The sequence below is a fragment of the Longitalea arenae genome (genome assembly GCF_016924755.1).
In the GTDB taxonomy this organism is placed as follows: Bacteria; Bacteroidota; Bacteroidia; order Chitinophagales; family Chitinophagaceae; genus Niastella; species Niastella arenae.
The window spans coordinates 1-57,671 of the sequence record NZ_JAFFJX010000022.1 but is presented as its reverse complement, the minus strand read 5'-3'; the positions used below and the strand labels follow the sequence as shown (position 1 = coordinate 57,671).

Sequence of the window (57,671 nt, the reverse complement as noted above, 5' to 3'; positions counted from 1 at the left end):
TACAGCCACTTTCTTTACTACCTCCTGTTTGATCTCGGGGCAGCCATTGTTCTCGGGTTTACCAGGGGTGTTGGGGCATTTGTCGTTTTCGTCGTTAACGCCATCATTGTCGGTATCCGGAACAGGACAGCCATTGTATTTGGCAGTACCTGCAACTGTAACACATTTATCCTCTTCATCGTTCAGGCCATCTCCATCCGTATCGGGAACCGGGCAGCCATTGTATTTGGCGGTACCGGGCACATCGGCACATTTGTCGTTTTTGTCGGCAATACCGTCTTTATCCTTATCAGGGCAGCCTGCCAGGGTAACTTCACCCGCTATTTCGGGGCACTCGTCTTTCCCGTCAACGATACCATCGTTGTCTTTGTCATGCGTAATCTGTACTTCTTTGATCACTTCCACTTTCTTTTCAACGGTATCTACTTTTGTTTCCACTTTTGTTTCCACCTTGGTCTCTACAACGGTCACCTCTTTGATAACTTCCTTAGGCTCCTCTTTTACCGTCCTGCTTTTATACCGCTTTGCTCTGTCGCGCTGGTAGATCGACATGGTAACCCCCAGGTGCACGTCGGCGGCAGTAACATTTTTGCTCGAGAACATGTTCGAGAGGATCGTGCCGGAGCCCACGAAGAACATGCCTGCCCTGAAACCGGCGCCTACGGCCATTTTCTTGTTCAGTGTATTATAATAGAAAGGTGCATACAGGCTGAACCATTTCTTTTCCAGGCGCGGAGTGATCGTATATGAGGTAGCGTATTGGGCTGTGGTCTGGTTTTCGTCGCGGTTAATGAGATTAACAATGGCGCCGGCATTGATGAACAACCTTTTCCAGATATGGTAGTCTGCATCGATCCGCAGGGTGGTGGGCAGCTTAACCTTCATGGTTTCCTGGTGGGCATTGGAAGTAATGATGCCCATCGTTTCCAACCGGCTGAGATATTCTTCAATGGTTTCACCGTCCTGTTTTTCGAGGTCATTGGTAGTACGCCCGCTGGCATCAAGGATATAGCTATCACCATGTTCTGAGTTTTTATACTTTACAGAACCGATATCGTTTACCGAAGCGTTTACCCGTAATTTATAGGGCGTGGGGTCGTTCAGTAACCAATTGTTTTTTTCCGGCCGCCATTCGTAGGAGAAGCCCAGGTCGAGGCCCCAGCCCCGGTTATTGTCGAGGTTATCCAACACATCACTGAAGTCATCGTCCACCACATCGAGGTTCGAAGAGTAGCGGGCATTAACATCACCCTTCAGCTCGTTAATGAAATCGTTCTTGTCGATATTCACATTTAATTTACTTGAGTATACCGAAGCGGCGGCTATGCCAACCACATATTTACCGGTGATACCCATTTTCAGCAAATGCTCGGGTGTATTGTAAATAACACGGCCATAGGTTACACCAGCCTCAGCAAAAGCATGGGCTTTTAACTGCAGCTTTTCTTCCTGGATGGGTGTATTATACAAAGCCGAGTCGCTTCCAAAAAAGCGGAAGGTCTTATCGCTGAGGTTAAACGTATTTACCACTGTACGCATGCGGGTATACAAACCAACACCGCTTTTTTTGCCCGAGGTGAACATGAACGAGGGGCCCATGATATCGGTATTCAGCCAGAGGTTCTTTTTATCGGTATTAGACGATTTGAAGTAATCCCTGTCCTCTTTCAACGAGGAAAAATCGAATTTTTTGAATTTGTCGTTCTTGAGCTCATAAGCATTATTGCCGCCGAGGGCGCTCAGGCTGAAGAAATTGATGTTCACCTTGTACTTACTGCCGGCCACAGACGCCGGGTTTTGTAACATGCCGTGAACACCGGAGTAATTATCGTACGTGAAACCGGTAAATTGTTGAGATAAGCCAAACAAGGGTACGCAACTTATAAGGCCTAGCGCAAGGCTTTTTTTCATGACTTAGGGTTTGGAGTTAGGCGTTAAAATATACTGTTATTGCAATACTTCAAAGCGCCGCAAGGTAAATTAATTTATATGTATTATGAAATTTAACGACTTATATATGGTGCATATCCTGTTTTGACTGCCTGATATGCATTTGGTGTATCAATTACCTGTTGAGCAATCGTATGGCCGTGGCCCTTAATGCGTAATAACGCTGAAAATGCCTGCCAATTGTGTGGCATTATTCCTGCCAATGCCAGTCAGGCAATGGCAGGTTACAATAATAGCAGATAATGCATAACCGAAGCGCCGGAGATGCAGGTTAGACCGTACACTATATGTGTGGTCTATGTAATGAAAGGTAAGCTAGTTCACTTTCTGCATATACTCGGTTAGAAATTTCTTGGGTGGTTGTCCGGTTATTTTTTTGAATACCCGGTTGAAGGTAACGGCATTGTTAAACCCGCTCTGGTAAGCAACCGCAGCCAGGCTGTCGAAGTTCTCTGATACAATTTTCTTGCAGGCTTCATTGATGCGTACTTCATTCAGGAAAGCCACATAGGTCTTCAGCGTGTGTTTTTTAAAGTAGCGGCAGAAAGCCTGGGGGGTAAGATGGGCCACATCGGCAATTTGCTTCAGCGTGATGTTCTCGGTGTAATGCGCTATGGTGTATTGATAAATATCATTCATGCGCAAGCCCTCCGATTCCGTAATAGAATTTTCAGTATGGGTATCGGAAAGCGAGCGGTATTGTTTGATGCGGCAGAGGGTTTGCAGGAGTTGAATGAAGAAGGCCAGCCGGATGCCGTTCCGTGCTTCTTTTACCAGCAGCATTTTCTTTGCAATGTTTTGCTGCTGCGATGCAGGTACCTGTAATCCCTTGCGGGTGGCTTCCATGAATTTTTTCACGTTGTTCATTTCAGGCAGATCGAGGATCCTGCCAAAAGGCCCCCGCAGGTCAACAAAGAGGGTAAGGGCATGGATATCTTTCTGGCTGTTCTTTTCAAAATAATCAGGATCGCTTTTGAAGAGGTGGGGCTGATTGGCGCCGAGAATATAAATATCGCCCGACTGAAAGCGCTGCATACCGGTGCCGGCAATGAGCGTGCCTTCTCCTTTAATGATCCAGGTAAGCTGGGTTTCATTATGGCGGTGCAGGTGATTATAAAAATGAGGTAACTTATCTTCCTGTACCATAATAGAATGTTCCTGGGAAACCGGAATGGTGAACTGAACGACTTTCATGAGCAGGGTTTTGATCTGTTTAACCAATATTACCAATTTTTTCTCAAAGAATGATGCAGGAGGTTAATATCGGTAAAGAAGTGATTAAGAACAGCTTGTTAATATCGGTAAGAAACTGATCAAAACAGGCTATCCTATACCAACTGCTTCATAATACCTTTATTAAAAATTAATACGAATGAGTATATCATGGAAAGGAGTATTTCCTGCCTTCACAACCAAGTTTACAGCCAGTGATACCCTCGACCTGGCGTTGTTTGAAAAAGGATTACAGTCGCAACTCGATGCCGGTGTAGATGGCATTGTACTGGGAGGCAGCCTGGGGGAAGCCAGTACCCTCACCACTGAGGAAAAAGAAACGCTGGTGAAACTGGCTATCGATATTGCCGGACGGGTTCCCGTGGTATTGAATATTGCGGAAGGTGCAACCCGCGAAGCGATCAAACAGGCGGCATTGGCTAAAAGCTGGGGGGTAAAAGGCCTGATGTTATTGCCGCCCATGCGATACAAGACCGATGTGCGCGAAACATATACCTTCTTCAAAACGGTGGCAGGATCAACCGATCTGCCGATCATGATCTATAACAATCCCGTTGACTATAAAACCGAAGTGACCCTCGATATCTTTGAACAGCTGCTGGAATGCGACAATATTCAGGCGGTGAAAGAATCAACCCGCGATGTATCGAACGTAACGCGGATGATCAACCGGTTCGGCGACCGGTATAAGATCTTATGCGGTGTTGATACGTTAGCGATGGAGGAATTGCTCATGGGCGCCGATGGATGGGTTGGCGGCCTGGTAACGGCCTTTCCCCGTGAAACTGTAGCCGTATACCGGCTGGTGAAAGCCGGTTTGCTGGAAGAAGCCCGGGTTATTTACCGCTGGTTCTTACCGCTGCTGGAACTGGATATACATCCCAAGCTGGTACAGTATATCAAGCTGGCCGAAGCGCAGGTAGGATTGGGCTCAGAATATGTACGCGCTCCGCGCTTAACGCTGGTGGGCGAAGAACGGGAACGTATTCTAAGCATCATCCAGGAAGGTATTGCCAACAGGCCGGAGTTGCCGGAGTTCAAGTTGACCCGGTTGATCAGTTGACAGAGTTGATATAGTGATAGGGTTGAAAATTTGATAAGTTCATAAAGGTATCGGGATCGGAAAAAAGGAGGGTTTTCTATTAGCAAATCAGCACATTGACCAACCACGCTTATGAGAAAAAAACACATCTTAAACCTTAGCGGCAGCATGCTCATCACGGTGTCATGCATGTGCCAACCTGCGCTCTACGAGCAAAACAGTGAAGTGAATAACCTAATGGTTCAATATGAAGCTGACCGAGGCAGCCTGAACCGTTTTTATTTTGTGGAGAATTCCCCCGAACGGCGCGATAGAATGAACGCCCTGGTTGCTGATTACCTGAAACAGGTAGCGCAATTGAACTTCGACAAGCTGCCCACGGGCAGCCGGGTGGATTATATTCTCTTCAAAAGAGATCTCGACGAACAACAAAGGCTGCTCGAACTGGAAAAAAAGGAGATCGCACAGTTGGCGAACTGGTTCCCATTCACCTCCGGCATTTATGAGATGGAAAAGTTCCGCCGGCGCGGCTCCCAGCCGGATGCGCAGCAATGGGGCGGCAGCATGAGATCGATCACAACCAGCATCAATAATTTATGTACGGCCCTCACTAAAGATTCTTCCATAACCATTAACCTCATTCGCCGGGCGCAGGGTACTGTGCGCGGATTGCGCGCTGCACTAAAAAGCGTGAACGAGTTTTATACAGGTTATGATCCTGCATATACCTGGTGGCTGCCCGATGCCGTTAAACAACTTGACACGGCGCTTGCAGCCTACGGCCAGGGCTGGCTGCAAAGAGCGAAAGCAGCGCCCGGAGGCAAGGATGATGGCAGCGGCATCATCGGTTATCCGATTGGGAAAGAGGAGATCATCCGGCAATTGCAGTTGGAATTCATTCCTTACACACCTGAGGAATTGATCGGGATCGCCAATAAGGAATTCGCCTGGTGCGATGCGGAGATGTTGAAGGCTTCGCAGGAAATGGGCTTTGGGAAAGACTGGAAGAAAGCCCTCGAAAAAGTGAAGAACACTTATGTGCCGCCAGGCAAACAACCGGAGGCGATCATGAAATTGTATAACGAGTCGGTTGCCTTTCTGAAGAAAAACGATTTGATCACTATTCCGCCGCTGGCTGAAGAAACCTGGCGCATGATCATGATGACGCCGGAGCGGCAACTGGTAAATCCTTTTTTTACCGGTGGGGAAGTGTTGAGCATTTCCTATCCCACCAACACGATGAAAGAAGACGATAAGATGATGAGCATGCGGGGTAATAATCCACATTTCTCGCGGGCCACTGTTCACCATGAGCTTATTGCCGGCCACCACCTGCAGGGCTTTATGAACAACCGGTATAAAGCATACCGCAATTTTTATACACCCTTCTGGATCGAAGGCTGGGCCCTTTACTGTGAAATGATCTTATGGGACCAGCAATTTCCGCAATCGCCCGAAGACCGGGTGGGCATGTTGTTCTGGCGGATGCACCGCTGCGCCCGCATCATTTTTTCACTGAACTATCATTTGGGGAAATGGACGCCGCAACAATGTATCGACTTCCTGGTTGAGCGTGTAGGCCATGAACGGGCCAATGCCGAAGGTGAGGTACGCCGGTCATTTGTGGGCGCCTACGGTCCATTGTATCAATTGGCCTATATGATCGGTGGCCTGCAATTTTATGCTATGAAAAAAGACCTGGTGGATAGTGGCAAAATGACACTTAAACAATACCATGATGCCGTGATGCATGAAAATGCCATGCCGGTATCGATGGTAAGGGCGATCATAACGAATCAGTCTTTGCCGAAAGACTATAAGGCGGAGTGGAAGTTTTATAAATGAGTTCCTTGGTTATTAAGTTAAATACAATCGCGAGTTTGAAAAACTGAACAACTGAAAAACTGAACAACCTTATATCTACAAATGAAAAAGTATATCCTTTGTTCGACGATACTGGTGATGCTTCATCTTTATGGACATTCCCAAAGCTATGTGCCGGAAAAACGCCAGCACAAAATGATCGTTCAACCGGTGGTTCCGGTAAAGGCCTATAGTTTTCACCTGCAGGATGTAACATTGCTCGATGGCCCCTTTAAAACCGCCATGGAAGCAGATGCGCGTTACCTCTTGCTGATAGAGCCCGATCGTCTCCTGGCCGACTTCCGGGAACATGCGGGATTGAAAGCAAAAGGCGCCCGCTACGGCGGCTGGGAAAGTTCAGGACTGGCAGGGCATAGTCTCGGACATTATTTATCAGCCTGCGCCATGCATTATGCCGTTACAAAAGACAAACGTTTTCTCGATAAGGTCAATTACATCGTGGAGGAGCTGGCCGGGTGCCAGCCTAAACGCAATGGTTACCTGGGCGCTATTCCGAAAGAAGACAGTGTTTGGGCGGAAGTGGCAAAAGGCAATATCCGCTCCCGTGGATTCGACCTGAACGGCGCCTGGTCGCCCTGGTATACAGTGCATAAGATCATGGCCGGCTTACTGGATGCCTATTTGTATTGTGATAATAAAAAAGCCCTGCTGGTAGAAACCGGCATGGCTAACTGGACGGCCAACCTGCTGAAAGACCTGCCCGACAGTTCCCTGCAACGGATGTTGTTTTGCGAATATGGGGGCATGAACGATGTGCTGGTAAATACCTATGCATTGACAGGCGAAAAAAAATACCTCGACCTGTCGTATAAATTCCACGATAAACGCATCCTCGATTCCCTGGCCATGCAGATCGATATCCTTCCCGGAAAACATTCCAATACGCAGATCCCGAAAGTGATCGGTTGTATCCGCCGCCATCAACTGACCGCCAGCGTTAAAGACAAGACCATTGCTGATTTCTTCTGGCAAACCGTGGTGAACAATCATACCTATGCACCCGGCGGTAACAGCAATTATGAATACCTGGGACCTGCCGGTAAACTCAGCGAAACGCTAACCGACAATACTATGGAAACCTGCAACACATATAATATGCTGAAGCTGACCCGGCACCTGTTTGCATTGCAGCCTTCGGTCAAACTGATGGATTATTACGAGCGGGCCCTGTATAATCATATCCTTTCATCGCAAAACCACAGCAATGGTATGATGTGTTATTTTGTACCGCTGCGGATGGGCACGCAAAAAGAATACAGTGATTCCTTCAATACATTCACCTGCTGTGTGGGCTCAGGTATGGAAAACCATGTGAAGTACGGCGAAAGTATTTATTTCCAGGGGGCAGATGGCAGCCTGTACGTGAACCTGTTCATAGCTTCGCGGTTGAACTGGAAAGACAAAGGGGTTATTATTGAGCAGCAAACCCAATTGCCAACCGATAACCGGGTGCTGTTAAAGGTCACTGCTACAAAGCCGGTTGCTTTTCCCTTGCGCATCCGAAATCCATACTGGTCGAAACAGCGGATATCAGTTGCAGTGAATGGAAAGTTGCAAGCCCAGATGGCAGCACCCGATACCAGCGGTTACTTTACCATTACCCGAACCTGGAAGAGCGGTGATGTAGTTGAGTTTACACCGGCGCTGTACTTACATACCCAGGCAATGCCCGACAACCCGAACCGCGTGGCAGTACTCTATGGTCCATTGGTGCTGGCAGGTGTATTTGGGAATAAAGAACCTGATCCTGTGACAGGCATTCCGGTGCTGGTGTCAACAGAAACGAATCCGGCCAAATGGTTGCAGCAGGATGGCAGTCAACCTTTGCTCTTTCGTTCTGTGAATACCGGGCAGCCACAAGAGGTCACTCTCTTACCTTTCAACCAGGTGCAAAAAGAATTTTACAGCGTTTACTGGGATCTGTTCACTCCAAAGGCCTGGGCCGAACAACAAAAAGTGTATGAAGCGGAGCGAAAAAAACGACATGAGATGGAAGCAAGAACCGTTGATCTCTTACGGCTGGGTGAAATGCAACCGGAGCGCGACCATGATTTTGCGGGCGAGAAACTGAATACAGGAGAGGATCATACTAAAAAGTACCGCGTGGCTTATCCGGGTGGCTATTTCTCTTTTAACATGAAGGTGGATCCATCGGCTGTAAACAGCCTCTTGTGCACCTATTGGGGTATGGATAACCGCGGCAGAAAATTTGACATCCTGGTGAATGATGAAAAGGTGGCCACAGAGGACCTGAATAAATACAAGGCCAGTAAATTCTATGAAATAGTATATCCCATTCCTGCGAGCCTCACCAAAGGGAAGGATAAAGTAATGGTGACCTTTAAACCAGCGCCCGATAATATGGTTGGACCGGTTTATGGTGAGATCCGGATGATGAAGGGTGAATATTGAGTCTTTAGTACAAATTATTTACTATTAATGCATTAATCCTATGCCGGGGAGTCATCTTCCCGGCATAGGATTTTATTTTAGGTAGGGTAGCAGGCATTATTTCCGGCAAGCCTACCGGCAAAATGGCAGGCATTGATAGATGCAATGATCTTAAGCCAGCATCGGGCTTGAAGTGCTGTGAGGCATTTGATAATATACCTGTTCATGACCAGGCATGTAAGAATTATCACATTAGTTCTTATCTTCGACGCCTGTTTTAACAGTAGAATTCGGTTAATGACAAACGGAATATTAATACCGTACTTCGCACAATAAACTAATATATAGTACGGTTAATGGCCTGTTGGTTTTGATTTATAGTAAAAGCATCTTTTTAAACTACTTATTTATTTATTGAATGGCATTCCTGGAGAAACAGTTGTACGTTAAAAAATCTACCTTACCCAACGCTGGAAAAGGATTATTTACCAAAAAATTTATTCCTAAAGGAACCCGTATTGTAGAATATAAAGGCAGAACACGAACCTGGAAAGAGGTACAGGCCGATGATCAGGAGAGTCCTTATATTTATTATGTAACACGCAACTTTGTCATCGATGCTTTGAATGATAAAAAAGCCATGGCCCGGTATGCCAATGATGCGCGGGGATTGCAGCGGGTAAAGAATATTAATAACAACGCCGAGTATGTAGAAGATGGTACCCGGGTATTCATAGAAGCGGCCAAAGACATTCCGGCCGGTGGTGAGATCTTTGTTAGTTATGGCCCTGAATACTGGCAGGTAATACGCCATAACATGCGTATTGATGAAAAAGAGAAGAAGAAATTGCTGGCCAATGGCACCAAGGTAAATGGAAAGGCTTCAAAAACGAATGGTAAGAAGCTGAATGGCCACGCTGCTAAAGTGAATGGCAAAAAACTGAACGGGAGCCCGGCAAAAGTAAATGCCGGTAAGGCGGTTTCCACGGGAAGCAAGGTCAATGGAAAAGCCACTAAAGTCAATGGAAAAGCCACCAAAACAAATCGTAAAGCAGCAAGATGATGTGATAATATGCTAATGTGCTAATTAGCTAATGAAATAAAGCAACAGTGCCGCGGTTCCAGACCGTGGCACTGTTATTTTTGCTCGGTGTCTTATGGCTGGAAGCCGCCAACCGGCAATACATTGTAAGCGGCAGAGGTTGGTTATTAATGTCAAATGTCGCGAGCTCTTCACTATTGACCGCGCCCGAACGTGTTCATTTGGGCGGGCATTTCCCATTGACCCTGCAACTACCCCATTAGTTTCTCAATAAAAAGATTGATCACTTCCACCAGGATGAGAATAATGATGATCCATTCCAGCACCATACTCTTGCGGTATTGAAGCAGGTCTTTGAATAAGTCGAGGTTCTCTTTTACGATATCCAGTCCTTCACGAATTGTTTTGAAGCGGGCCTGCAGGTCGAATGTTTTTTTAAGCCCGAGGTCCAGCCGGCTCAGCTCCTCATCTTCCCAGGTTTCTTCAGGCGAATCAAAGATGTAGAGGTTGGCCTCAATGCGGTTCTTAAGGTTCAATGTGCGGCCAATGTATTTTTTAAGATTGGCGCCCGAGAGGTCGAGCCGGCCTTTACGTTCCAGTTGCTGGGTATGAAAGGTGGTTTCTTCCAGCAGCAGATTGGTTTGGTGGTTAAAATGATCGAGCGCTACCGATTGCGAAACATTGAGCATGATCAGCCGCAGGCTGTCGGTAGAAGCCCCTTCAATTTCAATTTTATTCCAGCCGAACTTATTGCGGCCTGCATTTACTTCAATATCGAATTCATCGCTGATATGCTGCTCGAACAGGTTTTTACAATAAGGGCTGATGGCCTGAATAAAACCCATGATCTCTACCTCATTGTAACCAAGAAAACTTACAATGCCGTATTTAAAGATATAGGCAAATTTCTTTTCCTGGGTTTTCACCCGGTAAAACAGCTCATCAGAATCCCCATGTAACAGCTCCGCCTTGAATACAGTTTTAAATTGCTTAATATCAATGCTGTCGGCTATTTGTAATGACATTACTTTGAGCATGCCTTAAAGTTACGAAACGCTGAACGCTAAATGCATAACGGCTACAGTAAAACCTTTGATTTCATTGTTAACAACGCGTTTGCATGCCGCCATACAGGATCCGGAAGGGTTATTTCCGGCTGCGTTCAGCGTTCCGCGTTAAGCTATATCAACTGATGTAATTGTACAAAGTTCCCACAGGTGTCATCAAACACGGCTTCAATACCCCAGTCGGTTTGTGTGGGTGCTTTAATAAAGATCACCCCTTTAGCCTTCAACTGTTCATATTCTTGCTCCAGGTTATCGACACCGAAAATGATCACGGGCAGCTTTGCGTCATATAAAGCTTTCTGGTAAGCAGAAGCTATGGGATTGCTGTTTGGTTCCAGTAGCAGGCCCGTGCCATTGGGTTCTTCAGGGGAAGCAACAATGGCCAGGTAACCTTCCGGTAAATAATAGCGTTGCACAAATCCCAATACTTCTGTATAAAAACTGTATGCCTTTAAGGGGTCATGTACATAGATGCTTGTAAGTCTGATTTTCATACTATCCTGTTTTTATCAGGAAGCGATAGCAGTTGCCATGCTTCCCTGGTTTGGTCTTTTTCGTTTAAGGAACAGCGCGCTGATCAGGGAAACCACGAGGCCGATCGGCAATACTTCCACATAGGTCAGCAGCACCACAAAGAGCGGATTTTTGTACATTTCTTTGTACCAGTTCATTTGGTCATTGGTTCTCTTCAGTTCCAGCTGACTAACGCCACTCGCTTTTGCTTCGCTGATCATATGGGTGCAGTATTTATCCATCCAGTCGGGAACGAACAGATAATATTCAATCACCCATACGAGTACATATAAAGTAGATGCGATGAGCGTAATGAACAAGCCGGTTTTAAATGCTTTTCCGAAACTGATGACGCCCCCATTATACTTATCGCGGTAATTTTTAATGCCAACAAAGATGAACGCGAAGGCTACGAGCATGCCTGCATACCCGACAATTTCATTGGCTTCGAAATTGGAGTTGAAGTAACAATTGAGCGTTGAGTACATCATGAAAGCGGTGATGATAAACCCGGATGTCAGCCCAAACACTAAAGCATTTTTTTTCATTTGTATAACTTTAAATAATTAAGATCACCAGCCTGGTACCGGGGCCGGTTACGCTGCAAAACTGCCTTGCAAAACGGAAATTCCGTTCATACTTTCGGGTGATTTTGGTGTCACCCGCCATATTTATACTAATGAGTGAATGCTTTTAAGGAATGAGGTTCAGTCGTTTAGCTTTTTCAATAGCCTGCGTACGGCGTTTTACATCCAATTTTTCAAAGATGCGGGAAGAATGTGTCTTTATGGTGTTCAGCGATACAAACAGGCGGGCGGCGATCTCCTGGTTACTCAATCCTTCGGCAATTAATTGCAGTACTTCCAGTTCTCTTTTGCTTAGACCCAGCTTTTCCTGCTCGACTTCATTGGCAGTGAAAGCCGGGGCCGGCATTTTATACACTTCCTTTTCTATGACCAGGGTCTGTACTTTTGGTTTGGCCAGTTTCAACGCCAGCCAAATGCCCAGGGCAGTAAAAATAAGGGCAATAGCGCCGATATAAATTTCCAGCGCATGATCCATGATCAGGAAACGCAGTTCAAGCCACTTCAAAATGAAAAGTAATACGGCCATGGAAATGCCATACAGGATCGGGTGTTTATATTTTGCCAGCTGCCTGAAAGCCATGTCTTCTGTTTATGAATGGATCGGTATTATAAAAATACGCTATTTAAGGCAAAACGGGGAACGTTTAACGCAGAACGCGAAACGCTGAATGATAACATTGGTTCCGGATCACCGGTTTATTACTGCTGCCAGGTCGCAGGTCATTTTGGTATGATGGCGGTTGCCTCGATCTCAATCAATACATCATCGCGGAACAATTTATTAACCTGCACCAGTGTGCTGGCCGGCGGGTTCTTAGTATTGATGAATTGATCGCGCACATTACGAATGGCCTGAATATTGGAAATGTCAGTGGCAAAATAACCCAGCTTAACAATCTGGTGCATCTTACCACCGGCAGCCTCCAGTATGCTTTTGATATTCCGGAACACCTGCTCCGTTTGTTTCGCAATATCATTGCTGCCGATCAGGTTGCCTTTTTGATCCAGGGCTACCTGGCCGCTCAGGAGCACCATTTTGCAGTTGCCGAGGTCAATAATGGCAGCATGAGAATAGCCACGTGGTGCTGCAACGGTGGCGGGATTAATTAATTGAACGTTAGACGTGTTCTGTGCAAGAGATGCCCTTGCCAGGCTGATCGCCATAGTAAGAAGAAGCAAACTTTTTTTCATAACAAGGAAATTAGTGACCGTAAAAATAACGGTTCCGGAATATGAAGAAAAGTTATCCTTATTTTTGGCCGCACTAAAAAGACTAGTATGATCCAAAGCAGCGAATTCCAGTTTGAACAGGAGATCCCCTGGGAAGATGTAGGCGGTGGCATTCAACGGCAGATCTATGGTTATGATGACCGTGTAATGCTGGTAAAGGCAAAATTTGAAAAAGGCGGTATCGGGGCGCTGCATCAGCATCCGCATTCACAGGTAACTTATGTAGAAAGCGGCGTATTTGAAATGACCATCGGCAATGAAAAGAAGATCATCCGCAAGGGGGATGGCTATTATGTGCCGCCAAATACCGTACATGGTTGTGTTTGTATAGAAGCAGGTATGCTGGTAGACGTGTTCTCGCCGCACCGCGAAGATTTCCTCAAATAAAATACTGTAAGGCCCTTAACAATTAATTATTACTGCTTATAAATCTGCTTGTAGCTCCCTCTCCATATAAAAATTGCGCTGGCCGCACTGGTGGTCATTCCCCAAACACTCGTATAATATAATGACCTTACACGAAGACCGGCGGTGCCAAGCCGCCGGGCGCATCGGGGAAAAGATCCCTTTTCCCTGATAGCATATCCATTATACGATCTGAACATCAAAGCAGCAGAACAGAATTATTATTCAGCGATCTCATTAATTAAATATTAAGTAACATGACACAACGCTACCATGTAGTGAAAGGGTTTGCCATGCTCTTTAAAAAAGGCCGGTTATTAATAACCTGGTTACTGCCGGTGCTTTTACTGGTCTCTCTTTTTGGGCCTGTGCAGGCCCAGAACGGTAACTCTGCCATTAAAGGATTGGTGGAAAATGAAAAGGGCGAAGGCCTGCAAGGTGTTACCATTGACATGAAAAACGAAGCGGGCAATTATAAACGTTCCGCCGTGACCAACCGGAAGGGCGAATTCAGTTTCGAAAACCCCGGTGTTAAAGGCACATTTATTTTTACCGTCTCGCATATAGGCTATGTAACCCAGGTGATCCGGAAAGAAGATTTCGATCCGCAGCAGGAGGCTACCATACATGTGGTGTTAAAAGATAACGCGGCCAACCTCGACGTAGTGGTTGTGAGTTATGGTAAACAACGGCGGCAGGAAGTGACGGGTTCTATCGTGCAGCAGAATGCGGCTGAAATGGCCGACATGCCGGTAGGACAATTTGCTCAGCAGCTGCAGGGTAAGGTAGCCGGTGTACAGGTGGGGCAGAACAGCGGAACGCCTGGCCGTGGTATGGAATTCCGCATCCGCGGGGCTGCCTCTTTTGCATCGGATAATCAGCCGCTCTTTGTAGTAGACGGCATTCCCATTACCGGTAGTATCAATAACATCAATCCCTCCGAGATAGAAACCTTTACCATTTTGAAAGACGCTGCTGCCAGCTCGCTCTATGGCTCCAGAGCGGCCAATGGCGTGGTGCTGATCACTACTAAACACGCCAAATCAGGTGATGCGAAAGTAGAGTTCAGCACGTTCTATGGCACCCAGGTGATCCCGAAAAAGGGCAGGCCCGACATGATGACTGCCCGCGAATTTGCGGAATTCCAGAATGAATATTATGAAGACCGGGTAAAGTATGAAGGGTTTACCGGGCAACTGGCTGCCGATTACCGTAACCCAGAACGTTATGGCGATGGCACAAACTGGTTCGAAGTGTTAACGCGCAAAGCGCCTATACAAAACTACGATCTCACGGTGTCATCCGCCAGCGGCAGATCTTCTTCAACCGTTATGGCCGGTTATCAGAATCAGGAGGGCGTGATCCTGAATACAGGCACAAAACTGTTTTCCTTGCGCTATAACCAGGACTTTAACCTGGTGAATAATAAACTGAAGATAGGCTTCGGTATAGCCCCGAGTTACCGGATAGACCATAACAACCGCCTGGGAACAGAAGGTGTTAATAACCTGATCGAAAAAATTGTAGAGGCCAGTCCGCTAATAGCCCCTGTAGACAGCAATGGCAATATGCCGCTGTACGTGCACTCACCTGGTATGGTGGCGAATGTAAACCCGTATGCACAATTCACGCAGATAAAAGATGATTACAAGACAACACGCATTTTAGGGAATGCCTATGTGAATTATGAGTTGTTAAAGGGCCTGAGCGTAAAGGGTTACCTGGCGTTGGATAAAGGCGCCGAGACCCGTAGCCGTTATTCACCGGCCTCCATCTCTACAACGAATATCGCCACCGGTACCAGCAGTTCGGTAGATAATTATTCGTGGACGGCAGAAGCCACCCTCAATTATTCAAAGACATTATTCAATGACCATCATATCGAGTTGCTGGCCGGCTATTCCGCCCAGCAGTTCGAACAGGAGAGCAATGGCATCAATGGCACCAATTTTCCAAGCGATGATGTAGCGTTCCTGAGCGCAGCCACTTCCATAACCTCCGGTGCGAGTAACGCGACAGCTTATTCGCTGGTGTCGGCCATCGGAAGATTGAATTACAATTTCCGCGGTAAATACCTGCTGTCGGGCGCTATACGCCGCGATGGTTCTTCACGCTTTGGCGCTAACACCAAATACGGGAATTTCCCTTCCCTCTCAGCCGGCTGGATCATCAGTAATGAGAATTTCATGGAAAGGTTCCGTACCATCAGTTTATTGAAATTGCGCGCCAGCTATGGCATAACAGGTAATAACAATATCGGTAATTATACCAGCATTCCCCAGGTAACCTATAGTCATTATGTATTCAATGGCGCCCTGGTATCAGGAGCCACTATTTCTACCCTGCAGAACCCGGCGCTTCGCTGGGAGCGCAACAAACAATATGATATCGGGCTCGATCTTGCCCTGTTCAATAACAGGTTGTCCTTTACCTATGATTTCTATCACAAATTATCAGACGGCTTGATCCAGGACCGGCCCATTCCCCGGGCATCTGGTTATACCAGCGTTTCTTCCAATGTGGGGATCCTCGAATTCTGGGGCCATGAGTTCACGGTCAGCGGCGCTGTTCTCAGCGGAAAATTCAACTGGAACGCTTCGGTGAATATGTCGTTCGACCGCAACAAGATCAAAAAATTGCTGGCGCCGGGTTTTATCCGCCGCAACAATACCATTACTTCCGATTACTATCGCAACCAGGAAGGACATGCGCTGGGTGAGTTTTACGGATTTGTTTTCGATGGCTTGTACAAAGATGCGGAAGACCTGGCCAATTCCCCCAAATACGGTTCGGCTTCTGATATAGGCACCATCAAGATGAAAGATGTAATACCCGATAAAGTGATCAATGAAAGCGACCGCACCTTTATCGGTGATCCCAATCCTGATTTTCTTTTTGGAACCAGCCACCAGTTAAGCTATAAGAATTTCGATCTCTCGATCACGATCGCAGGTTCCTACGGCGGCAAGATCCTGAATCCTTCCAAATGGGCTTATCTCACCAATCTCGATGGTGCGCGGGGTTTGCTGGCTGCGGTAAAAGACCGTTGGCGTTCCATAGACAACCCGGGCTCAGGGGTATATCCCAGAACAAAGACCGGTACCACTGCCCTGGGCCGTTCGGTGAACAGCCAGTGGGTAGAAGACGGTTCCTATTTATCGGTAAAGAATATTACCCTTGGCTACGCCGTACCGTTAAAGAGTAATACAGCCTTCAAAAGCCTGCGCGTCTTTGGTTCTATCCAACACGCATTGATCCTGACAAAATACTCCGGCATCAATCCTGAGATCAGTTTGAACGGATTGAATGGCTACGGCATTGGCATCGATGAAAACGCCTATCCGGTTCCCCGGGTATTTGCGGTGGGTTTATCAACCGGTTTTAAATGATCTATCATTCCTGAATAATTATCCTGGTCACTATAAAACAGTAATATGAACAAGATATTTATAATAACGGTGCTGGCTTTTACCGTTATCTCCTGTAAAAAAGATTTTATCGAACTGGCGCCCGAAGATCAGATCGGCGAACCCAATTTTTATAAAACGGAAGCGCAGTTCAGGATGGCCCTCACTGCTGCTTACACGCCTTTGCGCGACCTGATGGAAAATGATTTTTATACCAGTGAAATGCGGTCAGACAATACGCATTACCAGTATTACCAGATCAACCGTGGAACCGCTTATACCATGCGCGAGAACGTGGCCGATTTCATGGACGATCCTTCCAATAATTACAGCAATGCCGTTTATTTTCATTGTTTCAAAGGCATCTCCCGGGCGAATGTCATTCTCGACCGGATAGAAGGCGGCACACTCAGCGATGCCGCGAAGAATGATATTGTAGGCCAGGCAAAATTCCTGCGGGCTTTTAACTACTTTAAACTGGTAAGGTACTTTGGCGGCGTGCCGCTCTTCATACATGAAGTGCTTGATGCGGAAGAATCCTTCCTGCCCCGGTCATCTGCCGCCGCCGTATACGCGCAGATCATCGATGACGCCAAAGATGCCATAACCAGACTAAGTAACCCTGTTTTTGTATCAGGTAAACAATCGGGCCAGGCCACCAAAGGGGCCGCCACTATGTTACTTGCCGAAGTGTATATGACGCAGCAAAATTATGCGGAAGCGGAGGCCCTGCTTAATTCCCTGGCTGGTATGGGTTATGATCTCCTGCCTAAATATGCCGATGTATTTTCAACCAATAACAAGAACAGCCGGGAATCTATTTTTGAAGTCCAATACCTCGAGGGATTACAGGGCGGTCAGCAAAGTAATTTCATTTATCAGTTCCTGCCCCGCACGCAGAATACCACCTTGATAACCGGCGTTAAAACCGATAACAGCGGGATCGGTGGCTGGAATACCCCCACCCAGGACCTGATCGATGCCTATGAAGCAGACGATACCCTGCGTAAGGATGCTTCTATCGGGATGGCCGAAGGAACCTACAATGCCAGTAACTTGTTTACGCTTTCAGCCAATAAAAGCGTTCTGAATTATAAACCGGCAGCCGGCAGGGTAGGTGTGCCTTATATCAAGAAATATTTAAACCCGCATACCAATCCGAATAACACCAATGATAACTGGCCCGTGTACCGCTATGCCGATGCCCTGTTATTACTGGCAGAAGCAAAAAACTTACAGGGTAAAGCCGGCGAAGCGCTTGTTCCCCTGAACAAAGTCCGTGCACGCGCATTCGGGAACGTAAACCATAATATAACGACTTCCGATGCCGCCGCCCTGACCGACATCATTGCCCGTGAAAGGAGGGTAGAGCTGGCTTTTGAGAACCGCCGCTGGCACGACCTGGTGCGTACCGGCAAAGCCATAGAAGTAATGAATGCGCATGGTGTTAAGCTGAAACAGCTGTACAATTATTTGCCGGCGGCTGCTTACCAGGTAAATGCCAACCGTTTATTATACCCCATCCCTCAATCGGAGCGCGAGCTGAATATCGACCTTACGCAAAATGATGGTTATCCGCAGTAAGAAATTCGGGATTTAGAGATGTCGCGGTTTATTGGGGAGTTCAACACTCAGCCAATCACAACATCTCTAAATCTCAACATCAGAAATTGTTGAACCAAGGAGAAAAAACTTAACCTGTAAGCCGGCGGGAATCTCCCTATATTTGTGTCGTTATGTATTTATGGGAATAACGACTTTAACTGCTTACAGGTATGCATTTTCATGAGCCCGGTTCATTTGTTAGAAAGTTATTACATGCCGGGCTATGCCTGTGCATTTCTATTAGCAGTCTTGCCCAGGGCAAGCGGGAAACGGATACGGCGCAGAAAGTGCATGTGTTGCAGGAGGTCGTAATATCAGCTTCCCGCCTGCAGGAAAAGCAGTTGTCAGCTCCGGTGAGTATTTCCAAACTAAGCGCCGGGAATATTCAGCAAAGCGCAGCGCCCGGCTTTTTTGATGCCATTGGTACCATGAAAGGCGTACATATGATCGTGCCGGGTATGGGGTTTAAGATCATTAACACCCGCGGTTTCAGCAATACTACGAATGTGCGCTTTGTGCAAATGATCGACAATATCGACAATCAAAGCCCGCATATCGGCGCTCCCATCGCCAACGCTTTATCGCCCGGTGACCTGGACATTGAACATGTTGAAGTTATCCAGGGCGTCGCATCAGCATTGTATGGGATGAATGCTATGAATGGATTGGCCAACTTCACTACCAAAGATCCTTTTACCAGCCAGGGCTTTAGCGTACAACAGCAGGTGGCGCTTAATCATGTGAACGATCCCAGTGAGGTGGGGCCCAGGCTGTATAACGAAACGAGTGTTCGCTGGGCCAGGGTAGTGGGTAAACAGTGGGCGGTTAAAATAAATGCAGGATACAATCGTGGCTATGACTGGATCGCTGATAACCGCGACGATCTGAACCCGGCAGCTAATATAACAACCGGTTTATCCGGCGCTGATAATCCTGCTTATGATGCAGTGAACGGGTACGGCAACGAAAGCAGTAACCGGCGGACCCTCTCGCTGGGTGGAAAAAATTATGTGGTAGCCCGCACAGGATATAGGGAACGCGATGTAACGGATTACCGGTTGCAAAATGTAAAAGGTGATCTATCATTGTATTATCGGCCAACCGCAGGAACAACCCTTTCCTACACTTACCGCACCGCTTTCTTAAATAACATCTACCAACGGTCGAACCGCTTTCGTTTGCAGGATTATTGGTTGCAGCAGCATATTCTTCAATTTAAAAATGATCTTGTACAGGCAAGGGCTTATCTTAATTCAGAGAATACCGGGCATTCTTATAACCTGCGTTCGATGGCAGAGAATTTGGATCTGAACTTCAAAGACAATAATACCTGGTACCAGCAGTATACAAATGCGTATAACAATGCCATCGCTTCAGATCCTGGTGTAGCAGCTGCACATCAAAAGGCAAGAGCAGCGGCAGATCAGGGACGCTGGCAACCTGGCACCGGTGCCTTCAACGATAAGCTGAAAGAATTACAGGAAATCAACAACTGGGATATTGGCGCTGCCTTACAGGTAAAGGCGCACCTGCTGCATACAGAAGCAACACTTGACCTGGGGAAATTATTGCACAGAAATTTTGATCTGCATCTGGGCGCCGATTTCAGGGATTATATCATTGTGCCCGATGGAAATTATTTTATAAATCCAACCGATTCAGGCGCCAATTTAAATTATACCAGCTATGGCTTCTTCGTACAGGCTTCAAAAAAGTTGATGCAGGAGCGATTACAGCTCAGTGTGGTATTGCGTGCAACCGGCTATGAATATTTCAATCTTAAGTGGAACCCGAGACTGACCGCAGTATATGAAGTGACCAGGAATAATTTTGCCCGTTTTTCCTATCAGAACGGATATCGCTTTCCCAGCATCTTTGAAGGTTTTTCGAATATCAACAGCGGTGGTGTAAAAAGGGTAGGCGGTTTGAAAGTAATGTCGGATGGGGTCTTTGAAAATTCCTGGTTAAAAAGTTCCATCGATGCGTTTACTGCTGCAGTGAACAGGGATGTGAACACGCAGGGGCTAAGCCAGGCCGCCGCCATTGAAAAGAACAAAGTGCTCTTACAGCGCAATACATATTCGTATTTGCAGCCCGAGCAAATGCATTCTTTTGAAGCAGGGTACCGGACCATTTTATTAAATAACCGCTTCTATATTGATGCCGACCTGTATTATAATTTCTATTCAAATTTTATTGCCCAGATTGAAGCGAGTGTTGCCAATACCGCTGACAGCGCATTGATTCCGGCTTATTTATATGACAGGAATAAACAGGGCCGCTACCGCCTCTGGACGAACTCAAAGAGCATTGTGCATAATTATGGCGCTGCGATCGATCTCCTGTACATGATCAATAAGCAATATGCGGTATGGGCTAATATCAGTTATCAAACCCTGAAAAGGACCAATACCAATGACGGGCTGGAAGATGGATTCAACACGCCAAAATGGATGGTGAATGCTGGTGTGCGGGCAACTGACATTTATAAGAAACTGGGTTTTAACCTCACCGCCCGCTATCAAAGTGATTTTTACTGGCAATCATTTCTGATCAACGGCACCGTGCCGGCCATTTTCAATGCCGACGCAATGGTGCAGTATTCATTTGCAAAACCAAAGCTGCAGGTAAAGCTGGGCGCCACTAATCTGCTGAACCACTATTACTATTCTATCCTCGGCGGGCCACAGATCGGTGGCTTATATTATACAAGCTTTACGTATTCTTTTTAGCTGCTTTTCAGGTATGGCTTTTGCCTATTTTTGAATAAAAAAAGCATGGTCTTTCCCATTGGTGATGACAACCGGGACAGGAAAAGTATACCTGTCGTTAATTACCTTCTGATAGCGTTGAATATTTTTGCATATGTGTATTGGCAGAAGCTGGGCATGAACGATCATGTTACGTTTGCCTATTCTGCGGTGCCTGCGGAGATCCTGACCGGTAGTGATATTGTAACTGATACCAAGATCGCTATTAACCCATATGACGGGGAACGATACAAGATCCCCGGCCTTGAAGTCACCAATATTCCTGTTTTTTTTACATTGTTCACCTCTATGTTCATGCATGGCGGCCTTGCCCACCTCGCGGGTAATATGCTGTACCTATGGATCTTCGGCGATAATATTGAAGACGCATTGGGTCACCTGAAATATCTTTTCTTTTATTTGTTATGCGGTGTGCTGGCAGGACTTAGTCATGTATTCAGCACAGCCATCTTCGGACAAAATCTGCTGGTGCCCAGCCTCGGCGCCTCGGGCGCCATCTCGGGTATGTTAGGCGCATACCTGCGCCTGTTTCCGGGCAAGGGCATTCATCTCTGGATCTTCTTTATCATACTTACCGTGCCGGCATTCATTGCCGTAGGTGTCTGGTTCCTCTTCCAGGTAATGAATGGTTTGGGTGCATTGGGTGGCGAAGAAGCAGGTGGGGTGGCTTATGCGGCCCATATCGGCGGCTTCATAGCCGGCTTATTATTGATAGGGACCTTTGCGAAAGATTTCCTGGCCCGGCGCAGAGCGGCTTCGCGAAGAGGCTGGATCTGATTGCCGGACAACAATGATAAACAGCTGGCCTTTTCACCCGAAAGCAACAACATCGTGTGTAACCGCAGGCACCGCATATCCCCAATTATTTCCCCGGTGCGAAATTTCTATGATTCAATTGATTACAGAAAGGGTATGTTTATACGGCCCGGCTGGTATCGGGTTTGCAATACCTATTGTGTATTGTTAAATTAAACCAGCTTTATGAAGAGAATCATTTTTTCAGCAATGCTGTTATTGCTGATCAACGCTGCCATCGCGCAGCATGTTGAGTATGGGATCAAAGGCGGTGTTAATTTTGCCAACCTGAATGATGATGCTGCCGATAATAATGCAGAGGCCAGAACCGGATTTCATATAGGCGGTTTGGCCCATATTCATGTGACCCGTGCATTTGCCATTCAGCCTGAAATAGTGTATAGCACACAGGGCGCTGAATTTGGCAACGACAAACTCAAATTGAATTACATTAATGTACCTGTATTGGCGCAGTACATGTTTGGTAATGGATTCAGATTACAAACCGGACCGCAATTGGGTATCTTAACCACATCGGAATGGGATAGAGGAGATATAGAAACGGATGTAGACAACCTGAGCAATGCCGATTTTTCCTGGAGCTTTGGCGCGGGCTATCTTGGCCGCAATGGATTAGGTGTGGATGCACGTTATAACCTGGGGCTTACCGATGTAACTAAAAGCAACACGACCGATTGGCAGAACCGTGTTTGGCAGATAGGACTTTTTTACCAGTTCAGACATAAATAGTGCTTTTACTTTTTTCAGAAAGCTAAACTTTAAATGAAAAGCGGCGCAGCTTTGCAGAATACATTCTGCCAGCTGCGCCGCTGATTTTTACTAGCTATAATTTAGAAGCCATAACGGATCCCTACCTGGATCTGCCAGGGATTGCCACCGGGATTTATTATACCTATATTGCTGTTTACATTGTAATTGAAATTCTGCGTTACGTCGTTAAAGCCGGTGGTGGGATTAATAGAATAGATATTCTGTTTGCCCAGGTTCTTGCTGGCGCCCCAGCTTTTGTTGAGCAGGTTCTCCAGGTTGAAGATGTCGCCGGATAATTCAATGTATTGCTTTTTCCATACATTGAACTTCTTAGCCACGCGTACGTCCCATACCCCATTAAAGCGGTTGATACCACCATTACGTTCAGCAATTCCACCGATGCTTTTTCTCACATAGGTTTTGAGGCTCTTGCTGGCGTTCGGATTATCCAGGATGGTATTTATGCCGTTGCGGTATTTCTCTGCAACCTTGGGATCATTGATATCGAAAATGTATGCGAGATCATTGGAGGCTACAAAGTCGCCATTCACGTTGCCATCTACGGCTAATGAGTAACGTGTGCCGCCAATGCCCGAGTAGCGAACCCCTACACTGACCCCAAAAAAAGTTGGCAATGTACCGTAAAATACTACTTTATGCCGGAAATGACCATCGGAATAAGACATTTTGCTAAGGTTGCGTGGGTCATCCTCCACCATAAGCGACAGGGTAGCGGTATTGGCTACGTCGCCATTATAAGAAGTATTGTCCTTAGAATCGTTCCAGGTATAGCTCCAGGACACTTCGCCATCGCGGAAATAACGCCAGGTACCATCCACAACAATCGCGAACTGGTTTATTTTACCTTCGCTGTTCAGTTCCAGCACGCGGCCTACGTTAAGGCTTTTGCGGCCTCTCATCCAGTCGGTTGCCCCATTGGTCTTATTGATGGAACTGGCAGGAACGTATACGCCCCGGTTGCCTTCTTCCGATAAACGGAAAAACGGCTCATCGGCCATGTTCTTGTCAACATACATATAGTTGTTGCGGGCAAGCGTTGCATACACGGTTACACCCATTTTCAGGTTATTGGTAATAAAACGGCTGTAAGAAGCATTGGCTTTATATACAACCGGAATGCGTGCATCCTTGCCATTCATGTTGATGGTGGGAACGGCCTGGTTGAGCAGGTCCTTCCCTGGCGCAGTGGAAGGATCGTTGCGATAGCCCGGGAAATCAGGGGTAGGAATTCCCGACTGAATATCTACTGACATTACTTTAGTTCCATCGAACACCATGTTATTGATCATGGCGTAATTATTTATATCAGAGCCAAAAACGCCGGCGCCCAGGCGCAGGTAATCGCGGTGTTTTTCATTGATATCCCAGTTGAACTGGATGCGCGGCTGGATCTGGAAGGTTCCGAGTGAGCGGTTGGTAACCAGGCCCAGGTCGTCGAACACCACCTGGTTGAAATTAGGTTTGTTAAAGTAGTTGGTGTAGTCGGCCCGGATACCGGCTGTCATTTCAAGGCCGGGCGATAATTGCGTTTTCATCTGGGCGTATAAGGCCGCATTCAGAATGTTCTGGTTTACACTGGGATCGTCTTCCAATGCTACTTCGCGTGCATAACGGTAAGGCGTAAGATTCTCGAAATTGTTAAGACCGATAAAATAGAAGCGGCCGTTCATTTCACTGCCATATAAAGAGTTCATATGGGTGTACTGGATATCGGTGCCGAACGTATAATTGAACTTGTTCGTATTATAGTACACGTTATTTACCAGTTGAAGCACATTGTTGTAAAAATGTTCGGGTGAATACCGTTGACCGCCCAATTGAATATTGGTTCTTAAAGTAGAGCCCTCCACGGGACTTTCAATACGCTCTACAATAGCCCGGGGAATATTTTGTTTTGGCAGCTGGCTACCGGGCGTACTTTCTTCAAAAGTATAGAGGTGTTGTAATTTCAATTCATTGGTCAGCTTGGAATTCACCACGGTACGTAATGTAGCGAGGAAACTGTTATTCCAGGCGTGGGCATCGGCATACACTTCGTAGAGGTTAATGGCAGTATTGTCATCGCGGCCGAGGGGAGCGCGGTCGTTCACATAATTATTACGAAGGGTAAGCAGGTTCTTTTCGTTCAGCTGCCAGTCAACCCGCAGGAAGGCGGCATCGGTATGTCTTTTCTTATCGAATGAACCGGTTTGCGGTGCATCTGATACGCCATATTTGCTTCTGGCGATGTCCATAAAGCGGTTGAGCGTAGTTCTCGAAATATTGAAACGTCTTTCATCAGCCGTTGTTTGTATATCTGCGATCTGTAAAGGCCGGGCATCATCCTGGCGGTCCCAGGCAATAAAGAAATGAGCTTTGTTCTTAATAATGGGACCGCCTACAGAAAAGCCATACTGGTTAGTGGAGAAATCATTAAACCGGCGGTTGCCGCGCATATCATATTTACTCGATAACCAGTCGGCCCGGCTGAACATGAAAGCGCTACCTGATAATGTATTGGTACCTGACTTGGTAACCGTGCTGATGGTGCCGCCGCCGCTGCGGCCAAAGGTAACATCGTACTGGTTCGTAACAACCTTAAATTCCCGGATGGCTTCCATCGACATGGCGTAGGGGCCGCCGATACGGTTATTGGTGCCGCTGCTGCTGGTAGGATTTTTAGCCGATGTGCCATCGATGGTAATATTGGTAGAAGAACCCAATTGACCACTCAGACTGTTGCCACTGCTCAGGGGCGAGAGGTCGATCAATGAGGTGAAGTTACGGCCATTTACGGGCAACCGGGAGATGTCACGGGCTGTGACAGAAGTAGCGGCGCCAAAGTTTTCCGTTTTTTTCCGCTGGCCCGTAGCAGTTACGGTAACTTCATTCATGCTGGCGGCAGAAACCTGCATGCTTATGTTTACCCGCAACAGATCACCCTGGTTCAATGAATAATCGGTACGCTTCTGTTCACCATAGCCAACAAAGGTAGCTTTGATGGTATAAGGACCGCCCAGGGGCAGCTCTTTAAAGATGTACTCGCCTTTTGCATTGGTAAGTGTTGCCGTTGTAAATCCGGTTGATTCGTTGGTCAGTTGTACGCTGGCTCCCTGAACAGGTTTTTTGTTCTCATCGGTGATTACGCCAATGATGGAAGCCTGGGTGGTCTGTGCAATTAGTTTGTTGCCTGTTACGCTTGCCAATAGCAGGAATAACAGCATTGCAATGAATGGTTTCTTCATTTGGTGGGTTACTTTAATGTATGTAAGAAAATTTAGATTTCCGCGGGATCTTATCAGGGCTTATACATGGTCATACTTGTCATAGACGTGGAAGCAATCAGTTGGTACTACTGTTTGCAGGATAGAAATTTCCATGAACAGTTAGCGTATTGAGCTGCGAAAATAGGATGTGCCTGAACGAATGTATACAGCAACAGATTTGATAACATTAATTTCATCTTAAGATAACGATGGCGGGTAATGATGATGAACCGGCCTCGGGTTCCATGTAGAAGCAAATACCCATTATAAACAAGGGAAAAGCAGCTGCCGGTGGTCTGGCTTTTGCTGCTTTATTGATATCAGCTAAAATATTTGATTATGCAACATCAAAAAAATAAAGCAGACAATGCCGAAGCCAGGAACAAGGCAGACCATACGCAGCTGGAGCGCCAGGAAGGAAATGAATTGTTCGTAGATGCTTCGCAAAGGTTGGATGAAGAGGATGTGAAAGAGAACGATATGACCGGATCAGCTGCGGATGAATGGCAAAATACACAGGAAGAGAACCGTAACAAACAGGATATAGACAAAGCGCCGGGTGAAGGACGTGGAGAGGGTGACTTGGTGACCGGTAATAATTTAAAAGGAAAGAAAGTGGATGCTGATCCCTCGCAGGAGGAAGATCGGCCAACAAAGCCTTAAGGGAGTTATCCCATTGGTTAACAAACAAAACAGGCAGGCTGTGCATTGCATCGCCTGCCTGTCTCATTTAATAATAGTTTTAGATAGTTGGCATACCACCCGTTACCTGAACGGTAGCGCCTGATATATAGCTAGCTTCTTCTGAAGCCAGTAATACATATACAGGCGCCAGTTCAGCGGGTTGGCCAGCCCTTTTCAAAGGTGTTTTACTGCCGAATTCTTTTACCCTGTCGCCCGAAAAACTACCGGGTATCAATGGTGTCCATACCGGACCAGGCGCCACGCAATTTACCCGGATGCCTTTCTCGCCCCATAATTGCGCCAGTGTTGCCGTGAAGTTCTGTATTGCGCCTTTTGTAACGGCATAAGGCATCAGGGATTTATTAGGCGTATAGGCATTTACTGAAGATGTGTTGATGACTGAGCTGCCTGGTTTCAAATGTGGTTCTGCTGCTTTACAGATATGGAATATGGCCGTAAGGTTGGTGCGGAAAGTATATTCCCATTCTTCCGTGGTGATTTCCTGTAAGGAGGAATGTTCCATCTGGTAAGCTGCATTGTTCACGATTATGTCTATCTGGCCAAATTCCTGGATGGTTCTTTCTACCAATTGTATACAATGCGCTTCATTGCTGATATCTCCCGGCATCAATACCGCTTTCCGGCCTGCCTGTTGCACATACTCAGCGGTTTCCTTTGCATCTTCTTCCTCGTTTAAATAGGATATCAGCACATCTGCGCCTTCACGCGCAAAAGCAATAGCTACTGCTTTACCAATACCAGAATCACCACCGGTGATCAATGCTTTGCGGCCCGTTAGTTTGCCACTGCCTTTGTAGGTAGTTTCGCCATGGTCTGGTTTTGGATCCATCTTTTGTTCTGTACCCGGCATTTCCTGCTCCTGTGCAGGATAAGGAGGTTGCGGATATTTATCCACCGGGTTTTGCTTAGGTGCTTTTACTGTTGTACTCATGACATAACATTTTTAGTGTAGAAAAGCACCTATAATTATGCCATCAGGCGGCTTTGGGGGAAGGAAACGGATGCAGGAATTTTTTTTACAGTTGCCAGGATGCAGGGTATGATTTTACCCAGAATTACCAGACCAGGGGCTGGGGTTCATTTTTCCAGAAAATGATCCTGAATTCTTCATAATGATCGCCATTGCCAATAGTATGGTCGTCGCGCCGGCCGCCATTAAGGGTAAGTTTATGGATCATACCCGAACAGGAAGCCACCCAGAGGGTTTTTTCGTCATCAGACATCGCCATGCTTGAAATCGTGGAGCCTAAAAAGTGTTGCCATAGATATTTGCCTTTATTGTCAAAAGCTTTTATGAAGCCACTGGCATCGCCCAGGATATAATAGCCGGAGGCAGATACCGCTGCATATACCCGGCCTGTCTTATCAATAACGGTATAGGGCGGTCCTTCTTTTCGGGCGCCTGTTGACAAAGCCTGCCAATTGTTGGCAGGAACACTTATAGAAATACCATTATAAGAATGGCAGGAATTCAATATGGCCTGTTGTCCGTCTTTCGAGAACAATGCATAATGAGGATACGATGATAACGCATCAATGACTGCGAGCTCACGGCCATTGCGGTTTAAGATCCGGTGCGCCGAATTTTGATCACCTGCTACTATGAAAGAATTGTCATAAGATAAAGCGGCATGTTCCATATCGATCTCGGGTGTCCATTCATCATCTTCTGCATCGGGCGCCGGATGGATCAAAGAGTGGCCATTTGTGGTAAGCAGGTAAATGCCTTCGGGGGAGATCAGCAATACTGATAAGCCGTCATTAAAAGGAATTACCTGGGAGACTGCCAGGTAATTTGCGATGGGAACTTTGAATGCAGCTATTTTTTTGCCTTGCCAACCTTTATAGGTAGTTACGGTGCTTTCTTCTGCTATAGCATAGATCTCATTCTGATGAGACCGGCCGATCGACTGGATGGTTGCAGGCAGTTCCTGGATGCTGCTGTTGGTTAAAGTGTATGCTTTTCTTTTTTCATAAGCAGTACCAATAACGAATGCTATTTTATTATAGTTTATGTAGCACAAATTCTCTATGCACTGTCCCTGTTCCTGGATGATATGCACGAATGGCGCGTACGCCGGCGGGAACATGGCTCTGAAGGCCGGGGTAGTATTTTCTTTGTTGGCTTTTTTTAAAAGAGAGAGTATCAATGGGGCCAGTTCATTCCTGTTGTCTGCAGGTTCAGGACCCTTCAGGTTCTCATCGCCATGTACTTCGCCTAAGGCTATTTTGGCATTTATTTCTTTGGCATATGAGCTTCCTTCTATATTCCATGTAGTTTGCAGTAATGTCATCTTATCTGCCAGATTCATGCAGCCCTTCCTTTTTAGTTTCGCACGTTTTGTAACGATTTACAACAGTATGCATTTAAATGGTCAAGGTGTAAAACTAAATCAGATTTTTAGATTAGCAGATAGTTAATTAATAAGTGTGTTGTTTTGGTCGATAAGCGTGTTATTTTGACCGATAAGTGTGCAGCAGGCGATCATTACAGCCGCACTTTCAGCCTTTACCGATATGCAAACAGGAATGGAAATAAAAAGGTAACGCATAGGGCCCACAGGCAGTAAACAGGCAGGTACCATGCAATCACTTTTCCAACGCCGCTGATGTCCGTTTTCTTTGTGAGTACCCTGTTAAGCTGGCCAGTCACCAACAAAAGATGGATCAGGATAAGCAGATTGCTACCCAGCACGGCGGCCCTGTTGGGCGTTAAGCCCCAGGCAGAGATCCGGAACAATATGGCAGACAGCGCAATGCCATTAACGATAAGCGTTACAACAGATAAGAGGGTAAGCACCCACACTTCGGCTTTACTTTTGGTTATCCGGGTTGTTTCCGCAACTGAAAAGAAGATGATGGCCATGACACCGATCAGCAGCACATTGAAGACCAGTAAAAATTCGCGATCGTTGTAAGGGTCTTTTCCCGAGTAAATAATGGCTGTAAGATAAATGACCAGCATTAGTAATACGAGCGGACTGAATATTTTGGCAATCACCGGTGATACCTTTCCAACGAGCTGGGGATTGGTTTGCGTGAGAAAAGTGCCGATAATGGGGGCGGCAGGAAGGCCAAATACAACAACATTCTGCATATACCATTCTTCAATGCGCAGGCCGATCAGGGAAAATAAGCCAATGGTTACACCGCTTAAGATGCCGCCTGCGATCACAATGAGGGTTGTCATCACCAGCAGGTCGCCGTTATAACTTAAAAAGTGAAGCCGCTTTTCTGTATTGTCAGCCGGTGCACCAACAAAAGCAAGACCTGTTAAGAACCACAGGATCAGGAGCAGGTGAATACAAGACAGCACTACACTGTCGCTGTTATTATTACCAGGAAGCCAATTGATAAAGAGTAAAGCAGCAAGGGTTGTGCAACCGATAAAAGCTATTACAGCGGTTGATAACTTAGTCTTCCACGCGAAATAAGCAGAGAGTACCGGGAAGATGATAAAGCCGGCATTGCGCGAATAGAAGAACTCTTCATCTAAAGCAAGTATTGCCGGCAGTTTGGCGATCGAGCCGGCCACCAGGATGGCAATGATCACAAAGAGCAGTTCTTTGCGGCTGGCCCGGTTGATTTCATCGCTTTCGTAATGCAGTCTTTCATGCCAGTATTCAGCGAGCGGGTTGCCGCTGAGCTCCGGATACAGGGCGCTGAATGCCCGCTTGAAAGGCGTTTTATTCGTTCTGTACAATCTTTCCAGCTGCCTGGGATCATTCAGGTGAGCAAGGATCTCTTCTTTCATAAGTTGCTGTTTAGAAATGCAGGATATTGTTTATGCAGGTATTAATTCCAGTAGGTGCCATCCAACCCTAAAACAGTGCCCAGCCAGATGCCAACGATGAATACGACTATACTGATGATCACTGCTATGGCTTTATGCAAACCCAGCCGGTTATGATATTGAACAATGAAGTAATTGCATAAACCACCCATGGCGCCGGCCAACGGTACTATGATCAGAGGTCTTATGCGCCATAATTTAGGCCATTCAGGATTAGGTTCGCCTGCTGTGAGCAGGAAGAGGGAGATCAGCGCTAAACCAATGACTGCGCCTGTCAGCATTCGTTTAGTGAGGGAAGCGGGGTTTTGCTGCATGGTTGAACTGTTTTTTGATGTCATGATTATTGTTTTTATTGTTGTTGTTTTGAAAGAACTTTGAAATACAAAGTGTATGGACAAAAAAAATTAATATCATCCGTTCCTGGGTAGTTGGGATGCCTGTTGCACCTTTATACCGGTCTTTTCTGTTTTTTGGATGATCATTTATTTCTGTGATTTAATTAATTTTTCCAATGTTTTCAGGTGATCGTTGAACGCTTTTTTGCCTGCTTTTGTCATGAAGTACTTCGTGTTCGGTTTTTTGCCAATAAATGATTTCTTAACGCTGATAAACCCTTCTTTTTCCAGGACCTTTAACTGGCTGGCCAGCTTGCCATCGGAGATATCGAAATAATCTTTCAGGGAATTGAAGTCAAGCTTATCATTAACAGCCAGTACCGACATAATACCAAGCCTGGTCCTGCTTTCAAAAGCTTTATGTAAACCATTAATTGATATTTTCACGTTTCTCGTACTTGTAATGCAAATAAATGCCGTAAATAATATGCACCCCGCCGAAACCCAGGGCCCAGCACAAAGTGCCATATGTTATATAAAATGAACTGATCAAACCCAGGGCTATTTCAATCAATCCCATATATTTCACCTCTTCATAGGTGAACTTACTGGCATTGAACAGGGCCAGTCCGTAAAACAGCAGGGAAAGGGGAGCCATAAAACCGATCAATCCTTTGGCGATCAGCGCCAGGATTAATAAGCCGCCAGCAATAAGCGGAACGGCCATGGCATTTATTACCCGCCTGGTAGTGGCATTCCAGAATTTCTCACCACTTTTATGTGCCTTTCGCCAGGAAAGGAAAACAGCCGTGCCCAGGGCCAGGATCAACACCGCAATGGCTACAACAATAACTCCGAGCAACGCGGGCGATATATTTTCTAATGAAATATTATTATATACTAATGCTGAAGGATCAAAATCAAGTACCTGGTAGGCGAGCCAGGCGCCTGCCAATGCGTACAGACCAGCCATTACGCCTGCCAAACCGGAGAGTGACAGAAACTTGGTAGAACGCTCCATCATGGAGCGGATCTCGATGAGATCACGGGCATAATCCGGGTTTTCTTTCATACGAAAGTACTTTGCATTTCAAAGTTAATGAACAGAAACCAGATTAGCAAGTGCTTTTTCGGAAAGTTTAGCGCGCATGAAGACTGATCACCCGGGTCATTCTCCATTGCCCCTTTTCATTGCGCCAAATGTGAACAAAGCGGGAGTAGTTCGACATGGTGGTATCTACTTTATTATGAAACCGGTGATAACCCATTTCTACCGCGCCATAATCTTTGATGGGATATACTTCCAGGCTTCCATCGAGTAATTCGCGGGTTACTTTTCCGCATATATTGTTTTTTAAGGCGGTTATCAGCGCCGCTTTGGAGGTTAATAAACCGTTATGGTCGTGATAGAATTCAAGTGAGTCGGAGAACAGTTGGTCCTGCACCTCTATCCTGCAATTGTTGTAAGAATCTTCCCATAAGCTATCCATATGCGCAATGGTGTCGTATAATGCCTGTGACTCGGGCTGATAAGTAGGCACCAGCAATTGCCAGGGGTGTTTGGTGCTTGTGCAGGAAAGTACGATCAACAAAAAAATAAAAGTGCTTATTTTTTTCATGTTATTTTATTTTAAGGCTGCTCTGTCTAATTTCCCTCTTTTTCCTCACTTAAAAAAACGTACCCCGGTCGCTGTTTGCATCTGTTGGGAATATTGTTTACTTTTCGCCGTCTGAACCTACAATCGTCCCCGATGCAATACATGTCGCCATTTGCGTATTTTGGAGAAACCTTACCTGCCCCCCTCGATAAAAAAGCGATCCAGTTAGCAAGAAAAAAGCTGTTTGCGGAACTGGAGCTCAGCGGTGAAATGACGATCGAATTACAGGGTAAGCAACTAAGCAGGAATGATATCATTCAATATTTCGATACCCTGCTGAAAGAGGATGTCCTCAGTTATCATAGTGCGATAGGCGCAGATGCTGTTTTATTGAATTTCCTGGAACAGGCTATCATCGGGCCGAAGGAAATGTTCCTCGACAATCCCTTATACGAAGATGAACGGTTTATTCAGTGGGTCAGCCCTTATTTCTGTCACTCCTTTCTTGCCTTCATGACCAACTGCTTCCTGGTGGAGCCGGATGAAGATGGACTGGTTTCATTACTGGCCAACAAGCATTTTATGACAGCTGCAGACGCTCGGAAAGCCTGGGATGCCGTTGTGCGCATTCTCATGGATGATATTGCCACCCTCGACCAATACCACCAACAGGCGAAAAATAACAAGGCAGCTTCGCTGGCCCCCATCGAATACCTGATGGAATTCCGTTATATCAGGCTGATCCAGCTGCTTCCTGAAGACCGCTTTGCCAGTATCAGCGACAGTTATGCGCACAGTATGCTACTGGCATGCATCGACACTTTTAATAATAATAACGACCACCGCGACACGGTAAGAACCTGGCTGGAAAATGCGGAACTGCTGGCCGTTTCAGCTGAAATAAAAGCCGGCATCCATGAAAGGCTCAGCGAATTGGACGCTATGGATGCGCCCGCTCCTGCAAAAAAGAGTGAATCTTCACCGCTGAAGTTTATAATTATAGCCGTGATCCTTGTGATCAGGCTCGCCACCTGTAAAACCAATTCCTCCACTACCTATAATCATACGCCCGTTGTGTTTCCCCAGACGACGCCCTGGAACCAGCAGCGCGTCCTTGACTCATTAAAGATGAAGTATCCGCATATGGACTGGGAAACCATTCACAAGAACAGGCGGGACATGGATTCGGCAAACCTTCGGATCCTGGACACGGCCCGTTGATATTTCTGGTAATTAATAAGTATAATAACTATTATCGGCACTATGCACGCCGGTAAGCTTTTTTATCACCCTCTGAGGCCCGTACCCCTGATCGTTTCTTCCTGGTCTTTATCGATCAGGAGTTCGTACATCCGGTATACGATGCTCAGTATTTCATCAGGGTTCTGCCTCGACAATGCCTGGTCGCCCCGTGTTTTTAAGGCCTTTATTTCATTGAGATTGCTATAGGCCTCATCCGGCTTCATGCAATAGTACATATAAAGATTAGTGACATAAGAAATATCCTTCTTCTTTACATTCCAGGTAAGGCGGTCCATTTCACTGATCTTTAAGCGCAGGTACTGCGTACTACAGTTATTGATCCAGGCATTTTCCTCGGCACTCATACTTTCCAGCCGTTGCAGCAGCGCCGTGTCGCCGCTTTGTAATAATAACAGCCGGTAAGCTTCCTTTTTATGATAATATTCTTCTTTCAGATCGAGGATGCGGTCGCCTTTTTCAGCGGTGTCAATGATCTGTGACAGCCGCCTTTTCTGATCATCCAATTGGTACTTCGTATCCGTTACATCATCTTCTGACAGGGTCTTCAACTTTTCCTGGATCATTTCCAATTCATTAATGGCCTGCTGTAAACTGGCGCTTGCTTCATACTTTTCATTTTTCAGCAGTTTCTCGAGCTGCCGCCTGCCAAGCCGGTGTAAATAATCTGTTTCCTGTTTAAGGCGGGTTACATTCACTGTTCGTGCAGAAGGATTGAATACCTGCCTGAACTCTGCATCAATCATGCTGATATAGGCGGTGACCGTGATATCCCTGCTTTCGCTGATCTCGAAACTAAGATCTATGTCGGAACCCTTTATCAGGTCCGATTGCAGTTGTTTGCCGGAAATGCTCACGATGCCGATAGCAAGGTTCGATTGCGGCGATGCATAACGGCTTCCTTCCAGCACATTGATCAGCAACTGGTCATCACTGCCCCGGGCGATGGTCCGGCTCAATGTCTTGGTGATCGATCTCTTAATGGGAAGGATGGCGTTCCTTTCGAAGATCAGTTCCAGGTGGGTGATATTATTTTCGGTATCATCTACTTCAAGGCAAATATCATTGGGCAGGGGCTGGCCGTAAATAGAGAACTTTCCCTGTACGATCATGATCTCGGGAATGGACACCTGTATTGGGAATCCCTGCCGGTCGAATAATTTCAAACTGAAAATGTTCAGGCTGTTCGGTAAAAGCAATAACATTTCGCTGATCTTTTCCGACACCGGCTTAAGGCCGCTGTCAAAACCGCCATCGGCGCGGGTGATACGGTAATTGCTTCCGGCAGGCGCATTTTTAATAGTGGCCGCCAAATATTCTTCGGCATCGCGGCTGTTCGACTGGTAAGCGGTTTTCACTTCAATGGCCGCGCTTTGCTGAGGGTTCTTTTTTCTGTTATCTTCAGCAACCATTTTTTGTTCGGCAGGCAAGCTTTCTACTTTGGCGGCCCTTCCGCCGGCATACCAGGCTGCTCCCTCCACGACAGCCGTTGTGGGATCAATGGAGGTATTCACTTTGATGCCCAGTTCCTGCGTCAGAAGGCCCCGCACGAGGGGAATATAAGTGCTGCCGCCTACAAATACCACCTCGCTAATATCAGCTGGTTGCAGCTTATTCCTGGTCAACAGGTTGTGGATAAAAGTGATGGACGCCATGATGCGGTCACGGATGATGGCATCGAACTGCTCGCGGCTGGTAGAAAAATACACTTCATGTGTTTGGCCCGCTTCATCCGTAAAATCAAATTCGATCTCTACACTGGTATGGTTGCTCAACGCGATCTTCGCTTCTTCTGCCTTGTACAGAAGTTGGTAATACAACTTATTATACTTTCCATTCGCGCTCAGCATTTTTGAGGAAAGGTCCTCGATGCCGAACTGGCTTTCGAGATAGGGAATGAATAAGCACGTTAAGATGGCGTTGTCGAAATCAATACCGCCAAAGAAATTATCGCCTTCATGGTCAATGACCTTCATTTCATCATCCTCTATAACGACCAGGGCTACGTCGAATGTACCACCGCCCAGATCGTATACCAGCCATTGGCCTTCCATGCCTGATCTACCTTCTTTATTGGCGAACGCGAGGCTGGCGGCAATCGGCTCCTGTAACAGCAGCACTTCCCGGAAGCCCGCGGCATAACCCGCCTCCTTGGTAGCGTTACTTTGGATGGTATCAAAGCTCGCAGGGATGGTGATGACCACGCTGGCAGGCGATTCGCCGGTAAAAATAAAATGCTGAAGTTCCTGCAGGATGATGGTGCTTAATTCAATGGGTGTTTTGAAAGAACCGGTGTTAGGAACAAAGAAACTTTCGCCGGTGCCCATTTTTCTTTTAAAAGAAGCAAATACATTGGCCGGATCTTTCTCCACGTATTCCCGCGCTTTATCGCCGATGAGGATGCGGTCTTTCCGGAAAGCTACCACGCTGGGCAGGGTCACCTTCAAACCTGAAGGATTTTTGAAAATATCCACAGTTCCGTTATTCGCCTTTGCGATCAGGGAATTGGTGGTGCCCAGATCGATGGCGAAATTGATAGTCGACGACATATGTATTAAATATTTTTATTTATTGCCAACAATGACCACGCCTTTCTGTAACAGGGAGCGGCCTGCCTGCTGTTGCATATAAACGATGGGTTTGATGACATCCAGCACATATAGCTTGCCGCTTGCTTCCCCGGTGATACTGGCTTCCAGGTCGGTGCGCGCTTCATTATAAGCTTCGCCAAGCGGGTTCAGCAGTAATAGTCCGGCTTCTTCCAGTACGGATTTCATCCGCTCAATATTGCGAAGGATGCCAGTAGATGGCTGTCCCGTGGATAACTTCTTTTCAAGCTCGAAGACAAGATTGGCCATTTTTATCCATAGGTGTTGGGACATGACAGGGTAGTATTTGGTTACAATATAGAAGCCAGCTTCCAAAAATCAAAACTTTTCCGTTACAACCAACCTCCCGGGTATGTTATGGAGGGCCACTAAAACAAGCGGAAATGTATCACAAATAAATGAAGGGTTTGTCAATCGCTTAAACCACTACCTGTGTCCATCGGGTACGAATAAAAAAGAAGCTGCATCATACTTTTGATACAGCCTGGCTTGTTTACATTTTATTTACAGTGTATTAAAAGCTTTTTTTCGCATCCGCGGCATAAGCATCGCCCTTGAGGTATTTGTCGAGAAACTCGAGGGTCACTTTGGCCGCTTTCATTTGATTTTCCCTTTTTCTGAATCCATGGCCTTCATCAGGGAAGAGAACGTATTCTACAGGCGTTCCATTCTTTTTGGCGCCGGCAACAATTTCATCGCTTTCCACCTGCAGCACCCTGGGATCGTTGGAGCCTTGCAGTACCAGCAAAGGTGTTTTGATCTTGTCGGTATTAAAAAGGGGAGAAATGGTGCGTAAGCGTACTGAATCGGTGGCCGGGTCACCCATTTCTTCGTACAGGGCTTTGCGAAAGCTTTCCCAATACGAAGGAATGCTTTGCAGGGTGCGCAGCCAGTTCATCACCCCGAACAGATTAACGCACACTTTAAATTCGTCAGGATATTGGATGATGCCCGCCAGGGACATAAAGCCGCCATAACTGCCGCCATAAATTCCAATTTTAGCAGGCGCTATATACGGTTGTTGCGCCAGCCATTTCTTTCCCCATACGCAATCTTTCAGATCCTTATCGCCATGATTCCGGTTGTCCATCTTGTAAAAACTTTTACCATAGCCGCTGCTGCCTCTGTTGTTTACAGCGAGTATGGCATACCCATGATTCACGAAATATTGAATGGACTGTGAATAACCGGCGGTGCTTTGGCCACCGGGGCCGCCATGTACCCAAACAAGGGCAGGCACTTTATTAGCTGGAGAAGCATTTTTGGGTTTATAGAAGATGGCCGGGATCTCCAATTCGTCGAATGACTTAAAGCGAACCACTTCGGCATCTACCAGGTCGTTCGGGTCGATCTCCGGGTTCAGAGAGTTCGTGAGTTTGTTCAGTTTCTTTGAATCGAAATTATAGGAATAAAGATTGACGGGAGAACGGTCGCTAATGACGTACACGATCATGTTCTTTTCAGTAGGAGAAATACCTACGCCCTGCACATAACCGTCTTTGATCGTTGGAAAATTCAATGGCCTGCCGGTTTTGTGATCATACAATAAGATCTTGTTCCTTCCATCTTCATTGACGCCAATAACACGGTATTTACCGTTCTCGCTGGTGTACATATACATCACATCCCATTTGTCGGAAAAGATCTTTTCTTGTTTGCCGGAGGCTATATCATATTTTACCACATAGGTAAATTCACTGCCTTCATTGGTAGTGTAATAAAAGGCGCTGTTGTCGAGTTCGAAGCTTTGGGGTGCATAGGTTGCTTCTGTTTCGGCTGACAATTTCTTAAGATCATTGGATTTGCGATTCAGCAAATACATTTCGTTCTTATCGGTGGTGATGCTTTTCGTTAGCAGCAGCCAGTTCTCGTCGGGCGAGATACCGGCCACATTCAATCCCTGTTCATTTTTATAAAGCAGGGTAGCTTTCCAGTCGCTGGTGTTCATCCTGTATACGTCAAAGAACTTGGGGTCGCGGAGATTGCTGGAATAATAAAAAGCCGTTTTCGGGCGGTTCCAACCCATGAATCCGGCTTTTTCATTGGCGCCGGGCGTTAGGTCGGTCACTGTGCCGTCTGTTTTTTGCAGGTAAATATGGGTATTTTCGTTGCCGCCTTTATCGGCCGAATAAAGGAAGTTATTACTGCCCGGTATATAGTCGATCGCGAAATAAGACTCCTTTTCAGAGCGGGTCAATTGCTTTTTTGCTTTGGTAGCTAGATCAAGCTCGTATACGTTGAAGATGCCCGTACTATTGTCGTGGATCAGTATCTTGTTTTCCTGCTTGTTAAAATCACCGCCGCCATAAGTCACTGTCTTATAAAATTGTTCAATGGTATACTGTTTAACGGCAGTTTGTGCATAACTGGTAAAAAGCATGGACAAGCTAAGAACAGTTAAAAATACTGGTTTCATGGTTCAATTTTTAGTAGCATAAGTTACAGATTTCCTTTTGTATAAGCAGGGACTTTTACATGAACGCGGCAGGCATTCAGCATTATTACTTAATTTACCGGATGAATTGTTCAAGACCAGGCCGGTTCTATGGAAAAGCAAATGAGACGCTTTTCTTAAACGGAATTATTCTCAATGATAGTGATTATGTCTGTGATTTTGTGGATTGGCACTATCATGAAAATGCGTATTTTAGTTTTCTGCTGGCTGGCAGTTCGCTTGACGGGAACAGGAAAACCACCCATGAATGTGCGGCTGGAAGCCTGCTTTTCCAAAATTGGCAGGACCCGCATTACAATGTGAAATCAAAACTGTATACGCGTGGCTTTCATGTTGAATTAAAACCATCCTGGTTCGCTTCCTTTGATATGCCGGCCAACCTGGTCGAAGGGAGTATGAGGATAACCGATCCTTCGTTGACAACGCTGATGTATAATGTTTTTAAGGAAATGAAATTGTATAATGGTGAGAGCCAGCTGGCCATCGATGCCTTGTTGGTGCAGTTGTTCGATGGGCTTAGCCAGGAAAGCCGATCGGGTGAAACATTAAAGCCGGCCTGGGTTAATGTGATCAGAGAAGCGCTGCATGCCGCGCCTGACCAATGGAAATTAATTGAACTGGCGAAACTGGCGAATGTGCATCCTGTTCATTTGTCGCGTTATTTTCCCAAATACTTTAAAGCCACGCTGGGCGATTACAACAGAATGATCAAGGTGAATAAGGCGCTTTCCCTGCTACCCAACAAGCACATGTCCCTTACAAAGATAGCTGCGGAATGTGGCTTTGCAGACCAGAGTCATTTTATCAGAAGTTTTAAGTCCTGTCATGGACTTACTCCGTTGCAGTATAGAAAATTGCTGTTAAAACAGGAACCATGTTAATATGGTTCTATTTTGATGCTTCGCTTCCGGGTACCTTTGATGTATCAAATAAGATCTGTTTTTTATGCGTCTACCTCTCTTAATATTTTTTAAGATTCTTGTAGCAGGGCTCTTTGCTCAATCAAAGGATCTTGTCACAAACCAGGGTATTACATCGGCATTTCACCGGGAAAACCTCGGTAAGATCTTATTCACAGCCCAAAACATTCCTGTCGCCAAACTGCTGCAAAAGGATGTGTTAACGGAGTATACCTTAACGAACAAAAGCGATCTTTTCATGACCGTGTTTATGGGTAACTCCATGACCAATTATATGCATAGTTTGGCGCCGCATTTGCCGGCAGACAGTCTCGTGAAAACCGGCAACTACCAGTTTTCTTTATTCATAGATAATCGGCTCGTTTATGAAAGCAATCTTTATCCGGGCGCTCCCAACCGCCGGGTACAGGATACTGCTACTGTTATAAGCAAGCCATTGATCGATAATAAGCATGAGGGCGTTTATTGGACCCAGTCTTATTGGCAACGATTTTTGTTGAATGGGGGAGACAGCGCACTGACCGATGGCAAACACCTGCTTCATATGCAAATTAGACCGTATGTTCAGTTGCAGAATGAAATTAAAGTGGGTGATATTATTGCTGAGGGAAGCTTGAACCTTACTGTGCAACGGAGCATTAAAATAGATCTTGCCGACATCCGCCTCAACCCTTTACAACCATATCCGGGTTTTGGTATTTCTACAGACAAGTTTGACCGGAAAAAGATCATAACGTTGAAAGCGCATATAGAACAAGGTACTTATAAACACATTAATGGGTTGATTATCGTCAGCAATGGAAACTTACTTATCGAAGAATATTTTAACGGTGAAAACCGGTTTACCTTGCATGATCCAAGGTCGGTCGGAAAATCATTTGCTTCCACGATCACAGGTATCGCCATACAGGAGGGCTACCTGAAAGATGAGGAACAACGTTTGAGTGACTTTTATGATCTTGACCGGTTTCAGCACTATGCTGCGGAAAAAGAAGACGTTTCCATAAAAGACCTGCTAACGATGAGCGCGGTTATCGATGGCGATGATAATAGTTTCAACTCACCGGGCAACGAAGAGAACATGTACCCTGCCAAAAACTGGGTAAAGTTTGCATTGGATCTGCCAGTGAAGCTGGCAAGGCCTGCTGGTGAATGGCATTATTTTACAGCCGGGGTGGTGGTATTGGGAGACATATTACATAAATGCGTTCCGGATGGATTGGAGAAATATGCGCACTTGAAACTTTTTAAACCGCTTGGAATTAGTGAATACGAATGGTCATATACGCCACAGCATGTTGCAAACACAGCGGGAGGGATCCGCTTGCGAGCCCTGGATTTTGCAAAATATGGTCAATTGTATAAAAATGAAGGAAAATGGAATGGCAGGCAGATCCTGCCAGTGCAATGGATAAAGAAGACATTCACCAGGCATAAAAAGATAACCGGCAGAATGGACGAATATTATGGTTATCTCTTTTGGAATAAAAAATACAGGGTCGCTGGTGCAACCTATGAAACCTGGTATTGTACTGGCAATGGTGGAAACAAAATTTTTATATTCCCGGATCATCCGTGGGTAATTGTGGTCACCGCGAGCGCGTATGGTGCTCCGTATGCACATCCCCAGGTAGATAAAATGATGACAGAATATATACTACCTGCATTGACCGGTAAATGAGTGTTAAAGAATTATCCGATATTTATTGAGTCAACTGAGAGCGCATGGACCGTTTCCCCATTCTTTATACCAACCAGTTGGAGCTTAGGCAAATTAATGCCGGTGATATTGCTTCACTGGTGCGGCTGGCCAACAATAAGCAGATTGCAGATCAAATCATCAATATGCCGCATCCTTATGAAGAGTACCATGCGGTTCACCGGCTGAGTTATGTATACAGGGGCTTTAAGGAAGGCGCCTTTTATGCATTTGCGATCATCTTGCGTGAACAGGAACAATTTATCGGCGAGATCAGCTTGCACCTAAAGCCAGAGGCTTCTGCTGAGCTGGGTTACTGGATTGGTGAGCCTTTCTGGAACCAGGGATTCGCCAGCGAGGCGATATCTGCCATCACAGCTTTTGGCTTTAATAAGCTGGGACTCTCGCAAATTTACGCCGAATGCCACCGGGATAACGCAGCCTCGATCAGGGTCTTGTTAAAGAACCATTTCGGTGAATCAGGAAACAACACGCTGCCGGTTCTACGGTATGAACTTTTTGTTCCTTCACTTAGATCTGAATCTCCGGAGAATCTTAAATGATAGGTATGTCATTAACCTTCAATAACCAGCAATGGCAGATACGATTGTATGATCGATTTTCAAATAACTGGTAAAGGGCCAGGCACCCTGAGCCAGCTTCTTGCATTTTTGGACAAATAGTGTGCGAATGGCGTGCGAATGGCGGTTCCCGCAACTCCAGTTACTTCAAGCCTACCATGCAATTCGTTGCAGGATCCCATACTTTCAACCGGAAACAGGCTACGATATCTGCAGGATTCAATGTGGTTCTTTTTGCCTCCTGTAATTCTGGAATGCTGGCCATTACTTCGGGTAGGCGGTAAAACGGAATCCGTGAATTGATATGATGGATATGATGATAGCCGATATTCGCTGTGACCCATTTCCAAAAGGGATTCATGACCATATAGCTGCTCGATGACATGGCCGCTTCTTCATAGCACCAGTCGTCTTTTTCGCGGAAGGTCACCCCCGGAAAATTATGCTGCGCATAGAACAAATAAGAACCGATCATAAAGGCTAACATAAATGGCACTACGGCTGCCAACAGCCAGCTAAACCAGCCCATGTAAACGAAGACGAGTACGCTGATGCTGATATGAACGATCAGTGCGATGAGTGAATCCCAATGACGTTTAGGCGCACTCAAAAAAGAGCGTACACACATGCCATACAGGAACATGGTGATATAGCCGAACAAGATGGTCAGCGGATGCCGGATCGCCAGGTAGCTGCGCTGCTCTGCTTTGGAAGATTGTAAGAATTTTTGTTTGGTCATAACCGGGTATGACCCAATGCTGGCGCTGAATAACTTGCAGTTGTGATTGTGATGATAATCATGTGAACGCTTCCAGATGCTGGCAGGCGCCAGAATAAAAATGCCGTATAACTTAAACAGAATATCAGCAGGTACTGACCGGTTCAGGATGGTATGATGCTGGTGATCGTGATAGATCACGAACATCCGCACCATGGTGAGTCCGGCGGCAAGGCTGCAGCCTATTCGTAAAAAGATATTGTTGAAGAAGTATATACCTGAAAAAAGCGCTATCAGGATGGCAAGGGTCGACAAGCTGTAATACCAGCTTTTCCATACTATTTCCCTGGCAAATGGTTTGGTAGCAAGGATCAGTTCCCTGCCCGGTTTTTTCTGCATGATGTGAGGAGTAAATGGATTTTATACAATTGATTTAATTTCTGCCGGGCGTTTATGCTTCCATCGTCTGTGAGTCCAGAGCCAGATTTCTGGTTGTTCCCGGATATCTTTTTCAAGTCTGGTCGTGTGCAACCCGGAAATTTCTCCCTCAGCGGTATTTTTAGCGTCTTCCGTCAAAACTTCAGCCAATATGTTATAATAACCTCTTTTTAGCCGCTTTATTGTTATATATACAATAGGATAATCCATTTTTTTGGCAATTTTTTCCGTTCCCCGGAAAACGGGCGTATCCTGGTTTAGAAAGCTTGTCCAGAATGCATTATCAGGCTGTGGCGTTTGGTCGGCAATAAAGGCCGTCGTCGTGATCATTGACTTATTTTTCACCATTTCTTTATAAGTGTCTTTCATGGCAATGAGCCCGGTGCCAAATCGTGTACGCATGCGAACCATCAAACCGTTAAAATATGTGTTGCCGAAAGGATGGTACACTACGAACAATTGCTGTTTACAGGTGAGGCTGAATGTATTGCCGGCCCATTCCCAATTGCCGTAATGGCCCATAACGAGCATGATGCTTTTCCCTTCCCGGTGATAACCATCGAAAATATCTTTTGCAGCAGGGCTTAAGGTGCACCGTTTCAACATGGTGGAAGGCCTGATGGTAAGCGTTTTAAAAGTTTCGAGAAAGAGATCGCAGAGATAGCGGTAATACTGCCTGCACAATTTTCTTATTTCCGTCTCTGGTTTTTCGGGAAAAGAATTACGAAGGTTTTGCAGGGCAACCTTTTTGCGATAGCCGAAAACGGAATAGAGGATAAAATAAAAAAGATCGCTGAGTCTGTATAGAACCGGAAAAGGCAGGATGGAGAGCAAATAGATGAACGGTAACGAAATGTAATAGATCAGGCCTTTCATAAGGATACCAAGATACCTTTAAAGGCTGGAAATAGAACATTTCAGAAAAATTTATTTGTTAAATAAAAACCCAGGCCTTTCAGCCTGGGTAAATATGCGCAGGTTCCATAAGGAAATTCGGTTTGCTGTCGCTATTATCGCTGTTTTGTTAGCGAAGTACTTTCATCAGCGCCGAGATCCTTTGCTGCCCATAACCGGCATCCAGGCCTTTGCGGAACAATTGCCGGGCGAATTGTGCAAAACCAGGGTCGAGTTTGTTCTCTGCGGAAAGGCGCACCATGAGATCGAAAGTGCCTGCACAGATGTCGAGGGAACTTTGTGGGTTGTCATATTTTTGCTGCTGGATATCGTCGCTCGTATCCTTGACCATTTGGGCGAGTACAGGCGCAATTTCGTAGACCATATTGCCGAGATCGGCCACCTGCAAACCTTCAGATTCTACAATACGGGCCCCGTTCAGGAAACCGATCATCATCCCGAACATGCTCGAAAGCGCGGCAATATCCCAGGCTGCGGCAATGCCGGGTGCTTCGCCATAATAGCTAAGCGCACCACCGAGGATACGTAATATTGCTTCAGTCCTTGTCCATGCCAGTTTATTGCCGGAAAGGAAAATGGGCGTGTGTGGAGTGCCCATTTGCGAAGGGGTGGCAAGGATGGCGCCATCGAGGTACACGGCGCCGCGGTGCTCAAAGGAAGCTGCCATCAAACGTGCATCCTGCGGTGTTCCGGTGCTTAACTGGACGATTGTTTTACCTTCCAGTGAAATGCCCTGCAGCACCTGTTCTGTAACTGCATAATCATGCAGGCAGATGATGATAATATCGTTGGCTGCCACAGCTTCGCTGAGATCGGGCGTGTAAATGCCACCGATAGCCTTGAGCGGCCGGGCTTTTTCTTCCGAGCGGTTCCATAGGGTTACCGATTTGCCATTTTCCAGTAACAATTTGGCCAGCACCGAACCCATGGCGCCTAGTCCCATCATCAGTATTCTTTCTTTCATCTTGTATTGATTTTTTCTAAATTGTTAGAACTGTTACCGGCAGGCGATCTGAAAATGTGATCGTTTTGCCGGTAGCACAAAATGACGGATTTCCTCATTGATGGGCAATACGGGTGAATTTGTTCAGGTAGGGAAAATTTTATCCCTGTCCTTTCGGGAGATGATTTTATTTTTGTTACTGTAAAATGCCAGAAATATGTATGAGAAAAAGATACCGAAGGATTTTAGCTGCGGTTTTACGGTGCTGATGGAGATCATCGGTGGTAAATGGAAGTCGTACCTGCTCTTCCTGATCAATAATGGTGTTCGCCGGCCGAGTGACCTTCACCGGATGGTGCCTACTGCTACGCCGAGGGTGCTCAATTTGCAACTGAAGGAACTGGAATTCCATGGCATCATTTACAAAAAGATCTATGCCGAACTGCCGCCGCATGTGGAGTATTATCTCACAGCATTCGGAGAGTCGTTGCTGCCGGTCATCAACGCCATGGACGAATGGGGAACCGGTTATAAAGATGAATTTCAACAATTGATGCAAAAGAAGCAGGAAGTAGGGGTGTGATAACCGGGAAAAATAATTGCAGGCCTGTTTTTGTTTCTTTATTTTACCCGATATTCAAAGCCCGATGCATGCCTGTGGCGAATTCATGCGGCGTGGCGCCGGTCAGGCGTTTAAAAACATGATGAAAATGTGCATCATCTGTAAAACCCAGGGAGCTGGCTATTTCTTTTGGTGATAAGCCTGGCTGCTTCAGCAATGCCTGTGCATTTTCAATTTTCATTTTTAGTACGAACTGGTAGGGCGACATGCCGACAGATCTTTTGAAAAGTCTTGAAAAATAGAAGGGACTTAAATGTGCCTGGCGCGCCAGGTCCTGTACGCTGATATCTTCAAAAATGGAAGCATGGCAGTAATCAATAACTCTTTGTAACTGATAGGAGCTAAGCTTTCCTTTTGCCAGTTTGTTTACAGGCATATGGCCATATTGCTCTGCCATATAAGCCGTTAATGAAATAGCCAGAGAATCGCCATATAGTTTGCCGGGGCAGCCGCCTTTTTTGATCTCGTCAGCAAATGCCCGGGCAATCCCAATAATAAATGGATCATGCACGCCCCGCTTTTTCTCCCAGGTAAGCGCTGGTATTTCCATTGTTTCCTGCATCCATGCGGTATCTATTGACATCGCAAAACCGTTCAGTGAATGCCGGAACCTGGTTTCCACACAACTGCCGGGCGGAATAATACTCATGTCGCCTTTGTCGTACATCTTTTTCTTTATCCCGGTGCTCATTTTCCATTCCAGCAATACAGGGCCACCTGTATTTATGGCAATGCGGTGATAACGGGAATCTTTAGTGAAAAATGGCTGGTTTGCAGGTACAGTGAAATGTTCTACCATGATGCCATTCCATAAAATGTGTTGATGGTTCTCATTATTCATGCACTGCAAAACAAGCCATTTTTACCTGTTTGGCATTATTTATTTGCTGCTATTTCCTGATAAGATTGTCTTTATGCTTTTGAATGAATTGCAATAAAGTGGTGGGTTTTCTTCCGGTAATCTTTTCAAAATTGTCAAAGGTGTCGGCTTTTTCGCGTAAGCTGCCATCGGCCTGCCTGCTGAAAACGTTTACCAGGCAACGCGAGTAAGCAGGATCAAAGCCGGCAGCAACGACCGTTTCATAAAAAACCGAAGGGGGATTGTTGATGTAGGTGAAAGGCCGGTTAAGGACATTGGAAAAAAGCGCAGCGATCTCAGGAAAGGAAGCGACATCATAAGCCAAAGGAATTATTTGTCCGGCGTACTGTTCAGGGGCAAGCAATACTTTGGAAGCCACTAATGCAATGTCTTCGCACTCTACCCAGCTTACCGTGGCATTGCCGCTATACCATTGTATGACTCCATGGCCATCTGTGACCTGTCCCAAACCCAATAGCAATTGCATGTAGGAATTGGGATGAAGATGGGTGTAGGCAATGCCGGACCGTTCGATGTAGGCTTCCACCAGCTGATGCCAGCCAAGGTGAACGATCGTCGTGTCGGGGGCTGCATAAGCGCCGCTGTGAACGATGTGCTGCACGCCAACCGCTTTTGCCGCATCTACAATGGCCTTGCTATGGGCCAGCATGTTCACGGTATAACCGGTTAACAGGTAAACCGAGTGAATGCCTTTCATTTTATCAATTAAAGCGTCAAGTCCGTCTTTTTCAAAACGATCGAGGTCGATGGTTACTGTTTTAATACCCTTTGCTGAAAATTCCAGGGCGTCGGCATCCGTTCTTACCGATGCAATGACTTCAACGCCGGGCGCCGCAGCAAGCAACTTAACCAGGGGGCGGCCGATCTTTCCGGTGGCGCCGAATACCAATATTTTTTTCATCTGTAGCAGGTTTTTTGATAAAGGTGTGGTGCCCGGAAGCAAGGGCGTTGTAAAAACCTGCTTTTTTGTGGAAGGCGCGTATAAAAAAACATCGGCTGGCACAGCAACAAAGCTCGAATGCCTTGTTTATTGTTGGCCACGAGCGGTGAATAGTAGTTTTGGGGGCGACAGCTTGCGTTAGGTTTGCAGCCTTTTTGGTTTGGCTACAATGCTTTTATGTTTGCGTACAATGGCGCTTTGTCTGATAACTGCAGGTATGGTTCTAACGACAATGGATAGTGTTTTGATTGCAGTTTGGCTGAAGTGCAAGGGTAACTGCAGGCATAATTATCCACCTGGTAAAAGTTCCGCTTATAAATGTTCCATCTGAATTATAGCCCGTGCCGGGCTGCCAACTGACCTTTTAAACAAAGCAGATTGAGCCGTTAAACAAACGGTGCGGCCCTGTATTCAATGAACTTTGTGTTGAAATATAGAGTATGGATTACAAATTAACAGGCAAACGTGCGCTGGTAACAAATCCAGCGCTGGTCTCGGCGAAGCAATCGCCATTATGTTGGCGGCTGAGGGTGTACACGTAATTGTACATGGGCGTAATGAAGATCGCACCCGGGGAGTGGTGCAGCGAATTATTGAAGCAGGAGGCACTGCAGAAGCGGCCCTGGGCGATCTGGCAACAGATGCGGGTGCCGACCATGTAGCCAGGGTTGCATTGGCGGGCGGACCAATAGATATACTGGTAAACAATGCTGGCTTTTATGCACATACTTCGTGGGAGAACACTTCCTGCGAGGACTGGCTGAAGGTATATAATGTGAACGTTATCTCTTATGTGCGAATGATCCACCGCATAGTTCCTGCTATGAAAGAGCAGGGTTGGGGCAGGGTCATAAATATTGGCGGGGGCCTTGGGATACAACCAATTGCTGATCTCCCTCACTATAACGCCAGCCTGGCCGCACGGCATAACATCAGCGTGTCACTGGCAAGGCAACTGAGTGGAACCGGTATTACCTCAAATGTGATAGCGCCCGGCGCTATTATGAATCCGGGGGTTGAACAATGGCTGCGCGAGGCAGCACCGCAAAAGGGTTGGGGCACGGAGATCGGGGACATGGAGCGGAATGCGGTAAAGGAGCTGGTTCCGAATGACGCCGGCAGGTTCGGCAGGCAGGAAGAAGTTGCCGCGGCGGTTGTTTATCTGGCCAGTCCCTGGGCAGACTATGTAAGTGGCGCCCTTCTACGGGTTGATGCAGGCACTGTACGTAGCATTTAAGATGAGGGCGAATGCGTTTGTTACGATTGAAGCGGGGCTAAGAGCGCAATCCCGGATCTTTCAGGTCGTCATAGCATGCATTGAAGGCGGGAAGTGGGTATCTATTTAGATAGAATGGGCAATTTTAGAATCACTGGTCTGGCAATGCCGGTGATATTAAGTGAGCATGAAAATTTCCGTCATTCAATAAAACAAATATTATGGAAGCGAGATTTGAACAGTCCAACGTGTTGAATGAACCCCGGGTTCTTGCTTCGGTAAAACGCATTTCCTGGGCGGCCGTATTTGCCGGTGTGCTGATAGCGGTTGTGATACAAATCACCCTTAGTTTATTGGGTATTGGCATTGGCCTGAGTACTGTTGATCCGAAAACAGAAGAGAACCCGGTGCAGGGCCTGGGCATTGGCACAGCGATCTGGTACGTGGTGTCAAGTTTAATAGCACTGTTTACAGGTGGTTGGGTGGCTGGCCGGTTGTCGAGGACCAACCAGGAATTTGATGGCGCGATCCATGGCCTGTTGACCTGGAGCATCGTATCTCTTCTTACCCTTTATTTTGTTACAACAGCAATTGGCGGTATACTCGGCGGCGTAGGAAGGCTGGTGGGGAACACACTGGGTGTTGTTGGTAATGTGGCGCAGAGAGGTGTTGAAGCAGCAGGCCCTGAGATCAGGCAACAGTTGCAGAATGTGGATATGAACAAGCTTAAAAGTGAGGCAACACTCCTGCTTCGTCAGACAGGCAAAGCGGAGCTGCAACCCGGTGCATTGGAAGAAAGGGCAAAACAGTCAGCCGACAATGCAGGAAATACAGCGGGCAATATTGGTGCTGCGCCTCAATATACCGATGCGCAGGTAGAAGGATTGCTGGGACAACTTTTTGCTGAAGGAAAAGACGTTGCACAAGAGGTGGATAGAACTGCTGTTGTAAATGTGATCGTGGCAAGGACCGGTAAAAGCAGGGCCGAAGCGGAACAGATCGCAGACAACTGGATAACTGCTTCCAAACAGGCTTCTGCCAAAGTGCAGCAAATGAAACAGCAGGCAGAGGCAAAGGCAAGACAGGTAGCAGACGATGCTGCAGATGCCGCCTCCACGGCAGCGATACTGGCTTTTGTAAGCCTGCTGCTTGGGGCCGGTGTGGCCTATTTTGGTGCAAAGAAAGGCACTGAATCAAAAGATGACGTGGTAGTTGAACGGCCAGCAGTGACATGATCTATGGCGCCCTTGCTCGATAGGACAAGACCAGGGGAAAAGGGCTGTTCTTGTTTGAACAGCTCCCAAGCATTTTTTGCGAAAGGCTAAAAGATCAAAAGGCCTCCCGGTTTATTGGAGGCCTTTTCAAGTTTGCAAGGTTAAGTCTTTATAATTTCTTTAATTCCAGGTCTTTTGCCCTTTTTTCATTTTGTCGAGGGTTGTCTGGTAAGCAGGCCGTTCATTCTCGCGGCTGGCGTCTACCGCTTTTTGCTGCCACACCATGGCTTCCTCTATTTTACCGGTCTTATACAAAAGATTGGCATAGGTGTCGAGAAAAGCAGGTTCAGTGCTGCTTTTCAGTTGGCTGCTCAACTCAAGGATCTTTGAAACACAGGTCATGTCTGAACACTTTTCAAAAGCAGTCCAGGCAATATTGTTCATATCCTCGTTGCTCATTTGCTTGCTGTATTGTTTCATATAGGCGGTGAGGGCCTTTTCAAATTGAGGCCAATCCCGTTTAGCCAGGTAAATGTCGATATTGATGCGCATGGTTATTTCATCTGTATGAGCCGGCAATGTGGCTCTGATCTTTTTTTGATAGTTCTTCCAATCGGTACCCTGTTTGTCATTCCAGCGAATGCCCCGGCCTTCGCGCAAAAAAATGCTTCGGATCTTTTCCTCTGCTTTTCCGGCGCCTAACACCCCGTTTATTTCATTGGCATGCCCGGCAATAAAGCTGAAATATTCATCAGTTGAACGTGAAGTGTACAGAAGCATGAGGTCAAGTGCTGCCGGTGTGATGCGGTTGGGAATTGCGGCCAGATAGGCTTTAGTTACTTTCATTCCTAGCGGAAGATCATATGCATCGTTGACCTGTATGGCGAACTGGCGTAGAAAGCCCGTATCGCGCCTGCCGTTTTCAAACTGCTTCAATTTTGTATAATACTGTTTGGTGGTATCGAAAGCGTCCTGCACTTTTTTAATGAATGATGTAGGTGTGCCGCTGCCTACAATCCTATGTAGCGGGCGTCCGTCGGGGGTAAAGATGAGATAGGTAGGGAAGGCCTTAATTGAATATTCCTTCATGATAGCATGGCCGTCGGCATACCAGCTTTTCACATGTTCATCGTCTTTGGATGTAGTATCCAACTGCACTTCAACGCTCACGAATTTGTCATTGAAAAAATTGCCCATTTCGGCCTGGGGGAAAACGACGTTGCGCATATGCTTGCAGGGGCCGCACCAGGTGGTAAAACAATCCATAAAAATGTATTTGTTCTCTGCTTTTGCTTTAGCCTGAACCTGGGCCCAGGAAAGTCCGCGTTCAAAACGAACACCCGTCTCCTGTGCAGTAACAGTACGGGATAGCAGTAAAGCAAGTAGCATCAGCAGCGGAAGGAAAGTTGCACTTAGATGGCGTTGATGCATTGGCAATGACAGTTCATATCGATAGAACGACACTTTAGCGTATTCATGCATGTGATACGATTTTATACAATTTACTCCGCATTACAAAGACCCGCAAATAAATGTGACGAGCGGGGCGCATTTTTCAACGCCCCACGCAGTTTTTAAACAAACAATTCCGTCCATTGAAAGATGGAGCTGCTAATTGAACATCAGGCGCTGATTTTTTCATTCCTGGAACTGGATCCTTCAACGATCAGTTCTGTTTTTTAAACGATAGATTCGATTATACAACAAGCAGAAAGCTCATATGTCAACGGCAAAGAGTCTGCAGATCCTGGATGGGTGGCACATTTTTAAGGTCGTCGAAACATTGCACCGAATAATCACCTGTATCAATAAGGTACAATCCGCCCCAAAGGCCGCCCACTAAAAAGCGCTTGTCTGCAGTCCGCACTGCACAGCGAGGAATGAATTCAAACTGCAGATAACCACCTTCCTCTTTTATTTGCTGCCTTGTATTCTTAAAGTAAGCCAACGGTTTTATATGATTGTTCGCTAATGTAAATAAGCCATCACTGCCGGCTACCAGCATGGTATCTCCTGCCAATTGGCTTATACAGGATGGTTTTATATTGAATTTCTCGCCTTGTTGGGTTGTTGCATGGCTATTGATCACCATGGCATGGACTGAATTGCCATTTGGGTTCAATAAGAGTGTCTCCTGCATCAAGCAGAGCGCAGCTACCCACAACCCATCGGCGCCGGCAACATAACTTATGATCTCTCTTTTTGTGTTATCTGTGAAACCGTTCCTGGTAAAGAACTCACTAGCGCAGGAATCCTGGTTTAAGTCCAATGAATACAGGTAAGCGGTTCTTTGCTGGGTAAGCTCCTGTAAAAAGTAGAGGGTACTGTTTGATATGCGGATATTCTCCGTTGGAAGCAGCGGATATCGCTTGCTGTGTTTCTCTTCATAGAACCTGGCAGGAAAGGGCCGGCCGAATATCGGTTGCCATTGCCCGCCGTCATATAAAAGAACCTGTTTTTTTTCAAGAGCAAGTAACTGATTATTGTAAACGCCGAGTTTCAACCAGGAATTCTTGCCAACAACCTCTCCATTCCTGTTTTTAATTGTTTTGCCGATGAGCTCTATTCCGCTGGCATCTATTTTAGCAATTACACAATCGCCCTTCTTTCTGCCAGACAGGTACAGTGCATCGTTCCATACAATAAGCGATTCAATGGAATCTGCCAGGGTAGTAGTAAGAGTCGTTAGTTTATTGGTTCTTGTAGAAAAATAAAAGAAACGGTAACTGTGATGTACGGTATTGCTTGCGGGAGCAATGCTCAGGCTGTTGATAATATAACCATCTTTCCAGGGGATCAACTCATTGCAGAACAGGTATGAATCGTATTTCCTTTTGGGTAACTTAATGACAGGGGGATAGGTTGATGAGATTGTAACCGGAACAAAGAAATTTTCCAGTTTGCGGTCGAATTGCCTGATGTCATTATCCTGGGAAAAGGCGCCGGTAAATAACATCTGTCCGGATAAGATCAGGAGTAACCGGGTCGATTTTTTCATATCGCAAGGTTTCTATAGATAGAGATTGAAATTTTGCCCAATTCCATAAAACGGGTACTGAAATGTTACCTGTTGGTTAAGCGGAAACGTACGGAACGATTACCACTACGAAGGATGGCCTTCACCATTTGGCTGGAACCGATTTTTGATCAGATCCCGAGCCCCGCCTTCATGATGGGATGCAACAAAAAGGGCTCCTCTTATTAGAGAAGCCCTTTTTCAATCTTGCCAGGGGTGAAAGCATTGTACCGGGAGCAAGAGTCAGGTTGAACACCCGCCAGAATTAATTGATTTAATGTTCTCCATTCAAAGACGATCCATCAGTTGGCAATACCCTGCGCAAATCCGCCATCAACAGGTAACTCAGCAGCTGTCGTAAAAGTCGCTTCTGCTGCAAGATACAGTGCGGCGGCAGCCACTTCTTCAACAGTGCCATGGCGCTTAAGCGGAGTGACTTCATTGCCTTGTTTGATAAATTCTTCCCGGTCTTTTTCAGTTAAGCCTGGCACGCCCATGGTAGGTGTTAAAATGAAACCAGGTGCTACTGCATTTACTCTTATTTTTCTGGGTAATAATTCTGCTGCGATTACTTTGGCAAACGCTTTAACGGCTTCTTTGGATCCAGAATAGGCGCTTAGCCCTGGGAATATATGGTCATTGGCAACAGTGGTAAAAATGATAGCACCATAATCGTTGATCAGTGGCTCAAGTTGCTGTACAGTAAAGTAGGAGCCTTTGGTGTTAATATTAAAGTGCCGGTCCCATGATTCCTCGGTTACCTGCTGAAGCTCCTGAATCTCCGCTATGCCGTGATTTACAAATAAATAATCAATACGGCCCAATTGCTCTTCTACTACCTTGCGCAATTGTTTAATGTCGGTTATACTGGAGGCGTCTGAACGCAATACATGCGCTGCATCAGTTGCCAATTGTTGTCTGGCTTCATCAATTTTTTTCTCGTTCCGGCCGGTTAATAGCACATGCGCGCCTTCCATCAACAACGCTTTAACAATAGCCAAGCCCATACCATGCGTACCACCTGTTACAACTGCCTTTTTACCTTTAAATCTATTCATAGTTTAAAAATTCGTAGTTAATTTTTTAATTTCTTTAGTTATAAACAGGATGTATTTTTGAAAATACCTGGCGCCCTGCATGCCGGGCGTTTACCTGTAATTTTACTGCATTATGCTAAACCAAAGGTATAAAGGCTCTTTGTGCCTGTTATTTTGAAAATGTCGGGAAATGCTTTAAGAATTTCTAAATTCAGACGGACTGTGACCAGTCAAACGGCGGAAGAAAACAGAAAAATACTCCTGGTTATCAAAATTAAGTTCATCTGCAATTTGTGAAATCGTAAGGTTGGTTTGCCGCAGCAGTGATTTAGCGTGATGTAACCGCGCCTGGTGAATGACCTGCAGTCCACTTTGACCGCTTATCTTTTTCACGATCATCGAAAGATGTTTAGCGCTGATATGTAAGCGGTTGGCATATAGCTGCAACGTATCTGATTTCATAAAATGGTCTTGCACCAGCTGCATAAAACTATTATAAATCTCCTGTTCCCGGTTAAAGCCGGTAGCAGTTGTGTTTTGTAGTGGATACAGCTTTCTGCCTTTCAATAATAGAATATTCAGATAATTTCTAACTATCTCCCTGCTGTGGGCACTATGATCGTCGTATTCCTGTTTTATTTGGTTAAAAAGGGTGGCAATACTTGATGTTTCGTGTTCATTTAAAAGAATGCCGGGAGACTTAAGATGGTTAAAGAATGGAAAATCATATAGGAGCCCCGAACGCGATGCGCTATGTATAAATTCAGGTTTGAAAAGGATGGTAAAGCCATTACCGGCATTGGCGGATGGCTGTCCATTGCATGACTGTAACCGGTAAGGACTGATAAAAAACAGTCTGCTGTTACCGGCCGGAAAGACGTATTGATCCACCCTAATTTCACACGTTGGGTTTGGTTCAAATACAATTTCAAAGTAATGATTCCGGTAGGGAAGTTCATGCGCGCAGCCATTGTGCAGTTCTTCCATCCAATTATATATAAAAAAATCAGGAAACTTTCCCCGAACAGGTAGTCGGGCAGTTTTGATATAATCTTTAATTTCGACGAACTGTTGAAATGCTGGCATAAGGAAAATTTATATACTGTTACATTCAGCGTTATTAAAAGTTCAGGAAGGCCTCACGTTTTTATGTAGAATATGACAATTGCTGGCAGTAAACAGGCGAAAATAGCTTAAGACTTTTCAAAACAAATTTCCCGGATCTTTCAGCCTGGGACACTATCTCATTCTTACGCAGAATTAGTTTCATTCATCTTAGCGGTCTTTTGCTGATCCAACTTTTTATTATGTAAACAGCCGCTATGTCCACCGGCCGAATATGCAGGTTAAACACATCACTCAAAAGGTTTTTATCCGGAAGTTCGTTCGCGGCCTTCCGATTCGCCACATCAAAGTAGAATCAAGTATAAAACACTGCAGTTGCGCTATAAGATGTAGATAATGCTATATATTCAACAGTATAACTATAGCCTGCCTTCGACTTGGGCTAAAAATGGTCGCTTCGTGCGCGCCAGTGAATTTAATGCCGCTATAGAGTTGTTTATTCTAAAAAGGAATGATTGAAGATTAAATCCCTGGTCCAATAACTGAATTTCAGCGTGGGCCCTGACGCGCCGCCCTCCTGAAGGGCTATCAACAAAAAAGGCTCCTCTTACCAGAGAAGCCTTTTTCAATTTTGCCAAGGTTGAAACCTTTGTACCGGGTGTGGCAGTGAGGGCGAACACCTGGTCGGATTTATTGAATTTGCTATCAGGCTTCAGGAAAATGAATGTTCAATAAGTTGACATTGGTTGACTGACTCCAGGATCTGTTTATCTCGGGTATTAAATATATTGCCGGCAGACGCATTTTGATATCTTTTATGGAGCTGGTATAAACATTATTGCTGCAAGCTGTTTGAGTATATCTTTTATTGCAATTTCGATTGTACGCCTTAGGCGCGTGAGCCGAATAATTAATGTAATCGGCTCATTTATTTGCTATATTTGAGCCGAATAAATATTCTAATCGGCTCATGGTGCGCTATAACTGGCAACAAAAAGACTGGCCAAACTTCACATATACTCTTCAAGGTGTTGAAAATGAATTATTTCTATTTGCTGAAAAAGTAGGAAAGGTGACTGGCATTTTAAATGCCTTGCCGGAAGATACAAAAATGGAAGCCATCGTTGATATGATGGTTTCTGAAGCCATCAAAACTTCAGAAATCGAAGGCGAATACCTAAGTCGTAGGGACGTTCTTTCATCCATCAGGAAAAATCTTGGGTTAGTCAGTAGTCCTGAATATATACAGGACAAAAAAGCGGAAGGTATTGGCACGCTTATGATCGATGTGCGTAATACTTATAAAGATGAACTTACAAAAGAAAAATTATTTGCATGGCATAAGATGCTGCTACCTGAAAGCAAGGGTATTGAAGTAGGTCAGTGGCGAACACATGAAGAGCCGATGCAGGTCATCTCTGGTGCAATGGGAAAGCAAAAGGTGCATTATGAAGCGCCACCTTCGAAACGAGTACCCCAGGAAATGGAGCAATTCATCACATGGTTCAATGAAACCGCGCCAGGCGGCTCTAAGGAAATCAGAAAAGCGCCGGTCAGGTCGGCGATTGCACATCTATATTTTGAAACCATTCATCCCTTTGAAGATGGTAATGGCAGGATAGGTCGTGCCATAGCCGAAAAAGCTTTGGCTCAGGGAATAGGGCGACCTGTTCTTATGAGCCTTTCTCATACAATTGAGGCTAATAAGAAAGCGTACTATGATGCGCTGGAAAATTCACAGCGCTCCAATGAAATCACTGGCTGGATAGATTATTTTGTAAACATTACACTGGCTGCACAAAATGAAGCTGAAGAGCAAATTGATTTTACACTTAAGAAAGTAAAGTTTTTTGACCGCTTCAAAAATAAGCTGAATGAACGTCAACTTAAAGTAGTCAAGCGCATGCTGGAAGAAGGGCCTAAAGGATTTGCAGGTGGTATGAATGCCAGCAAATATGGTTCTATAACGAAGATATCAAAAGCAACGGCTACAAGAGATTTACAAGCATTACTAGAAATCGGGGCGCTTATTCCTTTTGGTGAAGGCGGTGGGCGGAGTACGAAGTATGCTGTTAATTTGATATAAGCAATTTTGGACGAGACACTACTTTCGGGTGCAATCCCCTAACTTTTCAATAGGATCCGCTCCGGATCAATCTCGCCAAAAGCCACACAAACATTTTTGAAAAACTGCAGCAGGCCATACCCGTATTAACAAATCTCAGTAATCTATATCTGAAAATCTCTCTGGCTGGTAAACAGGCTCTTTTAAATTTATTGAGTTTGCTGCTAGGCTTCAGGAAAATGAATCATCATTTAGTTAACATTGGTTTGCTGGCTGCCCGGTCCCCCATATTAAATAAATTGCCAGCGGGGCCCATTGAGGCGCTTATACCTTGGTGAAGGAAGACGACGGAGTACAAAATTTGCTGTTAATTTATGATATTCAACTCTTTTAGCGGTTTTAAAAATTAGACCCTCCGGCTTCCATCATTAAACAATAAAGCCAGCTTTTTATGGCTGTTATTTGAAGGTACAGTAACGAAGATATGCGGATTAGAAGAATTCAAGGAACCTTTGACTTTGTAAATAATGAGATCCTTTATCGCGCTTTTTTTAAAAGATGCACTTGGACGAGCATCCGATTAGCTGTCATCAACTGGCCCGAATGTACCAGATGGACGGCAGGCAACTTCAGCAACAATATAAGCATCACATTAGCGATTATAAAGATTGGGATCAACGGGAGCATG

General features: G+C 45.9%; 46 protein-coding genes (1 of these 46 running past the window's edge). 19 read left to right on the top strand and 27 right to left on the bottom strand.

Features of this window, described 5'->3' with window-relative positions; genetic code table 11:
• Both JT717_RS25925 and JT717_RS25920 read right to left on the bottom strand, forming a co-directional pair.
• On the bottom strand, positions 1–1,911 hold the 5' portion of the coding sequence (locus tag JT717_RS25925; protein ID WP_205514115.1) for a DUF5723 family protein. The gene continues 333 nt to the left of window position 1, outside the view; 1,911 of the gene's 2,244 nt are visible here — the first part of the coding sequence; the start codon lies at positions 1,909–1,911; its stop codon lies beyond the left edge, outside the window.
• A gap of 354 nt (positions 1,912–2,265) precedes the next feature.
• The gene (locus JT717_RS25920; RefSeq protein WP_205514113.1) at positions 2,266–3,144 is read right to left on the bottom strand and encodes an AraC family transcriptional regulator; all 879 of its coding nucleotides are present in this window, start codon (positions 3,142–3,144) and stop codon (positions 2,266–2,268) included.
• Between the two features lie 178 nt (positions 3,145–3,322).
• On the opposite strand from JT717_RS25920, the gene JT717_RS25915 reads away from it, so the two are divergent.
• The 4 genes from JT717_RS25915 to JT717_RS25900 all read left to right on the top strand — a co-directional run bounded on the left by JT717_RS25915 (position 3,323) and on the right by JT717_RS25900 (position 9,563).
• The gene (locus tag JT717_RS25915; protein ID WP_205514111.1) at positions 3,323–4,246 is read left to right on the top strand and encodes a dihydrodipicolinate synthase family protein; all 924 of its coding nucleotides are present in this window, start codon (positions 3,323–3,325) and stop codon (positions 4,244–4,246) included.
• Positions 4,247–4,357: 111 nt separating this feature from the next.
• The gene (locus JT717_RS25910; protein WP_205514110.1) at positions 4,358–6,070 is read left to right on the top strand and encodes a DUF885 family protein; all 1,713 of its coding nucleotides are present in this window, start codon (positions 4,358–4,360) and stop codon (positions 6,068–6,070) included.
• Between the two features lie 81 nt (positions 6,071–6,151).
• Entirely contained in the window at positions 6,152–8,521 is a 2,370-nt protein-coding gene (locus tag JT717_RS25905; RefSeq protein WP_205514108.1) for a glycoside hydrolase family 127 protein, read from the top strand.
• A 397-nt stretch (positions 8,522–8,918) separates the two neighbouring features.
• The gene (locus tag JT717_RS25900; RefSeq protein ID WP_205514106.1) at positions 8,919–9,563 is read left to right on the top strand and encodes an SET domain-containing protein; all 645 of its coding nucleotides are present in this window, start codon (positions 8,919–8,921) and stop codon (positions 9,561–9,563) included.
• A gap of 230 nt (positions 9,564–9,793) precedes the next feature.
• Here JT717_RS25900 and JT717_RS25895 read toward each other — a convergent pair whose 3' ends face one another.
• The 5 genes from JT717_RS25895 to JT717_RS25875 form a co-directional block, all read right to left on the bottom strand.
• The gene (locus tag JT717_RS25895) at positions 9,794–10,579 is read right to left on the bottom strand and encodes an RMD1 family protein (RefSeq protein ID WP_205514104.1); all 786 of its coding nucleotides are present in this window, start codon (positions 10,577–10,579) and stop codon (positions 9,794–9,796) included.
• Between the two features lie 143 nt (positions 10,580–10,722).
• Positions 10,723–11,103, bottom strand: a complete 381-nt coding sequence (locus tag JT717_RS25890; RefSeq protein ID WP_205514102.1) for a VOC family protein — start codon at positions 11,101–11,103, stop codon at positions 10,723–10,725.
• 15 nt (positions 11,104–11,118) lie between these two features.
• A complete protein-coding gene (locus JT717_RS25885) occupies positions 11,119–11,670 on the bottom strand; it encodes a DUF4199 domain-containing protein (protein ID WP_205514100.1) in 552 nt (183 codons plus the stop codon).
• A 145-nt stretch (positions 11,671–11,815) separates the two neighbouring features.
• Complete coding sequence (locus tag JT717_RS25880) at positions 11,816–12,289, bottom strand: response regulator transcription factor (protein ID WP_205514099.1); 474 nt, start codon at positions 12,287–12,289, stop codon at positions 11,816–11,818.
• A 140-nt stretch (positions 12,290–12,429) separates the two neighbouring features.
• A complete protein-coding gene (locus tag JT717_RS25875; RefSeq protein WP_240348437.1) occupies positions 12,430–12,900 on the bottom strand; it encodes a RidA family protein in 471 nt (156 codons plus the stop codon).
• 87 nt (positions 12,901–12,987) lie between these two features.
• On the opposite strand from JT717_RS25875, the gene JT717_RS25870 reads away from it, so the two are divergent.
• The 6 genes from JT717_RS25870 (at position 12,988) to JT717_RS25845 (ending at position 22,672) form a co-directional block, all read left to right on the top strand.
• Positions 12,988–13,326, top strand: coding sequence for a cupin domain-containing protein (locus JT717_RS25870; protein ID WP_205514097.1), 339 nt, complete (start codon positions 12,988–12,990; stop codon positions 13,324–13,326).
• A 275-nt stretch (positions 13,327–13,601) separates the two neighbouring features.
• On the top strand, positions 13,602–16,733 hold the full coding sequence (locus JT717_RS25865) for a SusC/RagA family TonB-linked outer membrane protein (RefSeq protein ID WP_240348435.1): 3,132 nt from the start codon (positions 13,602–13,604) through the stop codon (positions 16,731–16,733).
• A gap of 45 nt (positions 16,734–16,778) precedes the next feature.
• Positions 16,779–18,335 carry a RagB/SusD family nutrient uptake outer membrane protein gene (locus JT717_RS25860; RefSeq protein WP_205514095.1) on the top strand — a complete coding sequence of 519 codons (1,557 nt, stop codon included), beginning with the start codon at positions 16,779–16,781 and terminating at the stop codon, positions 18,333–18,335.
• Positions 18,336–18,526: 191 nt separating this feature from the next.
• The gene (locus JT717_RS25855; protein ID WP_205514093.1) at positions 18,527–21,088 is read left to right on the top strand and encodes a TonB-dependent receptor; all 2,562 of its coding nucleotides are present in this window, start codon (positions 18,527–18,529) and stop codon (positions 21,086–21,088) included.
• A 45-nt stretch (positions 21,089–21,133) separates the two neighbouring features.
• Positions 21,134–21,904: a rhomboid family intramembrane serine protease gene (locus JT717_RS25850; protein WP_205514091.1), complete on the top strand. Its 771-nt coding sequence runs from the start codon at positions 21,134–21,136 to the stop codon at positions 21,902–21,904.
• Positions 21,905–22,108: 204 nt separating this feature from the next.
• Positions 22,109–22,672: a porin family protein gene (locus JT717_RS25845; RefSeq protein WP_205514089.1), complete on the top strand. Its 564-nt coding sequence runs from the start codon at positions 22,109–22,111 to the stop codon at positions 22,670–22,672.
• A 101-nt stretch (positions 22,673–22,773) separates the two neighbouring features.
• Here the strand turns inward: JT717_RS25845 and JT717_RS25840 are convergent, their stop codons facing one another.
• Complete coding sequence (locus JT717_RS25840; RefSeq protein WP_205514087.1) at positions 22,774–25,938, bottom strand: TonB-dependent receptor; 3,165 nt, start codon at positions 25,936–25,938, stop codon at positions 22,774–22,776.
• A gap of 360 nt (positions 25,939–26,298) precedes the next feature.
• Between JT717_RS25840 and JT717_RS25835 the strand changes: the two genes are divergently transcribed.
• A complete protein-coding gene (locus JT717_RS25835; protein ID WP_205514085.1) occupies positions 26,299–26,622 on the top strand; it encodes a hypothetical protein in 324 nt (107 codons plus the stop codon).
• A 79-nt stretch (positions 26,623–26,701) separates the two neighbouring features.
• Here JT717_RS25835 and JT717_RS25830 read toward each other — a convergent pair whose 3' ends face one another.
• The 7 genes from JT717_RS25830 to JT717_RS25800 form a co-directional block, all read right to left on the bottom strand.
• Entirely contained in the window at positions 26,702–27,595 is an 894-nt protein-coding gene (locus JT717_RS25830) for an SDR family oxidoreductase (RefSeq protein WP_205514083.1), read from the bottom strand.
• 124 nt (positions 27,596–27,719) lie between these two features.
• The gene (locus JT717_RS25825; RefSeq protein WP_205514081.1) at positions 27,720–28,976 is read right to left on the bottom strand and encodes a WD40 repeat domain-containing protein; all 1,257 of its coding nucleotides are present in this window, start codon (positions 28,974–28,976) and stop codon (positions 27,720–27,722) included.
• Between the two features lie 197 nt (positions 28,977–29,173).
• A complete protein-coding gene (locus tag JT717_RS25820) occupies positions 29,174–30,418 on the bottom strand; it encodes a hypothetical protein (RefSeq protein WP_205514079.1) in 1,245 nt (414 codons plus the stop codon).
• Positions 30,419–30,459: 41 nt separating this feature from the next.
• A complete protein-coding gene (locus JT717_RS25815; protein ID WP_205514078.1) occupies positions 30,460–30,795 on the bottom strand; it encodes a hypothetical protein in 336 nt (111 codons plus the stop codon).
• A gap of 144 nt (positions 30,796–30,939) precedes the next feature.
• Positions 30,940–31,239 carry a winged helix-turn-helix domain-containing protein gene (locus JT717_RS28690; protein ID WP_369411755.1) on the bottom strand — a complete coding sequence of 100 codons (300 nt, stop codon included), beginning with the start codon at positions 31,237–31,239 and terminating at the stop codon, positions 30,940–30,942.
• Positions 31,223–31,864: a hypothetical protein gene (locus JT717_RS25805; RefSeq protein WP_205514074.1), complete on the bottom strand. Its 642-nt coding sequence runs from the start codon at positions 31,862–31,864 to the stop codon at positions 31,223–31,225. Before JT717_RS25805 ends, JT717_RS28690 begins: the two co-directional genes overlap by 17 nt.
• A 67-nt stretch (positions 31,865–31,931) precedes the next feature.
• Complete coding sequence (locus tag JT717_RS25800; RefSeq protein WP_205514072.1) at positions 31,932–32,411, bottom strand: nuclear transport factor 2 family protein; 480 nt, start codon at positions 32,409–32,411, stop codon at positions 31,932–31,934.
• A 132-nt stretch (positions 32,412–32,543) separates the two neighbouring features.
• On the opposite strand from JT717_RS25800, the gene JT717_RS25795 reads away from it, so the two are divergent.
• Positions 32,544–33,611 carry a hypothetical protein gene (locus tag JT717_RS25795; RefSeq protein WP_205514070.1) on the top strand — a complete coding sequence of 356 codons (1,068 nt, stop codon included), beginning with the start codon at positions 32,544–32,546 and terminating at the stop codon, positions 33,609–33,611.
• Positions 33,612–33,676: 65 nt separating this feature from the next.
• Here the strand turns inward: JT717_RS25795 and JT717_RS25790 are convergent, their stop codons facing one another.
• The 3 genes from JT717_RS25790 to JT717_RS25780 form a co-directional block, all read right to left on the bottom strand.
• Positions 33,677–36,199, bottom strand: coding sequence for an Hsp70 family protein (locus tag JT717_RS25790; protein WP_205514068.1), 2,523 nt, complete (start codon positions 36,197–36,199; stop codon positions 33,677–33,679).
• Between the two features lie 15 nt (positions 36,200–36,214).
• Positions 36,215–36,532 (bottom strand): hypothetical protein, encoded by a 318-nt coding sequence (locus JT717_RS25785; protein ID WP_205514066.1) that lies wholly within the window; start codon positions 36,530–36,532, stop codon positions 36,215–36,217.
• Positions 36,533–36,773: 241 nt separating this feature from the next.
• Positions 36,774–38,675 (bottom strand): S9 family peptidase, encoded by a 1,902-nt coding sequence (locus JT717_RS25780; RefSeq protein WP_205514064.1) that lies wholly within the window; start codon positions 38,673–38,675, stop codon positions 36,774–36,776.
• Between the two features lie 101 nt (positions 38,676–38,776).
• On the opposite strand from JT717_RS25780, the gene JT717_RS25775 reads away from it, so the two are divergent.
• The 3 genes from JT717_RS25775 to JT717_RS25765 all read left to right on the top strand — a co-directional run bounded on the left by JT717_RS25775 (position 38,777) and on the right by JT717_RS25765 (position 41,896).
• Positions 38,777–39,595, top strand: coding sequence for a helix-turn-helix transcriptional regulator (locus JT717_RS25775; protein ID WP_205514063.1), 819 nt, complete (start codon positions 38,777–38,779; stop codon positions 39,593–39,595).
• A gap of 64 nt (positions 39,596–39,659) precedes the next feature.
• Positions 39,660–41,315, top strand: a complete 1,656-nt coding sequence (locus tag JT717_RS25770; RefSeq protein ID WP_205514062.1) for a serine hydrolase domain-containing protein — start codon at positions 39,660–39,662, stop codon at positions 41,313–41,315.
• A 44-nt stretch (positions 41,316–41,359) separates the two neighbouring features.
• On the top strand, positions 41,360–41,896 hold the full coding sequence (locus JT717_RS25765) for a GNAT family N-acetyltransferase (RefSeq protein WP_205514061.1): 537 nt from the start codon (positions 41,360–41,362) through the stop codon (positions 41,894–41,896).
• A 160-nt stretch (positions 41,897–42,056) separates the two neighbouring features.
• Here JT717_RS25765 and JT717_RS25760 read toward each other — a convergent pair whose 3' ends face one another.
• The 3 genes from JT717_RS25760 to JT717_RS25750 all read right to left on the bottom strand — a co-directional run bounded on the left by JT717_RS25760 (position 42,057) and on the right by JT717_RS25750 (position 44,949).
• Positions 42,057–43,031, bottom strand: a complete 975-nt coding sequence (locus JT717_RS25760) for a fatty acid desaturase family protein (protein WP_205514060.1) — start codon at positions 43,029–43,031, stop codon at positions 42,057–42,059.
• A 21-nt stretch (positions 43,032–43,052) separates the two neighbouring features.
• Positions 43,053–43,946: a lysophospholipid acyltransferase family protein gene (locus JT717_RS25755; protein ID WP_205514059.1), complete on the bottom strand. Its 894-nt coding sequence runs from the start codon at positions 43,944–43,946 to the stop codon at positions 43,053–43,055.
• 148 nt (positions 43,947–44,094) lie between these two features.
• Complete coding sequence (locus JT717_RS25750; RefSeq protein WP_205514058.1) at positions 44,095–44,949, bottom strand: NAD(P)-dependent oxidoreductase; 855 nt, start codon at positions 44,947–44,949, stop codon at positions 44,095–44,097.
• A 196-nt stretch (positions 44,950–45,145) separates the two neighbouring features.
• On the opposite strand from JT717_RS25750, the gene JT717_RS25745 reads away from it, so the two are divergent.
• On the top strand, positions 45,146–45,511 hold the full coding sequence (locus JT717_RS25745; protein WP_205514057.1) for a winged helix-turn-helix transcriptional regulator: 366 nt from the start codon (positions 45,146–45,148) through the stop codon (positions 45,509–45,511).
• Between the two features lie 43 nt (positions 45,512–45,554).
• Here JT717_RS25745 and JT717_RS25740 read toward each other — a convergent pair whose 3' ends face one another.
• Together JT717_RS25740 and JT717_RS25735 are read right to left on the bottom strand one after the other, a co-directional pair.
• On the bottom strand, positions 45,555–46,391 hold the full coding sequence (locus JT717_RS25740; protein ID WP_240348439.1) for a helix-turn-helix transcriptional regulator: 837 nt from the start codon (positions 46,389–46,391) through the stop codon (positions 45,555–45,557).
• Between the two features lie 49 nt (positions 46,392–46,440).
• The gene (locus JT717_RS25735) at positions 46,441–47,331 is read right to left on the bottom strand and encodes an NmrA family NAD(P)-binding protein (RefSeq protein ID WP_205514053.1); all 891 of its coding nucleotides are present in this window, start codon (positions 47,329–47,331) and stop codon (positions 46,441–46,443) included.
• A gap of 553 nt (positions 47,332–47,884) precedes the next feature.
• Between JT717_RS25735 and JT717_RS25730 the strand changes: the two genes are divergently transcribed.
• Both JT717_RS25730 and JT717_RS25725 read left to right on the top strand, forming a co-directional pair.
• On the top strand, positions 47,885–48,607 hold the full coding sequence (locus tag JT717_RS25730; protein ID WP_205514051.1) for an SDR family NAD(P)-dependent oxidoreductase: 723 nt from the start codon (positions 47,885–47,887) through the stop codon (positions 48,605–48,607).
• 200 nt (positions 48,608–48,807) lie between these two features.
• Positions 48,808–49,821, top strand: coding sequence for a hypothetical protein (locus tag JT717_RS25725; RefSeq protein WP_205514049.1), 1,014 nt, complete (start codon positions 48,808–48,810; stop codon positions 49,819–49,821).
• A gap of 159 nt (positions 49,822–49,980) precedes the next feature.
• Here the strand turns inward: JT717_RS25725 and JT717_RS25720 are convergent, their stop codons facing one another.
• The 4 genes from JT717_RS25720 to JT717_RS25705 all read right to left on the bottom strand — a co-directional run bounded on the left by JT717_RS25720 (position 49,981) and on the right by JT717_RS25705 (position 54,939).
• Entirely contained in the window at positions 49,981–51,282 is a 1,302-nt protein-coding gene (locus JT717_RS25720; RefSeq protein ID WP_205514047.1) for a thioredoxin family protein, read from the bottom strand.
• 241 nt (positions 51,283–51,523) lie between these two features.
• Complete coding sequence (locus tag JT717_RS25715) at positions 51,524–52,798, bottom strand: hypothetical protein (protein ID WP_205514045.1); 1,275 nt, start codon at positions 52,796–52,798, stop codon at positions 51,524–51,526.
• A 320-nt stretch (positions 52,799–53,118) separates the two neighbouring features.
• Positions 53,119–53,874, bottom strand: a complete 756-nt coding sequence (locus tag JT717_RS25710) for an SDR family oxidoreductase (RefSeq protein ID WP_205514043.1) — start codon at positions 53,872–53,874, stop codon at positions 53,119–53,121.
• Between the two features lie 174 nt (positions 53,875–54,048).
• On the bottom strand, positions 54,049–54,939 hold the full coding sequence (locus JT717_RS25705) for a helix-turn-helix domain-containing protein (RefSeq protein WP_205514042.1): 891 nt from the start codon (positions 54,937–54,939) through the stop codon (positions 54,049–54,051).
• Between the two features lie 949 nt (positions 54,940–55,888).
• Between JT717_RS25705 and JT717_RS25700 the strand changes: the two genes are divergently transcribed.
• Positions 55,889–57,004, top strand: a complete 1,116-nt coding sequence (locus JT717_RS25700; RefSeq protein WP_205514040.1) for a Fic family protein — start codon at positions 55,889–55,891, stop codon at positions 57,002–57,004.
• Positions 57,005–57,671: the final 667 nt, after the last annotated feature.

Bases quoted from the DNA above. Each gene is read 5' to 3' on its own strand.
- JT717_RS25920 (WP_205514113.1), bottom strand. From the start codon at position 3,144: ATGAAAGTCGTTCAGTTCACCATTCCGGTTTCCCAGGAACATTCTATT.
- JT717_RS25915 (WP_205514111.1), top strand. From the start codon at position 3,323: ATGAGTATATCATGGAAAGGAGTATTTCCTGCCTTCACAACCAAGTTT.
- JT717_RS25910 (WP_205514110.1), top strand. From the start codon at position 4,358: ATGAGAAAAAAACACATCTTAAACCTTAGCGGCAGCATGCTCATCACG.
- JT717_RS25905 (WP_205514108.1), top strand. From the start codon at position 6,152: ATGAAAAAGTATATCCTTTGTTCGACGATACTGGTGATGCTTCATCTT.
- JT717_RS25900 (WP_205514106.1), top strand. From the start codon at position 8,919: ATGGCATTCCTGGAGAAACAGTTGTACGTTAAAAAATCTACCTTACCC.
- JT717_RS25895 (WP_205514104.1), bottom strand. From the start codon at position 10,579: ATGCTCAAAGTAATGTCATTACAAATAGCCGACAGCATTGATATTAAG.
- JT717_RS25890 (WP_205514102.1), bottom strand. From the start codon at position 11,103: ATGAAAATCAGACTTACAAGCATCTATGTACATGACCCCTTAAAGGCA.
- JT717_RS25885 (WP_205514100.1), bottom strand. From the start codon at position 11,670: ATGAAAAAAAATGCTTTAGTGTTTGGGCTGACATCCGGGTTTATCATC.
- JT717_RS25880 (WP_205514099.1), bottom strand. From the start codon at position 12,289: ATGGCTTTCAGGCAGCTGGCAAAATATAAACACCCGATCCTGTATGGC.
- JT717_RS25875 (WP_240348437.1), bottom strand. From the start codon at position 12,900: ATGAAAAAAAGTTTGCTTCTTCTTACTATGGCGATCAGCCTGGCAAGG.
- JT717_RS25870 (WP_205514097.1), top strand. From the start codon at position 12,988: ATGATCCAAAGCAGCGAATTCCAGTTTGAACAGGAGATCCCCTGGGAA.
- JT717_RS25865 (WP_240348435.1), top strand. From the start codon at position 13,602: ATGACACAACGCTACCATGTAGTGAAAGGGTTTGCCATGCTCTTTAAA.
- JT717_RS25860 (WP_205514095.1), top strand. From the start codon at position 16,779: ATGAACAAGATATTTATAATAACGGTGCTGGCTTTTACCGTTATCTCC.
- JT717_RS25855 (WP_205514093.1), top strand. From the start codon at position 18,527: ATGCATTTTCATGAGCCCGGTTCATTTGTTAGAAAGTTATTACATGCC.
- JT717_RS25850 (WP_205514091.1), top strand. From the start codon at position 21,134: ATGGTCTTTCCCATTGGTGATGACAACCGGGACAGGAAAAGTATACCT.
- JT717_RS25845 (WP_205514089.1), top strand. From the start codon at position 22,109: ATGAAGAGAATCATTTTTTCAGCAATGCTGTTATTGCTGATCAACGCT.
- JT717_RS25840 (WP_205514087.1), bottom strand. From the start codon at position 25,938: ATGAAGAAACCATTCATTGCAATGCTGTTATTCCTGCTATTGGCAAGC.
- JT717_RS25835 (WP_205514085.1), top strand. From the start codon at position 26,299: ATGCAACATCAAAAAAATAAAGCAGACAATGCCGAAGCCAGGAACAAG.
- JT717_RS25830 (WP_205514083.1), bottom strand. From the start codon at position 27,595: ATGAGTACAACAGTAAAAGCACCTAAGCAAAACCCGGTGGATAAATAT.
- JT717_RS25825 (WP_205514081.1), bottom strand. From the start codon at position 28,976: ATGAATCTGGCAGATAAGATGACATTACTGCAAACTACATGGAATATA.
- JT717_RS25820 (WP_205514079.1), bottom strand. From the start codon at position 30,418: ATGAAAGAAGAGATCCTTGCTCACCTGAATGATCCCAGGCAGCTGGAA.
- JT717_RS25815 (WP_205514078.1), bottom strand. From the start codon at position 30,795: ATGACATCAAAAAACAGTTCAACCATGCAGCAAAACCCCGCTTCCCTC.
- JT717_RS25805 (WP_205514074.1), bottom strand. From the start codon at position 31,864: ATGAAAGAAAACCCGGATTATGCCCGTGATCTCATCGAGATCCGCTCC.
- JT717_RS25800 (WP_205514072.1), bottom strand. From the start codon at position 32,411: ATGAAAAAAATAAGCACTTTTATTTTTTTGTTGATCGTACTTTCCTGC.
- JT717_RS25795 (WP_205514070.1), top strand. From the start codon at position 32,544: ATGCAATACATGTCGCCATTTGCGTATTTTGGAGAAACCTTACCTGCC.
- JT717_RS25790 (WP_205514068.1), bottom strand. From the start codon at position 36,199: ATGTCGTCGACTATCAATTTCGCCATCGATCTGGGCACCACCAATTCC.
- JT717_RS25785 (WP_205514066.1), bottom strand. From the start codon at position 36,532: ATGTCCCAACACCTATGGATAAAAATGGCCAATCTTGTCTTCGAGCTT.
- JT717_RS25780 (WP_205514064.1), bottom strand. From the start codon at position 38,675: ATGAAACCAGTATTTTTAACTGTTCTTAGCTTGTCCATGCTTTTTACC.
- JT717_RS25775 (WP_205514063.1), top strand. From the start codon at position 38,777: ATGAATTGTTCAAGACCAGGCCGGTTCTATGGAAAAGCAAATGAGACG.
- JT717_RS25770 (WP_205514062.1), top strand. From the start codon at position 39,660: ATGCGTCTACCTCTCTTAATATTTTTTAAGATTCTTGTAGCAGGGCTC.
- JT717_RS25765 (WP_205514061.1), top strand. From the start codon at position 41,360: ATGGACCGTTTCCCCATTCTTTATACCAACCAGTTGGAGCTTAGGCAA.
- JT717_RS25760 (WP_205514060.1), bottom strand. From the start codon at position 43,031: ATGCAGAAAAAACCGGGCAGGGAACTGATCCTTGCTACCAAACCATTT.
- JT717_RS25755 (WP_205514059.1), bottom strand. From the start codon at position 43,946: ATGAAAGGCCTGATCTATTACATTTCGTTACCGTTCATCTATTTGCTC.
- JT717_RS25750 (WP_205514058.1), bottom strand. From the start codon at position 44,949: ATGAAAGAAAGAATACTGATGATGGGACTAGGCGCCATGGGTTCGGTG.
- JT717_RS25745 (WP_205514057.1), top strand. From the start codon at position 45,146: ATGTATGAGAAAAAGATACCGAAGGATTTTAGCTGCGGTTTTACGGTG.
- JT717_RS25740 (WP_240348439.1), bottom strand. From the start codon at position 46,391: ATGAATAATGAGAACCATCAACACATTTTATGGAATGGCATCATGGTA.
- JT717_RS25735 (WP_205514053.1), bottom strand. From the start codon at position 47,331: ATGAAAAAAATATTGGTATTCGGCGCCACCGGAAAGATCGGCCGCCCC.
- JT717_RS25730 (WP_205514051.1), top strand. From the start codon at position 47,885: ATGTTGGCGGCTGAGGGTGTACACGTAATTGTACATGGGCGTAATGAA.
- JT717_RS25725 (WP_205514049.1), top strand. From the start codon at position 48,808: ATGGAAGCGAGATTTGAACAGTCCAACGTGTTGAATGAACCCCGGGTT.
- JT717_RS25720 (WP_205514047.1), bottom strand. From the start codon at position 51,282: ATGCATGAATACGCTAAAGTGTCGTTCTATCGATATGAACTGTCATTG.
- JT717_RS25715 (WP_205514045.1), bottom strand. From the start codon at position 52,798: ATGAAAAAATCGACCCGGTTACTCCTGATCTTATCCGGACAGATGTTA.
- JT717_RS25710 (WP_205514043.1), bottom strand. From the start codon at position 53,874: ATGAATAGATTTAAAGGTAAAAAGGCAGTTGTAACAGGTGGTACGCAT.
- JT717_RS25705 (WP_205514042.1), bottom strand. From the start codon at position 54,939: ATGCCAGCATTTCAACAGTTCGTCGAAATTAAAGATTATATCAAAACT.
- JT717_RS25700 (WP_205514040.1), top strand. From the start codon at position 55,889: ATGGTGCGCTATAACTGGCAACAAAAAGACTGGCCAAACTTCACATAT.